Raw genomic sequence first — 57,671 nt, forward strand, 5'->3', positions numbered from 1 at the left:
GTGCTCCTGCCGCCGATCGCGCGAAGCATAGTAGAGCGCGGCTGGAGGCGCCCTCCCGCCGAACGGCCGGTCGTCGCGGACGTAAGCCCAGATGTGGCCGGTGATCGTCTTGCCTCTGGCGAGGATCGGCACCGTGGTGTCGTCGCCGTGAAGGCGCTCGGCGGCCAGAACATGCGCCTCGATCAGGGCATGGAGCGGTGCGAGGGCGACCGTCGCGGCACCGACCTGGTCGGCGAGGGTCGAGACCGACAGGTCGATCCCCTCGCGGCCATAGCGCTCGCTCTGCCGGTTCAGCGGCAAATGCTGCCCGAACTTTTCGAACAGGATCGTCGCCAGAAGGTGCGGTCCGGCAAAGCCGCGCGGCGTCACGTGGAACGGTGCGGGCGGCTGCGTGATCCGCTCGCACTGACGGCAGGCGAACCGCTCGCGCACCGTCTGGATCACCTTCCAGCGACGGGGGATCACCTCCAGCGTCTCGGTGATGTCCTCGCCGAGCTTCGACAGCCGGGTCGAGCCGCAGCACGGGCAGCTCTCCGGCGCGGCGATCACGACACGCTCGCGCGGCAGATGGGCCGGGAAGGGTTTGCGCGCGGGCCGCTTGCGCGTGAACGCCGGGGCCGATCCTGTCTGCGTTGCCGCGGTCTCGGCCACCAGCTCATCTTCGCTGGCCGTCGTCTCGAGATCCTCCAGCTGCAGCTCCATCTGCTCCAGAAGCCGAGCCTTGCGCTCGGAGCGGCTGCCGTAGAGCTCGCGCCTCAGCTTCTCGATCTGGAGCTTGAGATGGGCGACCAGGGCGGTCACGTCCGACTGCGCCGCTTCCGCGGCAAGGCGGCGTGCCCGCTCCGCGCGGATCATCGCGTGGGCGCTGGCAAGGTCGTCGGGGAGCGAATCGGCGGCGCTGTTCACACCTTGAGCGAATCACGATCGCCGGGGCGCGCCAAGGCAAAACATCACCCGACCGACGTCGGACGCCAGGTCTCTTGCGGGTGACGCCAGTCGATCCCTTCGAGCAGATAGCCGAGCTGCGCAGGCGTGATCGTCACCGCGCCATCGGCCGGCGAGGGCCACAGGAAGCGGCCCCGCTCCAGCCGCTTCGTGAAGAGACACGCCCCCTGGCCGTCGTGCCAGATCACCTTCAGAAGGTCGCCCCGGCGCCCGCGGAAGCAGAACAGATGGCCGCTCAGCGGGTCGCGCCGCAGCACCTCCTGGACCATCAGCGACAGGCCGGGGAATCCCTTGCGCATGTCCGTGTGGCCGGTCGCGAGCCACACCCTCACGCCACTCGGAACCGGGATCATCGCCGTTCCAGAACGGCGACCACGCGGGCCAGCGCCTCGCCGTCCACGTCGGCGCCGACGACGATCCGCCGGCCGCAGGCGAGAACGATCTCCATCCGCGAGGCCGTCACCGGGGTTTCAGGCCGCGGCTCTATCTCTCGCGCCTCGGGCGGATGCGGTTCCGGCTCGATGATGGCAGGCACGAACGTCGGCGTCTTCTCAGATCGGGGCGGCTCCACCCGGAACGCACGCCTCCACGTCACCAGCTGCGAGCGCGAGATCCCGTGCCGCCGGGCCGTCGCCGAGACCAGACGCGGACCCTCCATGCTCTCCAGCACGATCTTCAGCTTCTCATCATCGCTCCAGCGACGCCGGCGGCCCCTCTCGACCACCTCCAACCGCTCGAACGCCCTGTGCGTATGCCTGTCCATACGCACAGTTCTCCGCCGCGACGCTCACCACCCGCAAGGCGGCCTCCGCCGGAGGCTTACGATGCTGGACAACTCCGCGCTGAAGGATCTCCTGGGAAAAAAGTGGTGAGGCCCGCGGCGCGTCGGGAGGCCGTGGCGCACCTGCGCGACGCCTTCGACATGAGCGAGCGGCGGGCCTGCCGGGTCATCGGAGCGGATCGGTCGAGCGTGCGCGACCGCGCCACCATGCCGGATGACGCCGAGCTGCGGGCGAGGCTGAAGGCTCTGGCGGCCGAGCGCCGGCGCTTCGGCTATCGCCGTCTCCACGTTCTCTTGCGTCGCGAGGGCCACGCGGTGAACCGCAAGAAGGTTCAGCGGATCTATCGCGAGGAGAAGTTGACGGTCCGCCGACGTGGCGGACGCAAGCGGGCGATCGGCACACGCGCGCCCCTGGTGTTGCCGCAGGCGCCGAACCAGCGATGGAGCCTCGACTTCGTCTCCGATCAGCTGACCGACGGGCGCCGCTTCCGCATCCTGGCGCTCGTAGACGACTGCACGCGCGAATGCCTGGCTCTGATCGCGGACACGTCGTTGTCGGGCCGGCGCGTTGCTCGCGAGCTCGACAACTTGGTGCGCCTCAGGGGCCGTCCCAAGGCGATCGTCAGCGACAACGGCACCGAGCTGACGTCGAACGCGATCCTCGGCTGGGCGAGCGACACCAGGACCGACTGGCATTACATCGCACCGGGCAAGCCGCAGCAGAATGGCTTCATCGAGAGCTTTAACGGACGGCTGCGCGACGAGCTTCTCAACGAGACGCTGTTCCACTCGCTCCCGCATGCCCGTGCCGTGCTCGAGGCCTGGCGCCGAGACTACAACGAAGAGCGCCCGCATTCGCGCCTCGGTTGGATGACGCCGCGGGCCTATTGCGATGCCCTCACCACAACGACCGGCCGGGACGCTGCGCTCCGCAAGGGCTCCGCGCCCCGGCCTCTTCCACACCACCCATCAACCCAGTTAGATCATCGCCCGACTCTCCGTCCGGCTGGATGATAAACGGGGGTCACGTCAGCGCCATTCACCTGACGGATCGAGCAAGGTGGAAAGCGTTGCGCTCGATTGCGTCAGATCGGATTTTAGACGCGTCGTGTCTACGTCCGCTGCGTTCAACACGTAGCGCAGGGAGTTTTCGAGCTGCGGCACAAGAAGGTGTGCCGCCTCGATAAAATCACCGTTGAAGAAGTGGGCGAAGCCGCGCCCGAAGATTGCTTCGTGGTGCGGCGGCACGAACGGGCTCATTGCCGCGAGCGTCGTCAGCACCCGCTCATCTGGGGCATGATCGAACACGATTTGGTAGCGGCCTGGCTCGATCTGCCCTGCCACAACCAAACCACGCCTCATCTGCTCGTGCTGGATGATCTGGACCCGAATGTTCGCCTCATTGGGAGGACTCGCGAAACCGCCGGCGGGTGGCGTTCGCGAGGCCGGCTTGAAGGTCTCATCATAGATCACCGAGGCGAACAGGCTGCCAAAGGGAGATCGTCTGATGGATTCCTCTGCCTCCCGGCGAAGAGCGGCGACGGCGGGTGAGCGGCTTTGGACCGAGTAGATGAGGAGAGCATCCGCCAATTCCTTGCCGCCCAATTGCGCCTTGGTCCCTCGACAATCTCGGAGATGTCAGTCGAGGACGAAATCGGCGCCATGAAATCGGCGATATCACCCTGCTTGCGCACCAAACGCGCTTGCAGATCAGCGCGTCTGGCATTCGTGCCTCGAACTCGTCGCAACGTTGCAATCGCCTGTTCAAGCCAATGGGTCTCGTGCATGGGACTTTTCGCCATACGATCGGCAGTTTCGACGAGGCGCTCTGCAACCTGAACCAGCGCCCGGTCGGCATCGACCTTTCGATCAGCGCGTGAATAAGCGCGAGCGGTCAGACGCCAAAGCTGCTCCGGTCCGTCTTTGTCGCCAGCAGCCGCCCTGGTGGCGGCAAACGCTTCTGCCGTTTTTGCAAGACTTGCGGCCCTTGTCGTTTTGAAGTCCAGTTCCAGATCGCTCGCCCGCACGAAACCGAACACGTCTTCGCGCCTCAGCGCCGGCTGCCGGACCTTCTTGGCGAGTGAAACGAGATCATCGGTTTGCCCGCCGCCCCAGCCGATCTGCCGTTGCAGGACGCAAGCGCGGCGCAGCAGGTCAAGCGCACGAGGGCCGCTTGCCTCATTGCGGCGGCTTCGCATCTCGGCCTTGCCCGCCAAAAGCCGGCGGACGCATTCGATATAGCTCTCGATCGCCAGTCGAGCGGCTTCGTGCTGCTTGGTGTTCACCCATGCGAGATCAGCCAGCCGCGCTTTGAGGGCGGGGTGGGCAACTTCAGCCGCCAGCTCGCCGAATACCAGTGACTGTTTGCCTCGATATGTAAGGGGCGTTGGACTTGATCCGGTCGCCCACGCCATCAGCGGAGTGAAAGGTTTCAATGGCTCCCCTGCCTGTAGACTCATCGTACAAACACCTCCCAGAAGATTGTAGACGGCTGCCTTTTCTACATTGCCAGCCAACTCGGCCGCGTCGCGCGCCGTCGAATAGTGTCGCCACAGCACCGAGCAGTCGACTGAACGCTCGCCAGAGATTGGCATCTCTGGGTCTGCCGATAGAATAGCCGCGAGCACGATCAGGGAGGGTTCGGATTTCTGTTCAGTCTGCGGTGCGTCGGACATGAATGTAAGACTCGGTGTAGGTTTCGCTGATCCTCGCACAGTAAAGGCTCGTGCCGCGATGGTCACAGTGAAAGGAATGAGACATATTGCGGCATTAGAGTGCTATAGCGTAGACATAGTTCTCATCATCACCCGGCGTGGCGCGCCACAAAACCCAACCCCCACTCACCACAACCCCCACGCTGTCCGCCAGCGACCCGACCCCGTCGGCGCTTCGGTCGTGGTCATCCCGCTCATTGCGGCGAGCCCGTTGCGAACGCGCTGGCGGCCGGGTAGCTCTCTCCAATGTCGTGCTTTGATCGAACGGGCTGGGTTCCCGTGCGGACGGGAGAGTCGGGCGATGCGGTCTATCGCAGCGGCGACGGGGCGGCGGCTTATGCCAAGATCGCAGCGCCCGGGCGTGAGCGGGACCTTCAATGCGAGCGTGACCGATTGTTGTGGCTCGAAGGTCGCGGCATTCCGTGCCCCCACGTGCTCGAATGGCATGAGGACGAGGCTTGCCTCGTCACCGCCGCCGTACCCGGCATTCCGGCGAGCGACCTGCCGGCCGAGGGCTTGTTCGCGGCGTGGCCCTCGATGGTGGAGATGCTCGCCGCGCTGCACCGGCTCGATCCCCGCGCCTGCCGCTTCGAAAGGCGTCTCGAGGCGATGTTGACGCGTGCGCGCGATGTCGTCGCGCGCGATGCCGTGAACCCCGACTTTTTGTCCGACGCGGATCGATTGCTGCCTCCGGCATCGCTGCTGGCACGGCTGGAGGGCGCGGTGCCGTCTCTTCAGGCGCTCGAGGTGCGAGACAGGGTGGTCTGTCATGGGGACGCCACCATGGCGAACCTGATGGTGGATCCCGAGACGCTGCGCTGCACCGGATTTATCGATCTCGGCCGGTTGGGGGTCGTCGACCCCTATGTCGATATCGCGCTGATGCTGGCGAGCGCGGGGGAGACGTGGACCTCGGACGCGCAGGCCGATGCCGCGTTCGGCGCGTTGTTTCGCGGCCTCGGCATCGACCATCCCGACAGCGACCGCGCGGCGTTTTACCTTCAGCTCGATCCATTGACCTGGGGCTGATCGCGCCTGTCCTCGGATGCGGCGGGAGCGGGACCCGTCGGCCGCACCCGCCCGCGGTCGTCCGGCGGCGTCGTGGGCCTTGCGATTTCGCCGCGACGTTTCGGCAATTCCGCAGTCCACGCGAGCGGGGCGGGGGAGGGGTCTGGGACCGCTTGGGTGCTGACGAAATCGTCAAGCGGTGTGGGCGTGAATGGCGACGTCGCGCGTTGGAGGGGCGTCCATCGGCGCGCCCGGGCGGCGGGGCCGGCGAGGCGGATGTCGCCGATTGGCGTCGGGCCAAGGGTTCCATCTCGCCCGAAATCTCCTCTAAAACAGGCAGGGGTCGGCCTTGCCGGCTTCGTCGTGCGCATCTCGGCGGTCGATCGCGACCCGCCGAGCGAGACTGAGAGTGGGCTTGTGATACGTGAAATTCGTCGCCGTTTGGCTGGACTGGCGCTTGCTGCATCGTTCGTCGTCATGCTGGCGAACCCGAACGCGCTGGCCCAGGAGGCGATCGTCGAAACGCAGCCGAGCGTTGCGGCGGCCGATGACGGGACAAGCGGGGCCCGGCCGGTCCGCACCGGCAGCCCGCGCCTCACCATCGATACATTGCGCTATCTCACCGATGAGATCGAAGCCGCCGTGCTCGCTTATCGCAACGACAAGTCGGCCGAACAGCTCGACGATATCAATGTTCTGTTCGACCAGCTGATCGCGCTCATCGATCTTTCGGAGATCGCGCCGGCGACGCGGCGCGAGACGGGCGTGTCGACGGTTCTCGCAATTCTCGACATCGCGGGCCGGATCGATCTACCCGCGAGCGACGACATTCCGGACGTCGACGCCTTCAGTGACGACGAGAATGCGAGCTGGCGTCTGCCGCTGACGCCGCTGCGCCTCATCCGGCACGACGAGGGGCCGCGTCAGGGCGAATTCCTGTTCTCGGGCGCGACCGTGCGGGCCGCGCCGCGCTTTGCGACCGCGCTCATGGACGTGCCGATGGAGTCCGATCTCGCGTTCAGCTCCTGGACGCGGGGCTGGCCTCAGATCACCGGGCCGATGATCCCGGCCGATGTCGTGCGCGCCATGCCGGACGATGGCCGTTATCTTTGGCACGGTACGCCGCGCTGGAAGGTCGCCTCCGTCATCGTCACGGTGGCGCTCGCGGGCGCCTTGCTCGCCGGGTTCACGCTTTTGGTCTGGCCGAAGCCGGAGGACGGGCGCACGCTGCGCGTCGTGCGCCGCCTGGTGCCGCCGTTCGTCACGTTGATCACGATCGGCGTCGTCGACTGGTTCTTCGACGATCAGATCAACCTCTCCGGCGAATTCGCCGGTTGGATGACGCATTTTTCGGTCGTCTGCACCTATCTCACCTTGGCGTGGCTCTTCTGGGTGGTCGTGACGGGCGCCTTCAACTGGATGATGAGCACGCCGGAGGGGCCGAAGCAGAGCCTCAATGCGAGCCTCGTGAAGCTGGGGGCGCGCATCGTCGGCGTGATCGGCATTCTCGTCATTCTCGGGATCGGGGGCACCGAGCTCGGGTTGCCGGTCATGAGTGTGGTCGCCGGCCTCGGTGTCGGTTCGCTGGCGGTGGCGCTCGCGGTGCGGCCCTCGCTCGAAAACCTCATCGGCGGCTTCGTCCTCTTTGCCGATCAGCCGGTGCGCGTGGGTGACTTCTGTTCCTTCGGCAGCTACATGGGCACCGTCGAGGCGATCGGCATCCGCTCCACCCAGATCCGTGGTCTCGACCGCACATTGATCTCGGTTCCGAACGCGAAATTCGCGGACATGGAGATCATCAACTGGGCCCAGTGCGACCGGATGCTGATCAACGAGACGATCGGATTGCGCTACGAGACGAGCCCCGATCAGCTTCGCTATGTCCTCGGCAATCTGCGGGCGATGGCCCACGCCCATCCGCGCATCGAGAGCGACACGATCCGCATCCGGTTCTCCGGTTACGGCGAATCGGCGCTCAAGATCGGCATTCGGATCTACGCCCTGACGCGCGAGTGGAACGACTTCTACGCGATCCGTGAGGACATTTTCCTGCGCATCTACGAAATCGTCGAGGAGGCGGGCACCGGCTTCGCGGTTCCGGCCTCGCGGCTCTATTTCAACCGCGATGCGGGGCTCGATGTGGACCGGACGCGTCACGCCGTGGGCGCCGTCGACGCCTGGCGCGAGAAGGGGGCGCTCCCGTTCCCCTTCATGTCGGATGCGCAGGTGAAGGAGGTGAGCGGAACGGTCGCCTACCCGCCGCGCGGCTCTGTAGAGCTCGGATCGGCCGGTGCCGCGCGTCGCAGCCGTGCGGAAAACCTCTCCGATGCCCAAGAGGAAGACGGCGATGACGTCGCCCTCGCGCAGGAGACGACGGACCGCCCCGGCGACCGGCAAAGCTAAGAGACCTCGGGCGGCCGATCCCGTCGACCAGCGGCCCGCCGGCCGCTCGCGGCGAGGCGGGGACGTTGGCCGGCGAGAGGATCGGCGGCTGCTTCCCGCCTTCCCCTGCGATGGATGGCTGGCGGGGAGCGGTGCGGCCCACGAAGGCCCGATGTCTCTCGCTCGGGCCGCATTCGCACCGAAAGGCTCGCGTTGAATCGAAACGGCCCGACGGCTTGGCTGTCGGGCCGTTTTGCGTTCGCCGCCGGCCTGACGGTGTTGCCGCCTATTCGGTAAGAGCGCCGGCCGCGGTACTCGATGGGCGGCGCGGATGGCGGGGAGACTCCGCGCCGCGAGGGGGGCGGCGCGGGTGAGGGGTCAGCGCATCAGCGAGGGCAGCAGAAGCGAGATCTGCGGCACGTAGGTCACGATGAGGAGCGCGAGGATCAGCGGCAGATAGAACGGCGCCAGCGCCGCGACCGCCCGATTGATCGACACGTCGCCCACCTTCGCGACGGCGAACAGCACCATCCCGACCGGCGGCGTCAGCAGCCCGATCATCAGGTTCAGCACCATCACGACGCCGAAATGGACCGGATCGATGCCGACCGAGACGGCGAGCGGCAGCAGCATCGGCGTGAAGATGGTGATCGCCGCGTTGGTCTCCATGAAGAGGCCGATGACCAACAGGAAGATGTTGATCAGGAGGAGCAGAAGGTAGGGATCGAGGCTCCACCCGTCGACGAGCGCGACCAGCTCCTGCGGGATCTGGCTGAAGACGAGAAGCCACGCATAGAGTGCCGCCGCGGCGATGATGATGAGGATGATCGCCGTCTCGCGCATCGTCTCCTTGAGGACGATCCAAAACCGCTCCAGCGTCATCTCGCGATAGACGAGGAGGGAGATGATCAGCGCATAGACCGCCGCGATCGCCGCCGCCTCCGTGGGGGTGAAGGCGCCCGTCCACATCCCGCCGATGATGATCACCGGGGTGATGATGGCGGGAAGGGCGGCGAAGAAGCTCGCAATGAGCGCGCCGAAGCCTTGCCAAACCTCGGTCGGCACGCCGAGCTTGCGCGAGCGGATGGCGACCACGATCATCAACATGCCCGCGAGGACGAGGCCCGGCAGGAGGCCCGCGATCAACAGCGAGGTCGCTGACGCGTTGGCGATCACCGCATAGACGATGAGCGGGATCGAGGGCGGGATGATCGGCCCGATGGTGGCCGAGGCGGCGGTCACGGCGACGGAGAAGTCGTCCGGGTAGCCGGCCTGTCGCATCGCCCGAATTTCCACCTGCCCGATGCCGACGGCATCCGCCACCGCGGAGCCCGACATACCGGAAAAGATGATCGACGCCGCGATGTTCACCTGTCCGAGGCCGCCGCGCCAATGGCCGACGAGGCGGCGGGCGAAGACGAAGATCCGGTCCGTCACGCCGCCCGAATTCATGATCTTGCCGGCGAGAATGAAGAACGGGATCGCGAGGAGGGGGAAGGAGTTCACCCCGTAGACCATGCGCTGGGCGATGATCGTGAAGGGGATCGCGTCGATCCCGCGATCGACGACCGTCACGATGAGCGAGGTGAGGCCGAGCGCGAAAGCCGCCGGAACGCCGATGATGAAGAGGACGAGGAGCGCCCCGATGAAAATCGTGAGGATCATGCGGGCTCCTCCGCGCTCTCGCCGGTCGTGAGCTGTGCGAGGCGGGACACGATGTCGAGCAGGACGATGAAGAGCATCATCGCGACGGCGAAGGCGACGGCGCCGTAGACATAGCCCATACGGAACCAGTCCATCGTCGCGGTGTAGGTGGTCCATGTCGCGCTCACCATGAGGACGCAGCCCCATGCGAGTGCGGCGAGGAAGAGGGCGATGAGGACATCGGCGAAGATCGCGATCACGGCCATCGTGCGCGGTCCGACGAGCGTCTCGATCACGTCGACGCGGATATGCTCGCGCGCGATGAGGACGACGACACCGCCGAAATAGGTCGTACCGACGGCCATCAGCCGGGCGAGCTCCTCGGTCCACATCAGCGGCTCGTTGAGAACGTAGCGGCAGAAGACCTGGACGAGCGAGGACATCAGCATGATGAGGAAGAAGGTGATCGCCACCGCCTCGAACAGGCGGTAGATGGTTCGGCGCACCGCCACGATCTGGCGCATGAAGGCTCCGATTCAATCAGCCGAATGGGGAGGCGAAGACGGCGCCCGCGCCCCGTCCACCGCTGGCGGGGGGGCAAGGCGCCGTCTGGCCGACGATGGGCGACACCCCGCGAGCGCGTTGCCGCGGGGGGCCTTGTCGCGTCAGTCGAGATACTGGGAGACGGCGTCCATCACGCCCGGCGCCCAGTTCTTGGCGAGCTCGTCGATCGCCGGACGGGCGGCGGCGACATAGGCGTCGCGGTCGACCTCGACCATTTCCATGCCGTGCTCGTCGACGAGGGCCGTACAGGTCGCTTCGATCTGCTCCTGGGCCACCTGGTCGCCATAGGCGGCGGCTTCCTTGGCCGAGTTCACGACGATTTCGCGCAGTTCAGGCGAAAGAGAATCGAGGAATTTCGACGAGATCGACCAATGGAAGACGGCCGGGACGTGCGCCGTCATCATGATGTGCGACTGGACCTCGTACATCTTCGCCTGGTTGATGTTGAAACAGGGATTCTCCTGCCCCTCGACGACGCCCATCTGCAGCGCGGAGAAGAGCTCCGGATAGGCGACCGGGGTCGGGCTCGCGCCGACGGCCGTCCAGGCCTGCACCCAGGACGGAATTTCCGGGACGCGCAGCTTGAGACCGGAGATATCGTCCGGCGTCGGGATCGCCTTGTTGGCGGTGAGCTGCCGGTCGCCGCGGCGATGGAAGGCGACGACGTCGATGCCGGCCTTCTCCTTGATGGCCGCCTTCGCCTTGTCACCGATCTCGCTATCCCAGAAGGCATAGACCTCTTCGGGGCCAGGGAACACGAAGGGGGTGACGACGGCGGCATATTCCGGCGCGATGACGCTGACGAGCAGGTCGCCGTTCAACGTCATCTGCACTTCGTTGACGGTGAGCTGCTCGACATTGTCCCGCTCGCCGCCGAGAACGGCGGAGGGATAGGTGCGCACGCGGATTTCGCCGTTCGAGCGCTCTTCGACCAGCTCCTTGAACTTGTCGACCGCCTCGAATTCCGGCCCCGGCGGCGAGGTGTGGAGCGCAAAGCCGATATCGATGGCGTTTGCGGACGTCGCGGCGAGCAGCGAGCCCGCGAAGATCGTGGAGAGTGCGATGGCCTTCATGGTCATGGGGTTTCCTCCGGTTTTTTGTTATTCGGTGGTGTCACCCGCGGCGAAGGCGGCGAACCGCTCCACCGCGTCGCGGACTGTGTCGCCGGGCGCGATGCCCGCCCGTGCGGCGCGTTCGTTGCGGGCGCTGACGCGGCCCGAGTCGTAATGATCGCGCGCGTCGCCGATGCGCGCGCTCCGATGGTCGACCGATGCGCAGGCGATGCCGGCCTCTTCGAGAAGCGCGACCGCGGCCCGTCCCGCATCGCCCTTTCCGCCACCCGCATCGTTGAAGAAGACGAGGAGCGGCCGGCCCTTCGCGGCAAAACCGGCCGAGATGCGGCCGCCGTGCGAGGCGGAGACGATGATCGTCCCGCCGTCTTCCGCGGTGATCAACGAGATGGAATCCATCAGGATGACGCGCGTGCCGTGCGCGTTGCCGATCGTCTCGTTCAGCATGACGCGCCTTTCTCGAGGCGTGCGATCGCAGCCTTCAGCGGCTCGCCGATCCGGTAGCCGGCGGCCTCGGCGCGGGCATTCAGCGCGCTGATCACGCCATGATGGTAGGTCTCGCCGCCAACGCCGATCACGGCGCTCTCGTGCGCGACGGCGCCGGCGGGAATGCCGGCCTCGTCGAGCAAGGCGAGCCCGGCGATCCCGGCATCGTCCTTGCCGCGGCCGGCGTCGTTGAAGAAGACGGCGGCGAGCGCGACGCGGGCGGCATATTCCCCGGAGCTCAGCCCGCCGTGCGAGCCGGTCGCAATGATCTGCCCTTCGTCCTGCGGGGCGACATGGGCGATCGTGTCGAGCGCGACCACATTGCGTTCGCCGAGGTGGGCGACGACCTCGCGCACCATCGTGAGGTCGGCGAGATCGCTCATGACGCGGGCGCCGGATCGAGGCCGGACATCTCGTGGAGGAGGAGGGCGAGGGAGGAGTTGTCGAGATCGGCGCGGCCCGTCGCGGCGAGCATCGCGTAGAGCTCGCGGATGAGGGCGGTCGCCGGAAGGGGGGTGTTGGACGCTCCCGCGGTCTCGAGCGCGATCCGCAGATCCTTGATCTGGAGGGCGACGCGGAAGCCCGCCGCATAGTTGCCGTCGAGGACGCGCTGGCCGTGGAGGTCGAGCGCGCGGCTCTGGGCGAAGCCGCCGAGAAGGGCGTCACGCACGCGGGCGGGGTCGACGCCGTTCTTGCGGGCGAGGGTGAGGGATTCGGCGACCGCCTGGATCGAGATCGCGACGGCGACCTGATTGCACGCCTTGCAGACCTGCCCGGCGCCGGCCTCGCCGATGTGGTTTATCGTTTTGCCCATCACAGAGAGGACCGGCCGCACCCGCTCGAGCGTCGCCGCATCGCCGCCGACCATGATCGAAAGCGTGCCCTGTTCGGCGCCCTGAAAGCCGCCCGAAACGGGCGCGTCGAGCATCGAGACGCCGGCCGCGGCGAGGCGCGCCGCGAAGTCGCGCGTCGCGACGGGCGAGATCGAGCTCATATCGACGAGGGCGGTGCCGGGGCGAAGCGCCGGGGCGAGGCCGTTTTCGCCGAAGAGGACGGTGTCGACATCGCCGGTGTCGGGAAGCATCAGGACGACGATGTCCGCCGCCGCGATCCCTTCGAGCGATCCGGCATCGCGCGCGCCTGCACCGACGAGATCGTCGACCGCGGCGCGGTTGAGGTCGTGGACGAGGAGCGGAACGCCGGCCTTCACGAGATTACGGGCCATGTGCCGGCCCATCACACCGAGGCCGACAAAGCCGACGGTTTCGTATTCGCTGCTCATGTCGCTCGACGTCCTAGTTGGTCTTGCAGTGGAGGCCGCCATCGACGGGAAGATCGATGCCGGTGATGTATTTCGCCTCGTCGGAGGCGAGGAAGAGGGCGGCGTGCGCGATGTCCCACCCGTCGCCCATGCGCTTCATGGGGCTCGCGGCGGCGCGCTTTTCGCGCATCTCTGTGAAGTCGGAATAGTGGGCCTTCATCGCCTCATAGATGTGCGGCGTGTCCATCAGGCCGGGAAGAACGGTATTGGCGCGTATTCCCTTGTCGGCATACTGCAACGCGACGGCGCGGGTGAAATGGTTCACCGCGGCTTTCGAGGCGTAATAGGAGATATAGTTGAAGCCGAGATAGCGGATCGAGGCGAGCGACGAGATGTTGACGATCGAGCCGCGCCGCTGCTCCTCCATGACGGGCAGAACTGCCTTGCAGGTGAGGAACATGCTCTTGAGGTTGATGTCCATCACCCGATCCCACTCCGCCTCGGAGGTGTCGATCGGGCCGCCTTGGGAGTTGGTGCCGACATTGTTGTGAAGGACGTCGATCTGCCCCCACGCGTCGAGCGTGCCGTCGACGACGGCGCGGATCGTGTCGAACTGGGTGACGTTGGCCTCGAACGCGATGGCGGTGCCGCCTTCGGCTTCGATGATGGCGCGCGTCGCCTCGGCGGCGGCTGGGTTGAGATCGACGCAGGCGACCTTGGCCCCTTCGCGGGCATACAAGACGGCCGCGGCTTTGCCATTGCCCCAGCCTTCGCCGACGGATCCCGCGCCGAAGACCACGGCGACCCTGTTATCGAGACGTCCGGTCACGATTCCTCCCAAAATTTATTCCGGATCCGACGATTCGCCGCCCCGGTGGCCGGCTGGTTTGTCCCGCTCGGCCTGTTCTTGTATGCCAACTGTGTTCCGATGCTGGGCGGCTGTCAACGCATTGCTGCGTAACTGTTGGCAGGATTCTTGACGGCTCAATCGCAATAAGCCTGAAACTTTCAGGCATTTGGCGCTTGCTTGCGAAGTTTTACACTTCTCTTGAATTTCCTCTGCGTGTCGGTCAGGGTTCATGGTATGCCATATGGCCCGCCCGGGGCTTCAGCCGCGGACGTCACGGTGCGAGCGAGATGACTGCGACGGACGACATCCAAGACGCCGAGCCCGACATCGACGATCCGGGCGATCCACCGATGCCCGAACGGGTCGCGGCGTTGATCCGGGAACAGATTTTGGAGGACCGCCTCAAGCCCGGTATGCCGGTTCGCGAGCGGATCCTCGCCAAGGCGCTCGGCGTGTCACGGACGCCGTTGCGCGAGGCGCTGAAGATCCTGTCGGTCGAGGGCCTCGTCGACCTCACCCCGCGGCGCGGGGCGGTGGTCGCCGCGCCGTCACCCAAGGAGCAGCGCGAGCTTCTCCAGCTTCTCGGCGCGATCGAAGGTTTCGCCGGCACGCTTGCTTGCGACGCGATCACCGAAGACGCGATGAAGGAGCTGCGCGCCACGCATTACGAGATGCTGGCGGCGATCATGCGGGGCGATCGGCTCACGTATTTCCGCCACAACCAGGCGATCCATCGCGGCATTGTCGAGGCGACGGGCAACGGCGTGTTGATCGCCTATCACCGGCAGATCAATCTTCGCCTCTACCGCGTGCGCTATGTCGTCAACCTGCGGACCGAGCGTTGGGAGAGCGCGATCGCCGAGCACGAGGCCATCCTCGACGCGCTGCAGGCCGGCGACAAGCCGCGAATCCGCACCATCCTCGAAATGCACGTCCTCGCCGCGTTCGATCAGATGGAGCGCGACGGCAAGGGCGACGCGCCGCCGACCGCACGCCCTTGATGTCGGTCCGGCTCCGAACGGTATGCCGCGGGGCGGTCGGGTGATTTTGGTGAGGCATACTGCAGAGGCCAGCGCGGGCTCTGGTATGCAAGCGACTGCTATGTCGCGATCGGCATGTCGAGATCGCCGACATCGTGGACGAGCGTGTCCACGGTGCGCGATTGGAGGAGCTGCACGAGGCGGTGTTTGGTGTAGCGCGAATGATCGGGCAGGAGCACGATCAGCCGCTCCCGATCGCCCGCGGCGAGCACGTCGATGATCTCGTCATGTTGTTCGAGATTGCTCGCGAACTGCGCCGATTGAAGCGTCGGCTCCCGCGTCTCGGCCTTGTAGATATAAAGGAGGAGGCGCTGCACGTGATGGTGCACGTTCTGGGCGTGCTCGTAGAGGAGCCAGTTGCCGATCGTCTGGTGGATCCTGAGATGAAAGGCGTGGTTCAACTGGGTGATCGCCAAGAAGGCGCGCTCGGCGACGCATTGGCGATAGTCGGCCTGGATCGCGCGCAAGTCTTCGATGAGATCGGGGTCGTCCAACCGGCACATCTGGGCCGCAATCGATTCGGCGAGCTGCTGGGCGATCAGAACCTCACCCATCTCGTCGATATCGAGCTTGCGGACATAAGTCCCGCCGCGCTGGGGAAGGATGCGCACGAAGCCCTCTGCGGCGAGCCGGTTGAGCGCCTCGCGGGCAGGCGTGCGACCGAGGCCGAAGCGTTCGACGAGAAGACGCTCGTCGATCCGGCTGCCCGGCTCCAGGGTGAGGTCGATGATGCGGGCGCGCAAAAGATCGAGCGCGGCGTCGGCCTGGGAGGGGGAGGGCGCCTCCGACAGCCCGCGGCCACGCCGGACGGCGGCGCGATCGCTCGCCCGCTCGCGCGGCGCCTTCGCCGTTTCGCCGGTGGCCGAGCCACGCAACTTGCCGCCCATCACGTCCCCGCTTTCGGCCGGTCGGTCGCGGCGTGCGCTCCTACCGCCCGGCGTCTTGCCCCAAGGAAACGGCCCGCGCGAGCGGGCCGATATCGTCACACATAGCCGAGGCGGACATCGTCCGCCGTCGCGTCGGCGCTGCGTTCCGACGGGGTTCCATACCCGCCGCCGCCCGACGTTTCGAGGCGAATAATGTCGCCCCGCTTCAACGGGATATTGTTCACCTTCGAGCCGAGGCTCGTCCGCTCCCCGTCGCGCAGGAGGAAGAGGTGCCCCTCGCGCCCCGCCTCTCCGCCGGCAAGGCCATAGGGGCGGTGGCGAAAGCGCTCGCCGTTCGCGGAGAACACCGCCTCAGGGCTGTCGACCCGCCACTCGCGATAAAGGCCGAGCCCGCCGCGATACCGCCCCGCGCCGCCGGAGCCCGGCAGCAGCCCGTAAGAGACGATCGTGAGCGGCATCTCGGTCTCGATCATCTCGGCCGGAATGTTGGAGTTGTTGTGCATCCCGTAGGTGTAGGCGCTGAGCCCGTCCTGGTCGGCATGGGCGCCGCTGCCGCCCACCTCGATCTCGACGAGGACGGCGCGCTCGTCGTGCTCGCCGATGGTCTGGAAGGTGCACACATAACTGACGCCATAATAGGCGGCCGGCACGCGGTCCGGGATCGCCTGATGGAGCGCGCCGAGGATCGTCGTCGCGAGCCGGTGGGTGGTCGCGACGCGGTTCGCGACCGGCGCCGGATGGCGGGCCGAGACGACGAGCCCTTCCGGCGCGATGACGCGGAGCGGACGTCGGCATCCCGCGTTGGCGGGAATGTCGACATCGGAGACCGCGAGCATCGCGAAGGTGATCGCCGAGAGCGAGGAGGCGAGGGTCGCGTTGATCGGCCCCTTCGCTTGCGGCCCGCAGCCCGACAGGTCGATCGTCGCGGTGTCGCCGTCGATGGTGACGGCGGCGTGGATGCGGATCGGATCGGCGCTGATGCCGTCATCGTCGAGGAAATCCTCGAACGTGTAGCGCCCGTCGGGAATGCGCCCGAGCATCGCCCGCATCGCCCGCTCCGAGCCGTCGAGGATCTTGGCGCAGCCGCCGATAAAGGCCGATGGGCCGACGCGCGCCGCGAGGGCGCGAAGGTTCGCCTCGCCGACGCCGAGGGAGGCGAGCTGCGCCTTGAGATCGCCGGTCAGCATCTCCGGCCGGCGCACATTCTGCTTGATGATGGCGAACACATCCTCGTCGAGCCGGCCGGCCTTCACGAGCTTCAGCGGTGGGATGCGGATGCCTTCCTGGAAAATCTCCGTCGCGGTCGCCGAATAGGAGCCGGCCGCCATGCCGCCCATGTCGAGATGGTGGCAGAGCGTGCCGACGATCGCGACGCGCTCGCCGTCGACGAAGACCGGGCGGAAGGCGAGGATGTCGGGGATGTGCTGCCCGCCACAATAAGGGTCGTTGGTGATGACGACGTCGCCGTCTTCCCAGGTCTCGACCGGCAGGAAGTCCCGCAACACGGTGAGGAGGCCGCTGCCCATCGAGTTGAGGTGCTGCGGGATGCGGGCGGCCTGCGCGACATTCTCGCCGTCCTTGTCGAAGACGGCGGTCGAATAATCGAGGAGTTCGCGCACCACGGTCGAACGGCTCGTCCGCCAGACGGTGACGTCCATCTCCGCCGCCGTCGCGGTCAGCGCGTTGCGGAAGATTTCGAGGTCGACCGGATTGTCGATGTCGAGATTCATGCCTCAATCCTCCGGGCGATCAGTGTTCCTTGTGGTCCCGGCGCGCATTCCCAGTGCCGGGCGATGAAGGATGTCGTGTATTCCTCCTCGATGAGGGCGGGACCGTGGATTGCCGCCGTCACCGCGCCGCGGCGATAGACGGGAACGCTCTGCCACGCGCCCTCATGCCAGACATCACGCGCACCATCGGCGCCCGCTTCGGGGGCGATGTCATGGTGCGTCTCGATGTCGGGCAGGACGCCGATCGCGCTCAACCGGACCGCCACGATCTCCACCGCCGCATCGAGGTCGTTGTACGAAAAGCGCTGCGCGTGGAGGGCGTGGAAATCGGCGACGAGGCGTTCGAGGCTCGCCTCTTCCGCCGCCGCATCCGGCCACGGCACGACGAGCTCGAAGGCCTGGCCGCGATAGCGCACGTCCGCGGAGACGGCGAAGCGGCGCGCCTCGGGGGCGATGCCGTCGGCGTCCAAAGCGGTCGCGCCCTGTGCGATCAGCGCGTCGAGCATGTCGCCGAGAAGGGGGAGGGCGCCGACATCCGCCGCCATCACCTGCGAGCGGGCGAAGTCATGCACGATGTCGGAATGGAGAATACCGAACGCAGAAAAGGTGCTGGCGTCCGCCGGAAAGACGACCTCGCGGATGCCGAGCTCCTCGGCGACGCGCACGGCGTGCAAGCCCCCGGCGCCGCCAAAGGAGAGGAGGGAGAAGTCGCGCGGGTCGAGCCCCTTCTCGAAGAGGCTGAGGCGCGCGGCGGCGGACAGGTTCGATTCGGTGACGGCGACGATCCCCTCCGCCGCGGCCTCGCGGGAGAGGCCGAGCTTGTCGCCGACCTCGGTGCCGATCGCGGCGGCCGCGCCCTCTTTGTCGAGCGCCATCGCGCCGCCGAGGAAGAAAGCGGGGTCGAGCCGGCCCATCACGACATTGGCGTCGGTGACGGTCGGCAGCGTTCCGCCGCGCCGATAGCAGACGGGGCCGGGCTTGGAGCCGGCCGAACGCGGACCGACGCGCAGGCGGCCCGCATCATCGACCATGGCGATCGAGCCGCCGCCCGAGCCGACGGTGCGGATTTCGACCATCGGGAGGCGCACGGGATGATGGTCGATCTCGCCCTGTGTCACCGTGGTGAGGCGATCGCCGCTGACGACGCAGACGTCATAGCTCGTCCCGCCCATGTCGACGCCGATCAGGTTTTCGCGGCCGAGGGCGCGGGCGGTGCCCAGCGTTGCCATCGCCCCGCCGCTGGGGCCGGACAGGAGAAGCCGGGCCGGCTGCGATTTCGCGAGCTCGGCCGTGCACACGCCGCCATTCGACTGCACCAGGAGGAGGCGCGCGCCGAGGCCGGCCTCCGCCATCCGCGTCGCGAGTCGGTCGAGATAGCGGCCGACGATCGGCATCAAGAGCGTGTTGAGGACGGTGGTCGACAGGCGCTCATATTCGCGGATCTCGGGGCTCACCTCGCTGGAGAGCGAGATAAGAAGATCGGGCCGAAGGCGCCGCAGGATCTCCGCGACGCGCTCCTCATGAGCGGCATTGGCGTAGGCGTTGATGAAGGTGACGGCGACCGCCTCGGCCCCGAGCGCGTCGAGGCGGGGGAGCAGCGCCTCGACCTCCGCCGCGTCGAGCGCGGTCTCGGTCGTGCCGTCGGCCCGCATGCGCTCGGCGATGCCGATCACGCGATCGCGCGAGATGAGGGGCGGCTCCTGATGCGGGCGAAGGCTGTAGATCTCGCGGCGCTGGTGGCGGCCGATCTCGAGCGCGTCCTCGAAGCCCTTGGTGGTGAGGAGCACGCCCTTCGCGAGGCGCCGTTCGAGGACGGCATTCGTCGCGATCGTCGTGCCGTGGACGAGAAGGCGCACGTCGGACAGGGCGAAGCCGTAGCGTTCGGCGGCTTCGGTGATGCCGGTGACGAGGCCGATCGACGGGTCGTCCGGCGTCGTCGGCGTCTTCAGGCTGCGCAGGATTCCGCTGGTCTCGTCGAGCACCTGAAGATCGGTGAACGTGCCACCGATATCGATGCCGATGCGGATATGGGGGTCGTCTGGCACAGTGCCTCCAAAAGCGCCGGTAAGGCCGGCATCGGTTGTCCGGCGCCGTCGGGGGCGCCGTATGCTGTCATGGCGCAACGCGCGGAGCGGCGGAGGCGAGGGGAGCCCCTCGCCCTCGCACCGCTAGCGCGCCTGCGAGGGAAGCCAAAGGGCGACCTGCGGCCAGATCGTGAGGATCGCGATGGTGATCACGATCGCCGCGATGAACGGCGCCGCGCCGATGATCACGTCGTCGATCCGGCCGCGTTTGCGAAGGCCCTGGACCACGTAGAGATTGATGCCCACCGGCGGGGTGATCATCGCCAGCTCGAGGAGGAGCATGATGATGACGCCGAACCAGACCGGGTCGAAACCCGCCGCGATGACGACGGGCGTGATGATCGGCACGGTGGCCACCATCATCGACAGCGTCTCCATGAACATGCCGAGCACCAGATAGAAGAGCACGACCACCGCGAGGAGCTGGAGGTCGGTGAGCCCGAGCGAGGTGATCATCGAGTTGATGTGACCCGTGAGCCCGATCGCCGTGATCACGAAGTTCAGGAAGTAGGCCGCGAGGATGATCGCCATGATCATCGCCGTCGTTCGGATCGTCCCCTCGAAGGCGGTGAGGAGGACGCGGCCCGTGAGCTGGCGCTTCACCGCGGCGATCGCGAGGGCGGCGATCACGCCGAGGGCGGCCGATTCGGTCGCCGTCGCGAAGCCGGCATAGATCGAGCCGATGACGGCGAGAAAGATGATGATCGGCGGCAGGAGGTCCGGCAGGCAGCGGAAGCGCTGGCCCCAGGTGGCGAAGGTGCGGGTGCCACCCAGGCCGGGACGGATCAGGCAGAGCACGAGCACGGTGAGGCTGAAGAGGGCCGCGAGGAGGATGCCCGGAAGGAAGCCGGCGAGATAGAGGCGCGGGATCGAGGTCTCGGTGAGAACGCCATAGACGATCATGTTGATCGATGGCGGGATCAGGATGCCGAGTGTGCCGCCCGCGACGATGGTGCCGAGAAAGAGCCGCTCGGAATAGCCGCGTTTTTCCACCTCGTCGATGGCGACGGTGCCGATCGTCGCCGCCGTCGCGACGCTCGAGCCGGAGGTCGCCGCGAAGAGGGCGCAGGACGCGATATTGGCGTGCATCAGCCCGCCCGGCAGCCACGGCATCCACAGGACGAGTGCGGCGTACATCCGCTCGGCCATGCCCGTGCGCAACATGATTTCGCCGAGGAGCACGAAGAACGGCATCGCGACGAGGAGGAAGTTGTTGGAGGTGCTCCACACGACCTCACCCATCGCGAGGCTGAGGGGGAGAGGCGAATAGAGCGAGGACAGTGTGTAGCCGAGGACGCCGAGGACGGCGGCGACGGGAACGGCAAGCGCGAGGAGGCCGAGAAGGACGAGGATCGTGACGAGGAGCATCAGCGGCGCGCCTTTATGCGAATGTCGGCCACGCGCAATTCATCCTCGATCTCCTCCTGCGCGGAGCGCGTGGAGATGATGCGGGAGGCGGCGCCCGCCTCGCCCTTGAGGATGAGGCGCACCGCGACGGTGAGCAGCGTGATTCCGATGATGAGGAAGACGACGAGGCCGGCGAACCAGATGAGCTGCGGTATCGCGGTGGGCACTTGCAGCGCCGACTGGCCGCGCGAGCCCGATTGTATCGATTGCTCGAACACGCCGTAGCCATGCCAGGTGACGAGGGCGAAGAAGGCGAGGAAGAGCGCGATGCCGACAATGTCGAGTGTGAGGCGCAGGGCCTGCGGGAAGGTGCCGTAGAGGGAATCGATCCGGATGTGCGCCCGCTCGATGAGCGCCGCCCCGAGCCCCCAGGCCGAGGCGATCGCGAGGGCGTAGCCGGCCAGCTCGTCCGCGCCGCCGATCGACATCAGGAAGAATTTGCGCAGGACGACATCGACCCCGATGAGGAGCGCGGCAATGAGGATCAGCGCGCCTCCGAACCAACTGCTCCACCGCGCGAAGGCGCGTAGCGCGTTCATCGTTCCGTCCATGGGCGATCTCCCGTCGTCCGAATGAGGGGCGGCGTTCGCCGCGAGGCGCACGAACGTTGTTGCAAGAGGCCGTTTGCCGGGGGGGTCGGGCGGCGCCGCGCCGGTCGTGGCGTGGCGCCGCTCGGTGGCGTCAGGGGAGCGGGGCTTCGAGGTCGAGCTTGGCGCCGACCGTCTCGTTCCATTCCTTCACGCAATCGGCGCCGCAACGGGACGCCCAGCCGGCGAGGACGGCGCCTTCGACGAGCTCCTTGTGCATCTCGCTCTCCTCGTCCTTCACGGGGACGATGGTCGAGGTGGCGAGCTTGCCCATCGTGCACGGCTCTTGGCCGGTGTTGCAGTTGTCCGCCTCGCTGGTCGACGTCTTGATCGTCTCCCACATCTTGTCTTCGTAGGCGGCCGTCTGCTCGAGGAAGAATTCCTTCGTCGCGTCGTCGAACTTGTTCCAGGTGTTCAAGTTGACGGCGAGAACGTTGATGCTCCACCCGAGCGACATCGGGTAGATCGAGTCCGTGACTTCGTTCCACCCGGCGGTGTTGCCGGACAGGCTGCCCGTCACCGCGCAGTCGACGACGCCGTTATTGAGGGCGGGGACGACTTCGGCGAAGGCCATCGACACGGCGGTCGCGTCGAGACCGGCGAGGAAGTCGCGCATCGTGTTGTTGAAGACGCGCACCTTCTTGGCCTTCAGCCCGTTCAGCCCGTCGACGACCTCGCGGCACCAGAAGACCTGCGGGGTGTTGCCACCGATCGCGAGGAGCTTGGCGTTCCAGTCTTCCTGGAGGATGCGGTCGATCACGTCGCGATAGGCATCGCACGCGGCGCGCGCCTCGTCGGGCGTCAGGGTGAGGCCGGCGAGGTCGCAACCCTCGAAGCGGGGGTCGTCACCGGCCATCTTGGAGATGTCCATCCCGGCAAAGTCCATCACGCCGAGCTTCAACAGGCGCAGCATGGTCTTGTCGTCGATGCCCATCTGGTCGAGCGGGGTCACCTGGGCCGTGATCTTGCCGCCGGAGGCCTCCGGGATCGTCTCACTCCAGAACGGGACCTCGTCCACGATCGAAACCGGCGTGGCGCTGTTGAGGCCGATTGCCTTGAGTTGCAAGGTCGGCAGATCCTGCGCCGAAGCGCTGGAGATTAGTCCGAGGCTGGCGGCCGCCAGTGCAATGGTCATCTTGTTCATCCGACACCTCCGTGGTCCTGAGCCGCACCAAATATCCAATAGATATATTTCGTGCAGTCAAGCGTGGTTGTGGTCGAAAATGGCGGATTGCCTGGATGTTGGGCCGACTGCGCGCCGAACGGGCGGCCTCTGCCCGCAACTTGCGCGCGGTTGTGCGGCGCAACAGTCGCGCCGCATTCCGTCGGCCTCGGACCGCCGCCGACGAGGCGGGTCGGTGCAACCGCTTCAGAAACTTGAGGTTTTGGTCAAGATGGCCGGGGGCGGCATGTGTTCGCGCGTGCGGCATCGCCGGGCGGTCGGCCGGGTCCTTGATCGACTTCGCCGGGGTGGGACGAGCATTGCGGAGCGGCGCTCGGATTTTATCGAAGGCCGGTGGCCGGCCCTCCGGGGAATTGCCCCAGACGGCCCGCCGGGTCAGCCGCGCCGGGCGCCGAGAAGGGCCCAGGCGAAGGCCGCGAGCTGGGCGAGGAAGAGCGCGCCGAGGCCGAGCGGAAAGGCCGAGGTGTCGATCCGGCCGGTGGCTTCGCTCTGATAGAGACCGAAAAACACCCCGAGCCCATACTGGACCGCGAAGGTCGACAGGATCACGACCGTGTTCATGCAGCTATTGGAGCGCCCGACAAAGGCGACCGGCACCCCCCGCGCGACGAGCGCGTAGGAGAGCGTGACCGCGTTGTAGGTGAGCGCGAAGAGGATCCAGAAGGCGATCGAGAGGTCGCCCGACGACAGGAGGAGCCCCGCCTGGGCGAGGAGGAACAGGCCGGCGCTGCCGAGCACGACATGGCGAAGGTGCAGGCCGACCCGTTCGGCGACGAGGCTCGCCCAGCCGCCCGCGGCGGAGCCGGCGGTCAGCGCCACCGCCATCGCGGTCAGCGTCAGCGCCACGGCCTCGCGATCCTGAAGGCCGACATCGCGCAGCCAGGCCGACGCCCAAAGGCCCTGCATCGAGCTCCCGGTCGCGAAGGTGAGGGCGGTCAGGGGAAGATAACGGCCGAACGCCGGATTGCGGACCACGGTGGCGATGCCCGCGATCCGCTCGCCCCAGTTCACCGTGCTGCGCACGGGCGGATCGGGGACGACGCGGGCGATGGAACCGGCGAGGACGAGTGTCGCGGCGGCGATGATCGCAAAGAGGGTGCGCCAGTCCATCACCATGAGGGCAAGGTCGACGGGCGCGGTCGCCGCGAGGGTCCCGAGCCCACCGGCGGCGAGATAGAGGCCGTTCGCAAACGGCGCACGCTCCGGCGCGAGCCACAGAGCGGCGGCGTGGAAGGCAGCCATCAGGCAACCGCCGAGCCCGATGCCGATCAAGGCACGGGCGATCGACAGGATCGCGACGTCCTCGCCGATCGCGAAGAGGCCGATGCCGGCCGCCGCGATCACGAGGAGGCTCGCCTGCACGCGGCGGGGGCCGTAGGCGTCGAGGCAGAGGCCGATCGGCACCTGCATCAGGCCAAGGCCCAGAAAGTAGGTCGCGGTGAGGAGGCCCAGCGCAGAGGGGCCGAGGCCGAGATCGCGCTCGAGCACGGGCGCCAGGATCGCGTTCACCGACCGGAAGAACAGCGACAGGAAATAGGCGATGCCGAAGAGGGCGAGGACGGCGGCGAGCCGCCGTCCGACGAGGGCCCCGGTGACGGGAGGCGTCATCTCAATAGAGGCTGTTCGGCAAGAGGAGGGCGATGCCGGGCAAGAGGGTGAGGATCGCGACGCCGGACAGAAGGATCAGCCAGAAGGGCAGCGAGGCGCCCGCCGCCTGCAACAGCGTCACCCGGTTCCCGGTGATGCCGGACAGGACGTAAAGGTTCATGCCGACCGGCGGGGTGAGCATCCCGATCTCGATCAGGATGGTGATGACGACGCCGAGCCAGACCGGATCGTAGCCGACGCCGGTGAGGACGGGGAAGACGATCGGCAGCGTCATCAGCATCAAGGAGATGCCGTCGAAGAAGCAGCCGAGGATCAGATAGAAGATACTGACGGCGACGAGGACGGCGAGCGGGGAGAGGTTCATCGATTCGATCCAGCTGAGCACCTGGAGCGGCAGGCCGAGGATCGACATCGCCTGCGCGAGGATGAGTGCCCCCATCATCACGACGCCGATCGAGACGAAGACCTGCACCGAATCGATAAAGGCCGCCCAGAGCTTGCGCAGGGTGAGATCGCCCCACAGGAAGCCGAGAACGATCGACGCGCCGACGCCGAGACCCGCCGCCTCGGTCGGCGTCGCGAGGCCGAGATAGATCGTGCCGAGGACCGCGAACACCAGGAACCCGATCGGCCAGATCGGCAAGAGGATGCGCAGCGCCTTGCCGAGGCTCCAGTTCGGATCGTCATTGTCGGGCACGGTGCCTTTGCGGCGGGACAGGACGAGGCCGATATAGGCCATCATCATCGCCGCCAACATGATCCCCGGCAGGATGCCGGCGAGGAAAAGCTGACCGATCGAGACCTGCTGCGTCGCCCCGTAGATGAGGAGCGAGAGCGAGGGCGGGATGAGGAGGCCGAGGGTGCCGCCCGCCGCCAGCGTGCCGACGACGGCGCGCGGATCGTAGCCGCGTTTCTCAAGCTCGGGATAGGCGACCGAGCCGACCGCAGCGGCGGTCGAGGTCGAGGCGCCGGAGACCGCGCCGAAGAGGGTCGACACCGCGATATTGGTGTGCAGGAGCTGACCCGGAACGCGCGAGAAGAGCGGCGAGATTGCCGTATAGAGCCGGCCGGACACGCCGCTCACGAGCATGATCTCGCCCATGAAGATGAAGAGCGGCACGGCGCTCAGCGTGAAGTCGGTGAAGACGTTCCAGACCGCGGTGACGCCGAGATCGGCCGCCCCGCCGACGACGAAGTGCAGGATCGCAAGGCCCGTCATGGCGAGGCCGAGCCCGATCGGAATGCCCGTCAGCGCCGTGACGATGAAACCGGCGAGGATGATCAACCAAACCATGATCCTACTCCGCCCCGCGGTGCGCGTGTTCGGCGATCGTGTGCGCGCCGCCCGGCTCGATGATCCGCAACGCGGCGGCAAGGCCCGACAGGAGGCACGAGACCGGCAAAACGGCCGTCCACGGCCACAGGATGAGGCGGCTTCCGGCGCTGCGGGCGTCGAGGGCCAAGGTGGTCTCCAGATATTCGAGTGTGAGGGTGCCGAACCAGATGCAGAAGACGAGGATCAGCGCGTAGGCGATGCGGTCGAGATTGCGCCGCGCCGCGCCCTTCAACAGGTCCGGGACGATCGTCACCGAGATGTGTGCGCGACGCATCGTGCAGACCGGCAGGCCGACGAAGATCATCGCGGTAAAGAGAAGGCCGACCAACTCCTCGGTGAAGGCGAAGGGAGAGCCGACGAGATAGCGCATGATGGCGGAGAGCATCACGAAGCCCGCCATCAGAATGGCAAGAATAGCCGCAAGACCTGCAAAGATCGCGGCCAATCGATCGGCCCAGCGTAAAACACCCGTCATCACCGACTCACTTCTCCTCGATGCACTTGGTCAAAAAGAAAAGGCCGGCGGCAGGATCAACCGCCGCCGGCGCAGGAATTATTTATTGATGGCGTTCGAGATGGTCTCGTAATTCGCCTGCGCAGCCTCGCCGCCACCGTCGGCGAGTTCCTTCCAGGTCTCGCGGGCGGCGTCGACGAAGGCCTGCTGATCGGCCTCGGGGAAGGGGTCGAGCAGCGTTCCGCCGTCGGCCTCGAAGACCTCGAGGGCCTTCTTGTCGTTGACGCCGCTGAGATAGGCCTCGAACGATTCCGCCTCCGCCTTCTTGGCCGCGTCCCGCACGATCTCCTGCGTCTCGGGCGGCAGCGCGTCGAACGCCGTCTTCGAGGCGAGGATGTTCAGCGGGTGGAGGACATAGGGGAAGAGGTAGCTCGCATAAGGCGCCACTTCCTGGAGCGACACCGTCACGGCGAGGCCGATCGGGTAGACCGCGCAGTCGACGACACCCGTCTGCATCGCGACATAGAGGTCGTTCTGACCGACGATCTGCGCCGAGACGCCGAGCTTCTTGAACACGTCGACGTGGAATTGCTCCCACACGCGGACCTTCTTGCCGCGCAGCTCGTCGAGCGTGTTCACCGGCTCCTTGCACATGATGTGCGTGTCGCGCACCGCATGACCGACGAAGCCGAGAAGCTCGATGCCCGCCTCGTCATAGGTCTCGCCGTAGATCTCGGAGAGCTCCGGCAGGATCTCCTGCAGCATCTCCGGCTGGGAGACGACGCCGGGCGGCAAGGTGAAGGCGTATTGCGGCTTGTCGCGGGTGAGGTAGCCCGGATAGAGGCCGGCGGCCTGGATGATGTTGCCGCGCGGCAGGAAGCGGAGCATGTCCGCGTCCTTCACGCCGAGGCTACCGCTCGGAAAGAGCTGGATCTGAAGCGCGTCGCCGGCGTTCTCGTTCACCGTGTCGACGAAGGTCTGATAGGCCTGCGCCTCGGGACGCGCGGGAACCCAGACGATGTGCATCTTCCAATTGGCGTCCGCCGCGGATGCAGGGGCCGTGTCGGCCATCAGGCCGAACGCCGCTGTGCCGGCGACGATCGCCGTTGCGGCGGCACGGGTCAGTGCCTTGTGGTGCCGTCTCATTTCAGCTCCTTCCTTATGGTGTCAGTTCGCTCGCAACCCCCGGCCGATTGTTATCGGTCCGTGAGGCCGTACACCTTGCGCGCCTCCTCGGGGGAGACCTTGCCGTTGGCCCGGTCCGCCTCGATCGCCTCGCGCCGACGCTCCGCCGGAGCGCCGAACCCGCCGCCGCCCGCCGTCTCGATCACCACGCGGTCTCCCGGAAAGAGCCGCGTCACCAGCTTGGACGGGATCACCTCGTCTTCCCCGCTGGCGCGGTGGATGACGCTGCGGGCCATCATGCCGGATTCGCCCCCTTCCGCGCCCGCCGGGGCACAGAAGTGCCGCTCGCCGCGGTGGGTGAAGACGACCTCGCCCTCGAGCACTTCGTATTCACGATAGATGCCGAGACCGCCGCGCTGACGCCCGGCGCCGCCCGAATCGCGGCGCAGGCGCGTCGCGTTGATGCGGATCGGGGCATCCCGCTCGAAGGATTCGACGGGGAGATTCATGCAGTTGGTGGCGTCGGTCTCGATCACGTCGACGCCGTCGCTGTTCGGACCCGCGCCGCTGCCGCCGGCGATCAGCTCGCCGACCACATAACGCCGTCCGTTGGGGCGCATCCCGCCGAACATCAGAGCGAGCATCTCGCCCGCAGCGTCGGCGCCGACCACCTCGGGTCGCACTTCCCGCAGCGCGCCGAGGATGGCGCCCGTCGCCCGCTTGATCGTCGCGGTGCGCGAGTTGACCGGGGCGGGCTCGACCGGGTTGAGGATGCTGCCCTTCGGAAGGTTGAGCTCCACCGCGCGGAAACAGCCGCCATTCGTCGGAATGTGCGCGCCGGTGATGGTGCGCAGCGCATAATAGGCCGCGGCCTGCGAGCCGGACGGCACGACGTTGAAGGGGCCGCGCACCTGCGCGTTGGTGCCGGTGAAATCGCACGAGAAGGTGCCGTCTTTGATGGTCACGGCGACTTCGATGCGGATCCGCTTGTCGAGCTCGATGCCGTCATTGTCGTTGAAATCGACATAACGGTAGGTGCCCTCGGGGATCTGGGTGAGGGCCTCGCGGGTCATCTGCTCGGAGCGGTCGAGAAGGTCGGCGAAGATCGCCGTCATCATGTTGCGGCCATAGGTCTTGGCGACCTCGGCGACGCGCTGCGCGCCGACCGTGCAGGCGGACACCTGGGCGTGGATGTCGCCCATGAAGGTGTCCGGGATGCGGCTGTTGAGGCGCAGGATCTTGATGACGGTTTCGTCGAACTTGTCCGGCCCGTCGCGGAATTTCAGCGGCGGGAGGCGCAGCCCCTCCTGATAGATCTCGGTCGCGTTGGTCGGGATCGAGCCCGGCGCCATGCCGCCGACATCCTGGTGGTGGGTCATCGTCGCGGCGAAGGCGATGGGCCGACCGTCGGCGAAGATCGGCATCACGAGGGCGATGTCGGGAAGGTGGGTGCCCCCGAGATAGGGGTCGTTCATCAGATAGATGTCGCCCTCCTTCATGGTGGAGGGCGGGAACTCGGTCGAGATCCGCTTCACGACGGGGATCATCGTCGCGAGGTGGATCGGGATCGCGACCGCCTGGGCGAGCGATTCACCTTCGAGGGTGAAGAGGCTCGCGGACGCGTCGAGGCCCTCGCGCACGATCGGCGAGAAGGACGAGCGCAGCAGCGTCGATTCCATCTCGTTGGCGATGCCGTCGAGCTTGTTGCGCACCACCTCGACGGTGATCGGGTCGAGCTTCGTCTCCTGGGTCATTACGCCTTCGCTCCTTCGCGAACGAGAAGGATCGTGCCGCCGTCCAGAACGTCGATATTCCAGCCGGGCGGGACGAGGGTTGTGGTGTCGGCCTGCTCGATGATCGCGGGGCCGGGCAGCGTCTGGCCGGGCGCGAGCTTTTCGCGGTCGTAGATCGTGGCGTTCACACGGCCTTCGTGGCCGGCGACGATGATGTCACGCGTGCCCTTCGCAGCGTCCGACACCGCGACGGCCTCTTCCTTGTCGATGATGATCTCGCCGCCGGCGCGATGGATGGCGCGCACGTTGACGATCGCCGTCGGGGCCTCGGTCGCGTGACCGAACACGCGGCGATGGGCGGCCTGGAAGCCGGCGTGCAGCGTCTCGCCGACACCCTTTTCGGGGGTGAAGGGCACTTCGAGATAATGCGACTGGCCGACATAGCAGACGTCGGCGAAATACTGGATCTCGACGTCCTCGGGGGCGACGCCTTCCTTGTCCATCAGGACGGCGCAGCGGGCGTCGAGGCCCTTCAGCGCCTCGCCGAGCTCGGCAAGATCGAGGGCGGAGACCTCGCGGTTGAAGGCGACGGACATCTCGTGCTCCGTCACGGCTGACAGGAGGCCGGTCGCCGAAAGGACGCCCGGATGGCGCGCCACGATGATGCGGTTGATGCCGAGCTCGTTGGCGAGCGCCGCGGCGTGGATGCCGCCGGCCCCGCCGAGCGGGAGGAGGGCGAACTCGCGCGGATCGTACCCCTGACGGATCGAAACGAGGCGGATCCCCTCGGTCATCTGCGTGTTGACCACACGGTGAATGCCGAGCGCGGCCTCTTCGACCGACATGCCGAGCGGCTTGGCGACCTTCTCCTCGACCGCCTTGAAGGCGAGCTCGGGCTGAAGCTTCAGCGTGCCGCCTGCGAAATAATCGGGATCGAGATAGCCGAGCACGATCGAGGCGTCCGTCACGGTCGCCTCCTCGCCGCCACGGGCATAACAGGCGGGACCGGGCTCGGAGCCGGCCGAATGCGGTCCGACGCGCAGACCGCCCGAGGGGTCGATCCAGGCGATGCTGCCGCCGCCGGAGCCGATGGCGTTCACGTCGACCATCGGGACGCGGATATTGTAGCCCGCGACATAACCTTCGGGGCGGATGAGCGGCTTGCCTTCGCGGATCAACGCGATGTCCGAGCTCGTCCCACCGATATCGACGCTGATGAGGTCGCCGATGCCGGCGGCGCTGCCCACCATCTGCGCCCCGACCACGCCGGCCGCGGGACCGGAAAGGAAGAGCCGCACCGGCCGCTGGCGCACGATCTCGCTGGAGGCGATGCCGCCGCGCGACTGCATGATCTGAAGCGGGCAGGGAACGCCGGCCTGTTCGAGCCCCGCTTCGAGATTGGCGAGATACTTGTCGATGACGGGCTTGATATAGGCGTCGAATGTCGTGACGACGGTGCGCTCATATTCGCGGAAGGCCGGATCGACCTCGCAGGAGAGCGACAGGGCGATGCCCGGATGCGCCTCGCGGATGATCTCCGCGGCGCGCCGCTCGTGATCGGGGTTCACGAAGGAGAACAGGAAGCAGATCGCGATCCCCTCGACGCCCTCGGCGGCGAGCGCGTCGGCGGCGCGGCGCACGGAGGCCTCGTCGAGCGGGCGCACGACCGACCCGTCATGCGCGACTCGCTCGCCGATCTCGTGGCGGTAGGCGCCTTCGGCGAGATAGCCGGGCACTTCCGGTTCGAGGACCGCCGCATACATCGTCTGCCGCATCTGGCGGCCGATCTCGAGGATGTCCTTGAAGCCCTCGGTGGTCAGGAGGCCGGTCTTCGGCCCCTTGCGCTCAAGGACGGCGTTCGTCGCGACCGTGGTGCCGTGCACGAAGCGGGCGATGTCCGCGGGCGAGAGGCCGGCCGTCTCCTTGAGGTCGTTGACGGCGGTCAGCACCGCCCGGCTCGGATCGGCCCGCGTGGTCGCCACCTTCATGACGCGCAGCGGCTGATCGGGTGTGCGGCAGACGACGTCGGTGAACGTGCCACCGATATCAACGCCAATTTCGATCTTACTCGGCATGGTTCCCTATCGTTCAATTCGGTCGCGAAACTGGTAGTATTTCGCCATGATCCGCATCCCGGTGCGGCGGAAGGCGTGGAAGGGGACGGGCGTGAAACCCTGATCCCCCATCGGATCGGACGGAATGGGTTCGCCGAGCGCCATCTTGGCGAGGCGGCTGCCCATCAGGCTCGTGAGGGCGACACCGCGCCCGCCATATCCGATCGCGTAGAAGAGGTTGTCGTCGAGCGCGCCGGCGTGCGGAAAGCCGTCGAGCGTGACGGCGACGAAACCGGACCAGCGCTCCTGGATGTCGATCCCGGCAAGATGCGGGAAGGTCGTCGCGAGGTGGCCCTCGATCATCTTGTAGGCGTCCGGGTCGTCACGGCGGCCCGTGATATCGCCGCGGCCGCCGAAAACGAGCTGCCCGTTCGGCAGCATCCGGAAATAATTGACGAGCCGGCGCGTGTCCGTGACGGGCAGGAGGCTCGGCAGCGTTTTTCTACTCTCGTTCAAATCGAGAGGACGTGTCGCGACAACCGAAGAGGATACCGGAACGATGCGCCGGTGGAGCGTCCCCGCGCCGCGTAAAGGGAGCGAATAACCGTTGGTTGCGATAACGATGCACCGCGCGCGGATACGGCCTTTATTCGTTTCAGCAATCCAACGATCGCCATCGCGCTGGAGCCGGGTGACGGACGTTCCGACACTGATCGGCACGCCCCGATCGGCCAGGCCCGAGGCGAGCCCGCGGGTATAGTCGTAAGGGTGCAGACAGCCGCCCCGGCCGTCGACATAGGCGCCGAAATAGACCTCGGTTCCGAGCGCCTCGGCGGTCGCCTTGCGGTCGAGGATGTGGGCGCCATCGTCCTCGGCATGGGCCTTCAGAAAGGCGACGTCGGCCTCGATTCCTTCCAGCGCACCTGGGCTGTGGGCCGGCGTGACGTGGCCGTTTCGCTGATAGGAGCAGTCGATTTTGAACGTCTCGACCGTCTGTGCGATCGCGTCCGTCGCGCCGACGACCTCGCGGAAGAGATGGACGGCCATCGCATTGCCGAAGGTCTTTGCGAGCGTGCTGTAATTCGCCTTGTAGCGTGGCACCGCGAAGCCGCCGCTGCGCCCGCTCGCTCCGAACGCGACGTCCTTGCCGTCCACCACCAGGCACTCCGCGCCCTTGGCGAGGAGGTCGCGGGCGGTCGACAATCCGGTGAACCCCGCGCCGATGATCAGCGTGTCGGTGTCACGGTCGCCGTCGAGGTTCGGAAAGGTCCGTTGCGCTACGGATGTAGCACGCCAGGCCGACCGGGGATGGGGAGGCATTGGCACCAAATGACCGTCTCGATTTGAATGACAGTCGAACCCTATGCGTCGTTTTTTTGACTTTCAATCAAAAAAATCCTTGTCATCGAGGGCAACCATTGCCAAACGAAGCTAGGGAGATTCCCGGATATGAGACGTATTGATGGCGGCCAACGGAGCTAGACCCGACGAGGCGGTCGGACGAAGCGTTCGCTTCTACCGAAAACGTCGAGGTCTGAATTTGGAACAGGCCGCTGAGTTGACCGGCCTTTCGGTCAGCATGATCAGCAAGATCGAGCGGGGGCTGACATCACCTTCGGTTCGCTCGCTCTATGCGTTGAGCAGCGCCTTCAATATTCCGGTCGGAACGTTGTTCTCCGAGCAAGACGAGGACGCATCGGCGGAAGACGGGCTCGTCGTGCGCAAGGATGCCAGACGCAAGCTCGATTTCGGCGAGAAGCGGCTCGTCAAGGAGCTCCTGACGCCGCAACCGATCGGCACGCTCGAGCTCCTGATGATCGTGCTCGCCCCCGGCGGTTCGACCGGCGAGGACGTCTTTTCCCATGACGGGGAGGAGGGCGGCCTCGTCCTCTCCGGCCGGTTGGAGCTGTGGGTCGACGAAACCCGCTTGCTCCTCAATCCGGGCGACAGCTTCACCTTCCAGAGCCAGCGTCAGCACCGCTTCCGCAATGCCGCCGAGGAAGAAACCCGCGTCCTCTGGATCAACACCCCGCCGATCTACTGAGAGCCCGGCGGCTCAGGCCGCTGCGCGCGCGTCCGTTATCGCGCGCCACACGCGCTCGGGCGTCGCCGGCATCTCGATCGTCGCGACGCCGAGCGGGGACAGCGCGTCGAGGAGCGCGGCGATGATCGTCGGCGGGGCCGAGATACACCCGGCCTGACCTGCGCCCTTGACGCCAAGCGCGTTCGCCGCCGTGGGCGTTCCATGGAATGTGATCTCGAAGGCCGGCAGATCGTCGGCGCGCGGCAGGGTGTAGTCCATCAGCGAGCCCGACAGGAGCTGCCCGCCGTCCTCGTAGACGATCGCTTCGGCGAGCGCCTGCCCGATCCCTTGCGCGAGGCCGCCGGCGACCTGCCCCTCGGTCAGTGTCCGATTGAGGACCGTCCCATAATCGTCGACCGCGATATAGCGGCGGATGAGGACCGCGCCGGTCTCCGGGTCGACCTCCACCTCGGCGATATGGCAGCCGCCGGGAAAGGTGAAGGGCGCATCGGTGCGGTGGATCAACGTATCGAGCGGGGTCTCGCCGCCGAAAGCCCCGTCCGCCGCCGCCCGCGCCACCTCGTCGAGCCCGACGGAGCGGCCGTCCTCCGGCACGGTGAAGCGGCCGGCTTCATAACCGAGCCGCCCCGGTTCGGTCTGGAGGAGGCGGGCGGCGATCGGCCGCGCCCGGTCCAGCATCTGATCGAGCGCGGTCGCGAGCGTGCCGGCGCCCATGTGCATCGAGCGCGCGCCGCCATGGCCGAAGCCGATCCGGGTCTTGCGGGTGTCCGCCTGGACATAGCGGAAGCGGTCGCGGGGGAGGCCGAGCCGCTGCGCGGCAATGTCGGTGAAGGTCGTTTCGTGCCCTTGGCCGTTGGATTCAGTGCCGGTCACGAGCTCGATCTGGCCATCCTCGGCAAAGCGCACGCCGGCTTCCTCTTGCGGCGTGCCGCGGGCGCTCTCCAGAAAACAGGCGACGCCGAGGCCGAGGCGCCGGCCACGCGACTGCGCCTCGGTCCGGCGGCCGGCGAAGCCGTCGCGGTCGGCAAGGCGCGCGGCGAGTTCGATCGCCTCGCGATAGCGCCCGCTATCGAGCTCGGCGCCGAGCGCCTTCCGATGCGGAAACCGGTCGACCACATTGGCGAGGCGAAGGGCGACCGGGTCGAACCCACATCGACGCGCGGCGGCGTCGATCAGGCGTTCGAGGACATAATTCGCCTCGGGCTTGCCCGCACCGCGATAGGCATCGACCGGGCAGGTGTTCGTGAAGACCCCGCGCGAGCGCATCGCCATCGCCGGGATGTCGTAAATTCCGCCGAGCGCGGTGGACATCGCCGCCGTCGACGCACCGGGACCGACGGTCGAGGCGTAGGCGCCGAGTTCGGCGATCGTGTCGACTTCAAGAGCGAGAAACGTGCCGTCCGCATCGAGCGCGAGGCGGCCATGATAGCGCATCGCGCGGCCATGGACCGCGCCCATCAAGTCCTCCGAGGGCGAGGAGACCCAGCGCACGGTGCGCCCCGTCCGCCGCGCCGCCCATAGGACGAGAACGTGCTCGGGATAGGGGAAATTCTTCAGCCCGAAGCCGCCCCCGACATCGCGCGCCGCCACCGTGATGGCATCCTTGTCGAGATGGAACACGTCGCCGGCGAGGGCGTCGCGGATCCCGTGCACGCCCTGTCCGCTGACCTCGAGGACGAGCGTTCCCGTCGCCGGGTCGAGGTCGCCGATCGCGGCGCGCGGCTCCATCGGCATCGCGCTGACACGGTTGTTGACGAGATCGAGCTCGACGATGTGGGCGGCGTTCGCGAAGGCAGCATCGGTCGCCGCCCGGTCGCCCTTCTCGAAGGTGACGGCGAGGTTGGCGGGAGCCTCGTCCCAGATTGGCGGCGCGGCGAGCGCCTCGGCGGCGCCCACGATCGCGGGGCGCTCGTCATAGTCGACGGCGACCAGCTCCGCGGCGTCCTCGGCGGCGGCGCGCGTCTCGGCGACGACGAAGGCGACGGGTTCGCCGACATATCGCACGCGCCCACGGGCGAGGGCATAGCGCGGCGGAACGGTGAGCGCGGAAGCCGGCTCGAAGGCGACACTGCAGGGCAGCGTGCCGAGCCCGTCCCGGGCGAGATCGGTCTCGGTGAAGACGCCGGCGACGCCCGGCATCGCCGCCGCCGCGGCGGTGTCGATCGCCACGATGTCGGCATGCGCGTGGGGCGAGCGGACGACGACGAGATGAAGCGCGCCGAACGGGTCGCGATCGGCCGTATAACGGCCCGCTCCGGTGACGAAGCGCAGATCCTCGATCCGCCCTCCGGCTGCGCTGTCGGTCTCGCTCATCGGGTCACTCTGCCGGGATCAATCGTCGATCGGTGAAGGCGGCCGGAGAGGGCTCCGCCGCTGCTCCAGACGGTGGCATGTTCTCTGAAGAGAAGCCACCGATCGGAACACTTGGTCGAGGGCGGCGATCGGGTGGGGAACTTGTTAGCGGATTGAAACGGTTCAATCGTTCAACGATCGGGTTCCGAACAGACGGGCGAGGTCGTCCCCGCCCGCCGATCGGCCGACCTGGAACGGTCTCGTGCCGAGCGTGGGCCTCACGGTGGCGCGAGGCCGCGCCCGCTTACGAATCGGCCTTCGTGTGGTCGTGGTCGTGGTCGTCGCCGTGCTCGCTCTCTTCGACCTCGACTTCGATCGTCACGGTGCCGGCCCTCTCGAAGGTCAGCGCCATGTCGAAATGCTGGCCGTGCTTGAAGGTGGACTGCACGCTGTCGAGCTCGATCCAGACGGATCCGGGCTGCATCGTCAGCGATTGGCCGGGCTGCACGGTGATCGAGGTCAGCGTGTTGGTCACGAGCGAGCCGGACGCGTCGATCACCTGGGCTTCAAAAGCCACCTCGTCCGCGAACGACACGGACGCGCCGATCAGCTTGTCAGCGGTGTCGCCCGTGTTGTGGACCGTGACGTAGACGCGCATCGCGTGCGCCATCTCGGCATTTTCGAAGGTGTAGGCGTGGCTGACGGCGATATCGCCGGCGCGGAACTGTTCGCCGGCATGGTGTGCGATGGCCGCCGTCGACAGTGCGGCGGTCGCGAACATCGCCAAAAGCATGTTCTTCATGAAAGTCTCCTTTGGGGCCCTCCGCCCCGTTGCATGGTCGTCATCGTCGTCGGCCGGTCTCCTGGCTTGCCCATCGACATGCTCGTCGGACCTTCCCAGGACGGATGTCCCAGTGGTGAATTTCGACGAACGCTCCAGGCGTACAGTTGCGGGGGCAGCTCCGGATTCGAGCGCGAGGCTCTCGACCGGATTCCCATGGCGTCACCGAAGCGACGCCGAGCCGACGGATGGAGGATTGCAAATCGCACGCGGCCTGCCAAGCCGTGTGACGGCGCGCAGCGGAGAGACGGGCGCGGAGCCGTGCCGCGCCCGCGATGTGATCAACCGAGCTGATAACCCGGCGTGGAACGGGAGATCGCGGTCTCCTCCTCGTTCATGTCGGCGCCGAAGGGCTCGAAAAGCGGCGTCGACAGGTAACGCTCGCCGGTGTCGGGCAGCATGGCGAGGATGACCGATCCGGGCTTGGCCGACTTTGCAACCTCCATCGCGACGGCGAAGGTCGAGCCGCCCGAGACGCCCGTCATGATGCCTTCCTTGGCCGCGAGCTCGCGGGCCCATTTCATGCCCTCGGGCCCGGCGATCGGGATGAGGTCGTCATAATAGGCCTTGTCGATCGCCTCTTGCAGGACGGCGGGGATGAAGTCGGGCGTCCAGCCTTGGATCGGATGCGGCTCGAAGGCGGGATGGCTGACGCTCGGCCCGCCGTCCTCGCTCCGCTCCTGCTTGATCCCGGAGCCGACGAGCTGCGCGTTCGCGGGCTCCGACAGGATGATCTTCACCTCGGGACGCGCCGCACGCAGGACCCGGCCGACACCCGCCACCGTTCCGCCGGTGCCGTAACCGGTGACGAAATAATCGAGCCGTGCGCCGTCGAAATCGGCGAGGATCTCGCGCGCGGTGGTGTTGGCGTGGATCTCGGCGTTGGCCTCGGTCTCGAACTGGTGGGCGAGGAACCAGCCGTTCTGCTCGGCGAGCTCCTTCGCCTTCATGTACATGCCGAAACCCTTTTCGGCGCGCGGTGTCAGGACGACCTTGGCGCCGAGATAGCGCATGAGCTGCCGCCGCTCGACGGAGAAGCTGTCGGCCATGGTGACGACGAGCGGATAACCCTTCGCCGCGCACACCATCGCAAGGCCGATCCCGGTGTTGCCGCTCGTCGCCTCGACGACGGTTTGGCCGGGCGACAGCAGGCCGCGCCGCTCCGCGTCCTCGATGATGCCGACCGCGAGGCGATCCTTCACCGACGCCGCCGGGTTGAAGAACTCGGCCTTCACATAGATGTCGACCCCCTCCGGCGCGAGGCGGTTCACCTTGACGACCGGCGTATCACCCACGGTCTCGACGATGCTGTCATACACGCGGCCGCGACCGTCCGTGTGTCGGACACCGGTGCCGGCGTTTTGCTGGTCTTGCATCGCAGCATTCCTTTCGGCGTTTCTGGTTTGCGCCCCCGGCGGATCGGCTTTCCTCCTCCACCTGGCGGACAACCTTACCATTCAAGTGAACCGCCGTCCGGTCACGTCAAGTCGTGCAAAAAAAAGGCCGCCCCGAGGCGGCCCATATCGCGTTCGAGGAGGAATGGCCGGGCGACACCCGTCAGGCGCGCGCCTCCGCGCTCGGCGTGATGCGCACGGGGATCGCTTTGTAGGACGGGGTGAAGCTCATCGGATCGTGCGCATAGAGCGGCACCAGCGGGTTCACCTCCGGATAATAGGCCGCGCACGCCCCGTTCGGGAATGCGTAGGAGACGAGGCGGAACCGCGCGACCTTGCGCTCCATCCCGTCCACCGAGACGGCGGTGATGTCGACCCGGTCCCCGTCATTCAGCCCGCGCTTCGCGATCTCCTCGGGGTTCATGAACAGGATGTCCCGCTGGCCTTTGATTCCGCGATAGCGGTCCGACAGCGAATAGAGCGTCGTGTTATATTGGTCGTGGCTGCGCACGCTCGTCAGCCACAGGACGTCCGCGTCGTGAAGGGCCGGATCCTCGCCGAGCCCTTCATGGACGATGAGGTTTGCTTTGCCGCTGTCCGTCACCCAGATCCGTTCCCGCGCCGTCGAGGTGAGGTGGAAGCCACCCGGCACGCGGATGCGGTCATTGTAGGCCTCGAAGATCGGGAACACCGCCTCGATCGCGTCGCGAATGCGGTCATAGTCGGCGATGAAATGCTCCCAATCGACGACGCTGCGCGCGCCGAGCGTGGCGCGCGCGATCCCCGCGACGATCGCCGGCTCGCTGAGGAGATGCTCCGAGGCCGGCGCGTTGCGTCCGGCCGAGGCGTGGACCATCGACATCGAGTCCTCCACCGTCACCGACTGCGGGCCGTTCGCCTGAATGTCGATCTCGGTGCGCCCGAGGCAGGGCAGGATCAGCGCCGTCTTGCCGTGGACCAGATGGCTGCGATTGAGCTTCGTCGAGATGTGAACGGTGAGGTCGAGTTTGCGGAATGCGGCGTGCGTCTGCTCCCAGTCCGGGATCGCGGACACGATATTGCCGCCCATCCCGATAAAGGCGCGCACGTCCCCCCGCGTCATGGCTTCCAGCGCCGTGACCACATTGTGCCCATGCGCCGATGGCGGGGTGAAGCCGAAGCGCTTTTCGAGCCGTTCGAGAAACTCCGCGCTTGGCACCTCGGTGATGCCGACGGTGCGGTCCCCTTGCACGTTCGAGTGACCCCGCACCGGGCAGAGGCCGGCGCCGTCCTTTCCCATATTGCCCCGCAGGAGGCACAGGTTCGCAGCCTGCTGGACGTTCTGCGCCCCGAAACGGTGCTGGGTGAGGCCCATGCCATAGACGACGATCGCCCGTTCGGCCTGCGCATAGGTTCGCGCCGTATCCTCGATCTCGGCACGGGTGAGGCCGGAGCACCGCTCGATATCGTCCCACGCCGTCGCCCGCAGGTCGGCCGCGAGGGGCTCGAATCCGGCGGTGTGGCCGGCGATGAACTCATGATCGAGAACGGCAGGATGTTCGTCGCGCCGGGCCGCGTCGTCCCACTCGACGAGGCATTTCATGATTCCCTTCAAAACCGCGACGTCCCCGCCGACGCGCACCTGGTAGAGGCAGGAGGAGATCTTCGTGGAGGTGAGCGTCGTCATCTCCACCGGATCTTGCGGCGCCTGGAAGCGCTCGAGCGCGCGCTCGCGGAACGGGTTGAAGGAATGGATCGGGACGCCGCGCCGCGCGGCGTTGCGCAGGCTCGTCATCATTCGCGGGCTGTTGGTGCCGGGATTCTGGCCGAAAATGAAGATGCAGTCGGTCTTGTCGAAATCCTCGAGCAGGACCGTTCCCTTGCCGACGCCGATCGACTTGGGCAGCCCGACGCTCGTCGCCTCGTGGCACATGTTGGAGCAATCGGGGAAATTGTTCGTCCCGAACTCGCGCACGAAGAGCTGGTAGAGGAAGGCCGCCTCGTTCGAGGTCCGGCCGGAGGTGTAGAACTCGGCCATGTTGGGATCGGGAAGGGCGGCGAGGGCGGCGCCGATCGTCGCGAACGCCTCGTCCCAGGAGACCGGGAGATAGCGGTCGCTCGCCGCGTCATAGGCCATCGGGTGGGTGAGGCGGCCCGTCATTTCGAGGTCGTGGTCGTTCCAGCTTTCGAGCTCGGTGACGGTGTGCGCGGCGAAAAATTCCGGCGTGCACCGCATCGCCGTCGCCTCCCAGGCGACCGCCTTGCCGCCGTTCTCGCAATATTCGAACGAAGACGTGTGCTTGGGATCGGGCCAGGCGCAGCCGGGGCAGTCGAAGCCGTCGGGTTGGTTGACGTGACGCAGGGTGTTCGCCGCCTTGAGCGGGCTCTTCTGCTCCAGCAGCTGTCCGCCGAGAGCCTTCAACGCGTCCCAGCCGCCCGCCGGATGTTCGTAGACTCGGATGCTCTTCTTGGCCACGGATGGACCTCCGGTTCGAGAACGACAGGCTCGCCGTGCAACTATAGGATAAAGCCAATGCGGCTATGATGGCGAGCCTCGTTTCCGCCGCACAGTCACACATTTCGCGTCGGATCGCAGGTTGGATCAATGTCCCAGATCTAACGTACCATATGGGATATTCGATCGTTGGCGAGGTCAAATTTCGGGCCGAACGCGCTCGATTCGAGGCACAAAAAAAGCCCGGGCTCGCGATCGGCGAACCGGGGCTTTCGACGTGGCCGTGATCGGGCCTCAACCCATGATCGCGTTCGGCAGGGTGAGGACCAGCGCCGGAACCAGCGTGATGAGGAGGAGGACGACGAGCATCGCGAGGAAGAACGGCAGCGTCGGCACGATCGCCTTGCCGATCGGTATCTTCGCGATGCTACAGGCGACGAAGAGGCAGAGCCCCACCGGTGGCGTGAACAGGCCGATGCCGAGATTGACGACCGCGATGAGGCCGAAATGCACCGGATCGATGCCGAGGGCGGTCGCGATCGGCAGGAAGATCGGCGTGAAGATGATGAGCGCCGGCGTCAGGTCGAGCCAGGTGCCCACGAACAGGAACACGAGGTTCATGAGGAGGAGCACGACGATCGGGTTCGACGAGATCTGCGTGATCCAGCCGCCGATCTCGCGCGGGACCTGTTCGGCCGCGAGGAGCCAGCCGAGCCCCGAGGCGGTCGCGATCATGAGCGAGACCGCCGCGGTGACGAGCGAGACCTCCAGCATGATGCGCGGCATCATCGAGAGCTTCAGTTCGCGATAATAGATCGTGCCGAGGAGAAACGAGTAGGCCGCCGCGACGCCGGCCGCCTCGGTCGGCGTGAAGACGCCGAAGGTGATCCCGCCGACGATGATGACGATGGTGGTGAGCGGCGGGATCCCGCGGATCGTCGCCTTCACCGCGCGCTTCAGCGAGAACGTGCCTTCCACCGGATAGCCGCGCCGCCGCGCGAGGATGCCGCAAACGAGGAGGAGGGCGAAGCCGATCATGAAGCCCGGAATGACGCCGGCGAGGAAGAGCCGCCCCACAGACGTGCCGGAGACGACGGCATAGATGACGAGCGGAATGCTCGGCGGGATGATGATGCCGATGGTCGAGGAGGCGGCGGTGACGGCGACGGAGAAGCCGGTATCGTATCCGCGCTTCTGCATCGCCGGAATGAGGACGGCGCCCACCGACGAGGTGTCGGCCGTCGCCGAGCCGGTGATGCCGGCAAAGAACATGCTGGAGACGACGTTCACATAGGCGAGGCCGCCGCGCATGAAGCCGACGAGACTGCGCGACAGTTCCAGAAGCTCGTTGGTGATCCCGCCGAGCGCCATCATGCGTCCGGTCAGGATGAACAGCGGAATCGCGATCAGCGTGAAGCTGTCGATGCCGGTATACATCCGCTGCACCACGACCGCGACGGGGAGCTCGGTGGTGAACACCAACCCGGCGGAGGTCGAGATGAGAAGCGTGATCGCGATCGGTGCGCCGAGCAGGATGAGCCCGATCAGGGCGGAAAAGGTGACGGCGACGGTCATGCCGCGCTCTCCTTGAGTTCCTCGACACCGTGCGCCGTCACGTGGACGAAGCGATCGGACAGGGCGGCGAAGATCTGGCTGAGGCCGCAAAGGGCGAAGCCGACGCCCATGATCGGGAACACGATATAGATATACCACATCGGCAGTCTGAGGACGGTGCTGACCTGCCGGCCGGCCGCCTCCATCACGGTCGAAGACCCGTAACAGACGACGATGCCGAACAGGATCGTGCTCACCCCGATGAGAATGGTGAGGACCCGCGCGAGCGGCCGCGGCGCGTTGTCGAGGATCAACGTCATGCCGAGATGCTGGCCCTTCGCGAGCGCATAGACCGCGCCGATGAAGGAGAACCAGACGAAGATCATCCGCGAGACCTCGTCGGTCCAGCGATAGGGCGCGTCGAGGATCTCACGCCCGCCGATCTGCAGCAGTATGACGAGGCATAGGGCGATGCCCGCGATTTTGAGGAACGGCTCGATGCCGTAGCGCAGGATCGCCGCAATGAGCGCGTCCGTACGCCGTGATAACTCGGTCATAGATCACCTGGCGCGAAGGCGCGCGGACGCACGCTTTGTGCGCCCGGCGCCGCCTTCTGAGCGGACGTTATTTGGAGAAGCGGTCGATGAGATCGCCGAGCTTTTCGCGATAGGCGTCGTGGATCGGCTTCGCCGCCTCGACGAAGGCGCTGACGTCCTCGACTTCGACGACATCCATGCCTTGCGCCTTGAGCTGGTCGAGCGTCTCAGCGTTCGCCTTGGATTCGGCCTCGAAGGCGTAATCCTGCGCGTCCTTGCCGGCCTGGAGGACGATCTCCTGCAGATCCTCGGGCAGGGAGGTGAACCAGTTGTTGTCCACGACGAGGAGGTTGGGCGACAGGAAATGCTGCGTCAGAGACAGCACGTCGGTGACCTCATACTCCTTCTCGGAGACGACGACCGTCGGGCTGTTCTCGGCCGCGTCGACGACGCCCGTCTGCAGCGCCATGTAGCGCTCCGAGGCGGAGATCGGCACGGGCTTGGCGCCGAAGGCTTCCATCGCGTCGAGCATCGCCGGGCTTTCCATGACGCGGATTTTCAGCCCGTTGAAGTCGGCCGGCGTGCGGATCGGCCGGTTGCCGTAGACGCTGCGCGGGGCACGGATCATCCACGCGAGGATCCGCAGGTTCGCCTCATCGAGGAGGATCTCGTTCATGTCCTCGTTGAGCCCGCCTTCGACCACCTCACGCAGATGGTCCATGCTGCGGCTGAGATAGGGAAGGTTGAACACCTCGAACTGTTCGGCGACCGAGGACATCACCGAGGTCGTGATCTCGCCGCCCTGGATCGATCCAAAACGCATCGATTCGATGTAATCGCGCTGGTCGCCGAGCTGGGCGCTGTCGAAGACCTGAACGTCGATCCGCCCCTCGCTGCGCTCGTTCACGAGGTCGGCGAAATGGCGGAAGGCTTGAACCGTGATGTCGGCGGGCTGGCTCGGGCTGGCGAGCTTCATCGTAAAGTCGGCGGCGGACGCGGGCGCTGCCGCTCCCACCAGAGCCGCGAGTGCGGCCGCACTCAGCAATCGTTTGAGCATGGGGTTTCCTCCGATGTAATTTTGATTGGGATCGGCCCGAAAAGTCAGGCTGTCCGAGGTCGAAGCGACCATATATCGAGACATTATGCAAGGTATACGGCTTCGTGCCTTTCGGCTCCGGCCGGCGAGGCCGCCGAACGTTCATCCGCATTCGCGCGCGAACGAGGATAGACGACGATAGACTTTGGCGCGGGGTGACGAAGTCTCACGACCGGGCGAAGGCGAGGGGAAGGCGCGCCGCTGGCGTCGGAGGCCCGTCGCTCGTCGCCCGAGAGGCGCGGTGAGCGTGCCGCGCGTCTCTAACGACGCCGTCCCGTCGCCCGTTTCAGGAACCAGATCGCCGACCCGGCAACGAGGCCCCAAAAGGCGCCGCTGACGCCGATCAGCGTCATTCCACTCGCCGCGAGCAGGAAGGTGAGCGCCGGCGCCTCGATCTGTCCGGGTTCTGAGAATGCGCCGGACAGGGAGGCGACGAGCGCTGGAATGAGCGCGAGGCCTGCGACCGCGGTGATCATCTCGCTCGGGGCAAGGCTCGTAAGGGCTGCGATCGGACCGGCGAAGAGGGCAAGGGTGACGAGGCTGAGCCCGGAGACGATCGCGGCCCAATAGCGGCGCGAGGCGTCGGGTCCGGCATCCTCGCCGCACATCATCGCTGCGGTGATCGCCGACATGTTGAGGGGGATCGCGCCGAACGGGGCGATCAACAGGCTGACGAGCCCGGTCTTGCGCATCAGCGGACGCCGTTCGACGGGATAACCGTGCAGTTCGAGCACCGCGAAGCCCGGAATATTCTGACCCGCCATCGTGACGAGATAGAGCGGCAACGCGAGCGAGATCAGCCCGCGCAAGGTGAACTCCGGCATCAGCGGCGCCATCGGCGGAAGCCAGCTCTGCCCGGCGATCGCAGCGCCCGCCGGTGCGTCGACGGTGACGGCGAGCGTGACCACGAAGGCGAGGACCGCAAGCGGTGTCGCCGCGAGCTTGTGCCATGTCAGCCCGACGACCCAGGCGAGGAGGAGCGACAGGACGAGCCAGGGAATGACGCCGAGCGCGATTGCCGGCGCGAAGCACAGCTTGAGCAGCACCCCCGCCAGAAGCGCGTTCGCGATCGGCTTCGGAATCGCCGCGACGGCGCGTCCCAAAGGCGGCCAGAGCCCGGTGATCACGATGAGGACGGCGCAGCAGATCAACGCGCCGACCGCCTCCGCGAACCCGCCGGGCAGCGCGGCCGTCGAGGCGAGGAAGGCCGCGCCCGGTGTCGACCAGGTGATGGCGGTCGGAATGCGCGAGATCGCCGGCAGCCAGATGCTGCAAATTCCCATGCCGAGCGTCGTGAAAAAGAGCCCGGTCGCGGCCTGCGCCTCGGTCGCGCCGACGCTCGTGAGGCCGGCGAGGAGGATGGCGAACGATGCGGCATAGCCGACGAATGCCGCGAGCAGCCCCATGCAAACGGCTGAAGCGCTGACGTCTCGGATCACGGTCTCACGTCCTTGGAATACGTGCGGGTGGGGTCGACGGAACGCCGCGTCAGGGCCGGATCGCACGCCTCATGATGGTGAGACGGTGGGATCGGGACTGAATGCGGCCATGGGAGGAAGTCCGTCGCGGAAGTCGCTGCCTGCGCCATCCCTCGCATGGATCGACCGCGCGGGGAAGCAGAACGGCTTTATTCTATAACTACATTCGCACTAGGAAAGCCTCGTCCCTTTGCTCAAATCCTCGTCCGATTTCTACATGCAAGCGATCAAGCGTCTCACCAAGCGCCTGCGGGGCTTTCACAACCGATTGAGCTTGCGCGTTCAGACGGCGCTCTTCACCGCGGCGCTGTGTTTCGCGGCCGTGATGCTCGCGGCGGCCTGGTCGGCCAATGTCGCGCGGCAGGTGGCGATCGAGGGGAGCGAGCGCGAACTCGTCCAACTCGCCCAGTCGCTGGCCGGGCGCCTCGATCAGCATATGTTCGAGCGCTATCGCGAGGTCCGCAACATCGTTGGCCTGCAGCCCTTGCGGCGGATCTGGGCGAGCCGGCCGGAGGAGGCGCGCTCGGTCCTCCAGGAGTTGCAGAAGACGGTGCCGGACTATGCCTGGATCGGCCTCGCCGCGCCGGATGGGCTCGTCAAGGTGGCGACCGGCGGGCTCCTCGAAGGTGTCTCCGTCGCCGAGCGGCCGTGGTTCATCGACGGTCTGGCGGGCATCACCGTCAAGGACGTCCATGACGCGAAGCTGCTCGATGCCTATCTGCGGACCTCGCCCGACGAGGCCCCGTTCCGGTTCGTCGACGTCGCAATGCCCGTGCAGGCGCCCAACGGGCAGCGCGCGGGTGTCGTCGGGGCGCATCTCAGCTGGCGTTGGGCGCAGGATCTGCAAGCCTCCTTCCTCAACCGGGCCGGCGTGGCGGATGGGACCGAGCTTCTGGTCCTGTCGCGGGACGGCAGTGTCCTGATCGGGCCGGACGACGAAGAGCGCGACCAGGGCGTTCTCGTCGACCTCGCGAGCGGACAGGGCGCCACGGTGGTCGAGGACGCCACCGGCTCGATGATCGTCGCGCTCGCCCCGACGGTGGGGGAGGGGGAGTATCCGGGGCTCGGCTGGGTCGTCGCCGCGCAGCGCCCGCGGGCGGTGGTGGAAGCGCCGGCCGATGCGCTCGGGCGGCGGATCATCCTGGTGGGGAGCGCCATCGCCATGGCGGCCGCGCTCCTTGCCTTCATCCTCGCCGGTCGTGTCACCGGCCCGTTGACGAAACTCTCGCACAATCTCGATCTCGTCGGCCGGACGCCGGAGCTCACGATGATCGAACGACAGGACGGCTCGAGCGAGATCGTGCAGCTCTCGTCGACCATTCGCTCGCTCCTGCGCCGCATCGGCACGGCCGAGGCGCAGCGGGAGGCGGCGCATGTGGAGGTCGAGGATCTGCGGCGGGAGGTTCTCGCGCGCGAGCAGGCGGTTGACGAGGTCGCGCGCCGGCTGGGCGGCGATCTCGAGACGATGCGTGTGCTCGCCGAGACCGATCCGCTCACCGGGCTGCTCAACCGCCGGGCCTTTCTCGCCGCGGCGGACAAGGCGGTCGCCGAACAGCGCGCCGATGACGGCATGGTCGCCATCCTGTTGTTCGACATCGACCACTTCAAGCGCGTCAACGACACGCTCGGCCATCCGGCCGGGGATGAGGTCATCCGGCGGGTGGGGACGGCGCTTCAGTCGAACATGCGCAGCCGCGATAAGGTCGCAAGGTTCGGCGGCGAGGAGTTCGTCGTGATGCTGGTGGAGATCGGACCGCATGAGACCGAGGCCCTCGCCAACCGCATCCGCGGCGACGTCGCCGAGATCGGTTTCGATGCGATCGCGCCGCAGCTCGCGGTCACGGTCAGCGTCGGCGTCGCCCTCACGATCGCGGCCGATCGCGATATCGAGGATACGATCCAGCGCGCCGATCAGGCGCTTTACGAGGCGAAAGCCGGCGGCCGCAACCAGGTCGCGATGGCGGCCTGACCGCCCTCAACGGCGCGGGGCGGCGACGGGCCTGCCGCACCGGGCCTCTTGCTCCCCCAGCCATGGCCGGCAACAATCCCACCGGTCGAACGACCCCACGCGAGGCCTATCGAACGATGAGTGATGCCGATTCTCCCTCCGTCCGGATCGACGCGAAACTCGCCTCTCTCGGCGACTGGCGGGGCGACACGCTCGCCGAGATGCGCAGGCTGATCCTCGAAGCCGATCCCGAGATCGTCGAGGCGGTGAAATGGGTGAAGCCCACGAACCCCACGGGCGTGCCGACATGGGAGCAGAGCGGGATCGTCTGCACGGGCGAGGTCTACAAGGCCTACGTCAAGCTGACGTTCGCGCACGGCGCCGCACTCGACGATCCGCACGGTCTCTTCAATGCCGGGTTCGGCGGCGGAACGCGGCGCGCGATCGACTTGCGGGAAGGCGAAATGATCGACCCCGCCGCGTTCAAGGCGCTGATCAAATCCGCCGTCGCCCACAACGTGGCGAAACTGAAGGCGAAGGCGAAGAAATAGCCGCCCATCGTGTCCCGGCGCCGGCTGTGGCGCCGGTCGCCTGATCGGAAACGGTCAACGATCCGCGTGTCGCACGCTCAACCGGTGGCGAGCGCGCGCAGACGATTATAGGCGGCGGCGAAGCCGGCGAGGCCGACCTCCACGTCGAACGGTGCGTTCCCGTCGGCGACGACGAAGCGGATCACCAGCCGCTCGCCCCGGCGCAGGACATCGAGAAGCGCGTCGTCCGGACCGGCGTTGAAGAGGCATCCATCCGGCAGGCAAGTTCTGACGGCGAGCGTCCGCAATGGGGCGCCGTCGACCGAAAGGGCCGCGCCCTCGCTGAGAAGGAGGCCGAACGGGGCGAGGAGGACGAGCTGGGTCGCCGCCCCGTCGATGGCGAGCTCGAGCTGCACGACGAGGGTGCCGTTATCGTCGAGAACGGGCTGCGCCATCCAGCATTGGTCCACCGTCTCGCGCGTCTCGCATTGCACCGTCCACAGGCCGTAGCTCTCCGAGCGGGCGTCCGGCGCCTCGGCATGGCCGGGGCCGGACGCCGCGAGCGCCGCGGTGAGGAACATCGCCGAGAGCATGGCGGTCGGCACTGAGTGGGTCACGGTGGCGTCCTTGGCGGGGGCGGCACCGTTCGACCTCGCGCGCTTTTTACGATCAATGCGAACGGTGCGCCGTGCAAGGCCATCGCATCGCGCCGCGTCACGGTCATTCGGAGCGCCGCGAGAAAGAATGTGGCGATTTGATCACGATCAAGGGGGAATTTTGCGGCAGTCCTCGACGAGCGCTTGCGAGTTCGTCCGGTGTTCCCCAACGCTTAAACGAAATACTAATCGATTGTGGCGGGTGGGGCGGTGGGGATGGGCGCTTTGATGGGGGTGGCAGCGCCGCTCCGGTCGCAAGACGTGTCTGCGGGGACTTTGGATCGGCGCTTTCGTTCGGCCCTCCTTGCATCGGTGGCTCTGGTGGGCGGCTTCGCCGCGACGCCGCTTTACGCGCAAGACTGCCGCACGAGCACCGATCAGGGTCTTCGTGTCGAGCTTTGCTCGGGCGATTTGTCCGGCGGCGTCACCCGTCTCAGGAACACAGTCGATCGGCTGAACATTGTCGGCCTCGATGGGACCGTCACGCCGCGCGCCCCCGCCGATCCGACATTCGGCGTGCGGGGCGCCGGACCGAAGCAGGTCTTCGTCGACGGCAGCGCGCGCGGTGTCATCGTGTCGAGGGGCGGTGCCGGGCTCGAGGTCTCCAGCATCGGCTTCAACGGCGCCGCAGGCACCGATACCGCCGGCGAGGGTCGGCGCGGCTTTACGGGCGGCGGCGCCGGCATCGCGCGGGTCGACCTTTCCGGCGGCGTTTCGGTTCAGCCGGCGGGCACCGGCTTCCTCGCCCGCAGCATCGGCGGGGCGGGCGGCCGGGGCGGCACGTCGCAGACCATCTTGGACGAGATCCGGCCCGGCGCGGGCGGGGATGGCGGCAGTGGCGGCACCGCCGTGATCGACGTTGCGCGCGGCACCCACGGCACGGGCGCGGCGGTGGGCCCGATCGTCCAGGCGACCAGCGAGGGCGGGGCCGGCGGCGTCGGTGGCGCGGCGCGCGGTGAAGTGGCCGTGCTCGGCGCGGCGGGTGGACGGGGTGGCGCGGCCGGCACGGTCAGCGTCACGATCTCGAACGCCGAGATCGTCGCCGGGGAGGCCGCCCGCCTGATCCTGTCCGAGAGCCGTGGCGGGGCGGGTGGAGCCGGCACCAGCGTGATCACCGGGAGGCTCCCATCGCGCCGTCTCGGCGGCAATGGCGGCGCGGGCGGTGCGGCCGGCCCGGCGCGCCTCAGCATGATGTCGGGCCGCCTCAGCGCGCCGAGCGTCACCGGGGGATCCCTCGTCGAGGTGGTCTCCTGGGGTGGCGCGGGCGGCGCCGGCGGCTACTCGCTCGGCGATGCGGGCAGCCGGACCGGCGCCGGCGGGGCCGGCGGCACCGGCGGTGCGGCCGACATCAGCCTCGACGGGGTGGCGATCGGCGGTCCCGGCCAGTCCGTGATGCGGCTCAATCGCGGGTCGGTCCTCCTCGCCCAGTCGCGCGGGGGCGATGGCGGGGTCTCCGGCCTTGCCGACACTCTCACCGGGATCGCGCGCGGCAATGAGGGCGGCCATGGCGGCGCGGCCGGCACCGCGCGGATCACCCTCGACGGGGTGACGATCCGGGCCGCCGGCGTCGCGGTGAACAACGAGACGTTCGGCGTGCTCGCGGGGGCCGTCGGCGGGAATGCCGGACGGGCGGCAAGTTCCAATGACGGGCGGGGCGACCGAGGCGGCGCCGGTGGCGCCGGGGCGCTCGCGCGTGTCGAGATGGTGAACACGACGGTTGCGTTGGAGCGGGCGTTGACCGCCGTGGAGGCCGCGAGCGCCGGGCAGAATGGTGGCGCGGGCGGCAACGCGCGGGCGTTCTCCGATCTTGCGACCGGCGGCGCGGGCGGCGGCGGCGGGGCCGGCGGGCGGGCGGAGGTCGCCCTGACGGGCGGCGCCGTCACCCTCTCCGACAGGGGGCGGGCGGCCGTGCGCGCGTCCAGCAATGGCGGCAGCGGCGGGCGCGGCGGCAACGCCAATAACGGCGTCGTCCTGGGCGCGCCGACGACCGGCGGCGACGGTGGCGTGGGCGGCCAAGGGGGCGCGGTCTCGGCCGAGCTTCTCGGCGGGATCCGGGTCGTCGCCGAGGCGGCGATCGGCATCGACGCGATGAGCACCGGCGGCCGCGGCGGCGATGGCGGTACGGCTTCGACGGCGCTCGTGGGTGGCGCGACGGCCGGGCGCGGCGGCGCAGGTGGCGCGGGCGGCGCGGTCGCCGTGACGCTCGAGGGCAGCGTCGCGACCTCGGGCGGCGACGGCGGGCGGCCCGCCTTCGGCATATCGGCGCGCAGTCTCGGTGGCGCCGGCGGGCCGGCGGCGCCGGCGCGAACCCTCTTCGGCGGCGCGACCGGTGGAGCCGGCGGCGGCAGCGGTGCGGGCGGTGCGGTGAGCGTGCGCGCGAGCGGCACGGTCGCGACGGGCGGGGCCGGTGCGCACGCGATCTTCGCTCAGTCGGTCGGTGGCTTTGCCGGCAACGCCAGCGGCGGAAGCGGCTATCTCGGCTTCGGTGCGAGCGCAGAGAGCGCGGGCGATGGCGGCGCGGTGACGGTGGTGCTCGGCGGGACCGATACCCGCATCAGCACGGGCGCGCGCGACGCATCGGGCCTCTATGCCCAGTCGGTGGGCGGCGGCGGCGGCGTCGCCGGGGCGGGGAGTGGCGCGGTCGCGATCGGCGGGACGGGGTCCTCCGGCGGCAATGGCGGCGCCGTCAGCGCGATCTTCGGCGGCGGCGCAGTGGAGACGGCGGGCGCCGATGCGACGGCCGTCTTCCTTCAATCGATCGGTGGCGGCGGCGGCGACGGCTCGCGCGCCATCGGCTATGGCACGCTCATCGGCATCTCTCTCGGCGGCGCGGGCGGCCGTGGCGGCGCCGGCGGGACGATCAGCGTCGCGGATTCCGGCGGGGCTCCGGCGGCGCTCGTCACGCGCGGCGACATCGCGCGCGGGCTCGCGCTGCAATCGGTCGGCGGCGGCGGCGGGGAGGGCGGCAACGCCATCACCGGGGCCGGCGTCAACGTGGTGAACGCGGCGATCGCGCTCGGTGGTCGGGGCGGCCAGGGCGGCGCGGGCGGCAGTCTCGCCGTCAACACCGCCGCCACCGTGTCGACCGCGGGGCGGCTTGCGACCGGCGTCGAGCTTCTCTCCGTCGGCGGCGGTGGCGGAACCTCGGGCACGACGGTGGCGGCCTCCGGGCTGACCCTCCTCAATGTCGGCGTCGCGCTCGGCGGCGCGGGCGGGGACGGCGGCGCGGGCGGCCGGGTGGACGCGACCTTGCGCGGCCGCGTCGGCACACGCGGCGACGGCGCGACGGGGATCAGCGCGCAATCGATTGGCGGCGGCGGCGGGCGCTCCGGCGACGTCTTCAACGCGACGGCCCTCAACACGCTCTCCGTCGCCGTCACGGTCGGCGGTGGCGGTGGACGAGGCGGCTCCGGCGGGCATGTGACGCTGCGAAGCGACGGCGGGGTGGCGACCACCGGCAGCGATGCGACGGGCCTCGAAGCGCTCAGCATCGGCGGCGGCGGCGGGTCGACCGGCCTCACGGTGACCGCCGACGCGGCGTCCCTCCAATCCGCGGCGGTCACCGTCGGCGGGTCGGGCGGGGTCGCGGGCCGGGGCGGAGCGGTCGAGGTCATCGCGACCGGCGTGGTCACGACGGAAGGCTCCGGCGCGCGCGGCATCCTCGCCTCCTCCATCGGTGGGGGCGGCGGCGTCAGCAACGCGACGGTGGCGGGCACGGGCATCGCGCTCCTCGGCAATGTCGGCGTCGCAGTCGGCGGATCGGGCGGCGCGGGCGGTGAGGCCGGCGCGGTCAATGTCTCGGCGCGGCGCGACGTGACGACGCGCGGAAGCAACGCGGGCGCCATCGTCGCGAGCAGCATCGGCGGCGGCGGCGGCTCGGCCGGCATGACGATCGCCGGGACGGCCCAGAGCCCGGTCGCCGCGAACGTCACCGTCGGCGGTGCGGGCGGCGGCGGCGCGACGGCGGGTGCGGTCACGGTCGTCACCTCCGGCACGGTCTCGACGGCCGGGCACAACAGCGCCGGCATCAGCGCCATGTCGGTCGGCGGCGGTGGCGGCGACACCGGCATGACGATGAGCGGCAGCGGCATCACCGGCGCGTCGATCCCCGTCACCGTCGGCCAGGATGCAGGGCGTGGCGGAACGGCGGGCAACGTTTCGGTGACGACGCGCTCGGTCTCCACCCTCGGGCGCAACAGCCCCGGCATCCTCGCATCGAGCACCGGGGGCGGCGGCGGTTCGGCCGGCTCGGTCGTCAGCGTCCCGCTCCTCCAGCTCGCGACCGTTCCGGTCGCGGTCGGCGGCGCGGGCGGCGCCGGCGGCACGGCCGGCAACGTTGCAGCGCGACTTGAAAGCGGACGCGTCTCGACGGCCAACTCCTTCAGCGCCGGCATCGTCGCCCAGTCGATCGGCGGCAACGGCGGGACGGGTGGCTCCGCGCTCCAAGGGAGCATCAGCGCGAGCCCGGCCGCGAACATTCCCTCCGGCTCCATCGCCGTCGTCGTCGGCGGCGCGGGCGGTGCAGGCGGCGAGGGCGGACGCGTCAATCTCATCTCGCTCGGCGCGGTGCGCACGGCGGGTCTCGTCTCACCGGGCCTCGTTGCCCAGTCGATCGGCGGCAATGGTGGGATCGGCGGGTCGGTGACCACCGGCAATATCAGCTTCACCGGCGGCACGTCCGGCCAGCTCGGCGTCACGGTGGGCGGCAGCGGCGGGGCCGGCGCGAAGGCCAGCGGCGTCATCGTCAACAGCCGGCAGACGATCGTGACCGAGGGCGACCTGTCGGACGGCATCGTCGCCCAGTCGATCGGCGGCAATGGCGGCATCGGCGGCGCGGTGTCGAGCCTCAATGGCGGCTTCCGCAACGGCTCGTCGATCGGCATTCAGGTGAATGTCGGCGGCGCCGGCGGCCGCGGCGCGCTCGGCGATCGGGTCGACGTGTCGAACACCGCCCGCATCTCCACCGCCGGCAAGGAATCGCGCGGCATTCATGCCCAGTCGATCGGGGGCGGCGGCGGCATCGGCGGCGCGGCGTCGAGCTTCGCGCTCGACCTCAATCAGCTCCTCGGCATCTGGGAGGAGCTGCGGCCGGCGACCGGCGGATCGAGCGCGACCGAAAGCGCCGACATCTCGCTCGACGCGCGGGTCAATGTCGGCGGTACGGGCGGAGCCGGCGGCCATGCCGGCGCGGTGTTCGTGCAGAACGAGGGCGCCGGCATCGTCACCGCGGGCGTCGGCGCCCAGGCGATCGCCGCGACCAGCATCGGCGGTGGTGGCGGTGCGGGCGGAACGGCCTCGCACGACAGCTTCGAGGTGCCGGAGCTCTGCGAGCTCGGCGGCATGGTGCTCGGCGGTGGCAAGGGCCTCCTGTGCAACGTCCGGACCGTCAGCAAGATCATCGACGGCTCGTTCGAGTTCGAGCCGGAATTCGATGTCACCGTGAATGTCGGCGGCGCGGGCGGGGTCGCCGGCAACGGCAACACGGCGCGGGTCCGCAACAGCGCGCCGCTCACCACGAGCGGCGACGTCGCACACGGCATCTTCGTCCAGTCGATCGGTGGCGGCGGTGGTCATGGCGGCAACGGCGCGGCGGAGCAGAGCGTTCTCGAGAGCATCGACGAGGATGCCGCGGCGTTCTGGGAGGGCGTGCAGGACGGCTTCATCGCGACGGCGACGAAGGAAGGCATTCTCGGGCTCAGCGTCGACGGGCCGACCTTCGATCTCCTCAAGGTGTTCAACGAATTCGAAGTGGGCATCGGCGGGCGGGCCGGCGCCTCCGGCGATGGCGGTGCCGTCACCGTGTGGAACAGCGGCGCGATCACGACGACCGGCGATCAGGCTCACGCCATCTACGCCCAGTCGATCGGCGGGGGCGGCGGCACCGGCGGCATGGGCGTCAACGGGACGATCGGCGTCTTCAATGTGGGCGGCATGGGCTCGGGCGGCGGCACGGGCGGTGCGGTCACGATCGAGACGAGCGGCGCGATCCGCACCAGCGGCCTCGGCAGCGCTGGCATTTTCGCTCAATCGGTCGGCGGGGGCGGCGGTGTCGCCGGCGATGTCGGCGGGGTCTGGGCCATCACCTACGAGAACAGGGACGCGCTCTACCGCACGGAGGCGCTGATCGGAGCCTACCGGCCCGGTGGTGGCGGCGATGGCGGGGCGATCGACATCGTCTCGACCGGGCGCATCCTCACCGAGGGAGATCTCGCGCACGGGATCATCGCCCAGTCGATCGGCGGCAGCGGCGGCATCGCCGCCGACGACGACGATCCGGGCGAGCGGACGACGGCCATCCTCACCGCTCCGACCGTCTTTGCCGCGAGCCGGGGCGACAGGGGCCGCGGTGGCAACATCGCGATCGAGGCGACCGGTGGTATCATCACCTACGGCGCGGACGCGAGCGGCATCATCGCCCAGTCCCAGGCGGGGGCGAACAGCCGGTCGGGCATAGTCTCGATCACCACCGGCGACATCTCCATTCGCGGGACGGGCGGGCGTGCGATCTTCGCCATGTCGGGGGTCGAGGCGGCGGGCCGAGGCGCCTTCGCGTCGCCGGAGACCAAGCCGGATGGCGGCGTCGCGATCCACGTCCGCAAGGGCGCGACGGTCGAGACGGTGGATTCGGCCGAGACCATCCTCATCCTCGGCGGCGACGAGAGCGCGGCGGTCGCGAACCGGATCACCAATCTCGGCACGATCGCCAATCACTCCGACAAAGCGGGCCGGTACGTGATCCGCACCGACGGTGCGGCGAACCTCGTGATCGAGAACAAGGGGACGATCACCGGCTCCATTCTGATCGGCGACGAGGCGAAAGATACCGCGGCGCCGTTGGCCCGGCACGCCGCGGGCGGCATTCCGGCCCGGCAGCGCTCGGCCCCGCAGCGATCGGCCCGGCTCATCAACAGCGGCACGCTCGCCCTCGGCAGCGTTGCCGATCTCGGAGACAAAGGCGTCCTGCGCAATAGCGGTCACGTCACGGTCGGTGGCGGCGAGGCCATCGCCCGGACCCGCATCATCGGCGATTTCGTGCAGAGCGCCGGCGGCCTCCTCGAGATCGACGCCTCATTGCCGGCCGGCGAGGCCGACATCCTCACCGTCGACGGCGAGATCCGGCTCGACGGGACACTCGCCATCGTCTCCGACGGCCTGCTGCCCTACGAGGGGGAGACGCGGAAGATCGTCATCCTGCGCGGCGACGTGGTCTCCAACGAGGCGGAGATCGTCGACACGGCCGCCATCGACTACGAGACGCGGACCGTCGAGGGCGGGCCAAGGCGGGACCGGGTGATCCTCTCGTACAAGGTGGATTTCACCCCGTTCGACGACGACGAGCCGGCCGACGACGCGATCGGAAATTATGGCGAGTACATCAACAGCCTGGTCGAGGCGCGACGGATGGCGACCGCGCAGGGGAGCGATGCGTTCGCCTTCGTCGACGATCTCGTCCTCGGGATCTTGAGTGAACCTGACGCCGCCGCGCTCGCCGCCAACTACGATCGGGCGGTGCCCGACGAGGTGTTCGCGGTCAGCGAGGCGGTCGTCCTCGGGGGCGTCGCCTTCGCGAACCAGTTGATGACCTGCCCGGCCATCACCGACGGGCTCGCCGTCTCGGCCGAAGACGGCTCTTGCGCCTGGGCCAGTCTCGGCGGGCAGGCAGCCGCGCGCGACGGTTCGGCGAACCAAGGCGGCTATGACGAGAAGACGTTCGGCTTCAATGCCGGCTTTCAGACGGAAGTCGCCGACGACTGGTTCTTGGGCGCATCGGCCTCGATCACCGGGAGCTGGCTCGACGGCGACCGCGACATGGACGCGAACGGGACGCGCGCGGCCTTCGGCGTCGTCGCCCGGCGGGAGATCGGGGCGACCACCCTCTCGGCGGCGCTGTCCGGCGGCCACGCCTGGTATGAGACGCGCCGGCCGGCGCCCGTTCCCGGCGGGACGGCCCTCGGCAAGGCGGACCTCACCGGCTGGTGGATCGCGGCCAACGCACGGGCGGCGCACCGCTTCGAGATGGGCGGCGGCGTGTTCCTGTCGCCGACCGTCGATGTCGGCGTCCAGCATTGGCGCCAGAACGCCTATGACGAGACCGGCGCGGGGGCCTACGGGCTGTCGTTCGGCGCGATCGAAGAGACGGCCGTCACCTTGAACCCGTTCCTCGAGGCCGGCGTCGGCTTCGCGCTGCCCTCGGGCGCGGGCGAGTTGAAGGTGCGCGCGGGTGTCCTCGCCTTCCTCGGCAACGACTCCTATGGCACGACGGTGCGCTATGTCGGCCAGGGCGGCGCTGGTCCGGCGTTCGACCTCGACCAGAAGCTCGACCCCGTTTTCGCCGACCTTGGCGTCGCGCTTTCGGCGAAGATCGCGGACAGCGTAAGCGTCTCCCTCGGCGCGAATGCTCTCCTTTCGAGCGACTATCGCAGCCTTTCGGCCCGCGCGGGCATCGACATCGCCTTCTGACAGGCGTCCGGCACCGGCGAACCCTTCGCCGGTCGCTGCCCACCACGGCACCGAAGCCGTCGGCGTCGCGCATCCGCCGAGCGGGATCATCACGCCCGCGCGGTCGATCGCGCGTCGCATCGAGCCTCCGATGATACGCATCGACCGTCACCCTGGCGCGCAAACGCCTCGGCCGGCGTGGGTTCGCGACGAAGGCGATGCGCAGGGCATTGCCGGATGATGGTTGCGTTTCAGCGTCCCGGCAGCCGATGGAACCGCCAAGCATCCGCGCCGGAATGGTCGGACGCAAACCGCGAGCACGGACGGAGGGTCCAGGATAAGGAACGCAGCGGATTTCGGAGGTGTCCGAATGGCCTCGAACGGGTGGGTGGCGGAGCCGGAGGGATTCGAACCCTCGAGACGGGTTTACCCCGCCTAACGGTTTAGCAAACCGCCGCCTTCAGCCTCTCGGCCACGGCTCCCCATTGATTTACAAGGGTTTTTTGGGATTTCCCTTGGCGCGGGTTGGCACTTTTCGTCCCGGTTTGGCACTGGCCGTCCGCGAAATGTTCGGTAGCATGGCCACAGACGCCTCTGCAAGCCGTCTCTGCTCGACCCCACGGGTATAGTGCTGGACCATTTTGAGCGTCCGATGCCCCGTCATTGCGGCAATCTGGTGGGTGGTCGCGCCGGCCTCGGCGAGCACGTCCGCATGCGTCGCGCGCAGTCCATAGAGCGTGCAGCCCTTGGGCATGCCGATGCGCTCGAGCGCGGCGGCGAACATCGTGCTCAACTGCGTGTCGGAGTAGGGCTCGCCGTTCGGGCGTGTCAGGATCGTCCCGTTGCCGCGCGGCATTTCGTCGAGCGTTTCCTTCAGCACCGGATGCGCGCGGATCACCATCGGCTGGCGCGTCTTCGATTGGCGCAGCGTCAGCGCCTCGCCGTCCCATGCGAACCATGTGAGGCGCCGCAGATCGCCGGGCCGCTGGCCGGTATAGAGGGCGAGAATGAACACGACATATTCCCGGTCGCCGCACTCCTTTAGGAACGTCGCGACCTCGGCCGCCGTCCACGCGCGATAACCCTCGCCGGGCACGTAGAGCTTGCCGACGCCTTTGCACGGATTGAGGTTCGTCAGGTCGCGGCTCATCGCCCACCCGAACACGCTGGACAGCACCGAGACCCGCATATCGGCGCGGCGCGGTGTCTCGGCCCACGGATCGCGGATCTTTCGGATGACGAGCGCGCGCGTGAGGCTCGGCCAGTGCTTCGTGCCGTGCTCGATCCCGATATCGGACAGGATCTGTCCGTAGTCCCGCCGGGTCCGCTCGGCGAGCTTCTTGAACTCGGGGCTGGCCTGATACTGCTTGATCAGCCAGCCGAGCGAGGCCTCGCCCTTGCTCTTGATCGGCGACTGGTCGGCCACCGTCTCGCACAGGTGCTGATAGGCGCGATGGAACTCGGCCTTTTCGGGGTCGGGCAGCTTCCAGCGCTTG

The 57,671-nt window shown here is 67.8% G+C and carries 42 protein-coding genes, 1 tRNA gene, 1 pseudogene and 1 riboswitch (1 of these 45 running past the window's edge); of the genes and pseudogenes, 8 read left to right on the forward strand and 36 right to left on the reverse strand.

From position 1 onward, the window contains the following. The 3 genes from tnpC to tnpA form a co-directional block, all read right to left on the reverse strand. Positions 1-855, reverse strand: an 855-nt coding sequence (tnpC, locus tag L1787_RS07390) for an IS66 family transposase (RefSeq protein ID WP_235708126.1), incomplete at its 3' end; no start/stop codon positions are given. Positions 856-950: 95 nt separating this feature from the next. After that, complete coding sequence (gene tnpB, locus L1787_RS07395; protein ID WP_235708053.1) at positions 951-1,298, reverse strand: IS66 family insertion sequence element accessory protein TnpB; 348 nt, start codon at positions 1,296-1,298, stop codon at positions 951-953. Beyond that, positions 1,295-1,708 carry an IS66-like element accessory protein TnpA gene (gene tnpA / locus L1787_RS07400; protein WP_235708054.1) on the reverse strand — a complete coding sequence of 138 codons (414 nt, stop codon included), beginning with the start codon at positions 1,706-1,708 and terminating at the stop codon, positions 1,295-1,297. Before tnpA ends, tnpB begins: the two co-directional genes overlap by 4 nt. Before the next feature lie 61 nt (positions 1,709-1,769). Here tnpA and L1787_RS07405 point away from each other — a divergent pair. Beyond that, positions 1,770-2,740, forward strand: a pseudogene (locus L1787_RS07405) (IS3 family transposase); the annotation flags it as partial. A 15-nt stretch (positions 2,741-2,755) separates the two neighbouring features. Here L1787_RS07405 and L1787_RS07410 read toward each other — a convergent pair. Next, complete coding sequence (locus L1787_RS07410; RefSeq protein WP_235708055.1) at positions 2,756-3,199, reverse strand: hypothetical protein; 444 nt, start codon at positions 3,197-3,199, stop codon at positions 2,756-2,758. Next, on the reverse strand, positions 3,196-4,401 hold the full coding sequence (locus L1787_RS07415; protein ID WP_235708056.1) for a DUF7380 domain-containing protein: 1,206 nt from the start codon (positions 4,399-4,401) through the stop codon (positions 3,196-3,198). The genes L1787_RS07410 and L1787_RS07415 overlap by 4 nt, the downstream gene beginning before the upstream one ends. Positions 4,402-4,686: 285 nt before the next feature. On the opposite strand from L1787_RS07415, the gene L1787_RS07420 reads away from it, so the two are divergent. Both L1787_RS07420 and L1787_RS07425 read left to right on the forward strand, forming a co-directional pair. Next, positions 4,687-5,469 carry an aminoglycoside 3'-phosphotransferase gene (locus L1787_RS07420; RefSeq protein WP_235708057.1) on the forward strand — a complete coding sequence of 261 codons (783 nt, stop codon included), beginning with the start codon at positions 4,687-4,689 and terminating at the stop codon, positions 5,467-5,469. 456 nt (positions 5,470-5,925) lie between these two features. Next, positions 5,926-7,851, forward strand: a complete 1,926-nt coding sequence (locus tag L1787_RS07425) for a mechanosensitive ion channel family protein (RefSeq protein ID WP_235708058.1) — start codon at positions 5,926-5,928, stop codon at positions 7,849-7,851. 357 nt (positions 7,852-8,208) lie between these two features. On the opposite strand, the gene L1787_RS07430 is transcribed toward L1787_RS07425, so the two are convergent. From L1787_RS07430 to L1787_RS07460, 7 genes are all read right to left on the reverse strand, one after another. After that, positions 8,209-9,495 carry a TRAP transporter large permease gene (locus tag L1787_RS07430; protein WP_235708059.1) on the reverse strand — a complete coding sequence of 429 codons (1,287 nt, stop codon included), beginning with the start codon at positions 9,493-9,495 and terminating at the stop codon, positions 8,209-8,211. Continuing rightward, positions 9,492-9,998 (reverse strand): TRAP transporter small permease, encoded by a 507-nt coding sequence (locus L1787_RS07435; protein ID WP_235708060.1) that lies wholly within the window; start codon positions 9,996-9,998, stop codon positions 9,492-9,494. The genes L1787_RS07430 and L1787_RS07435 overlap by 4 nt, the downstream gene beginning before the upstream one ends. A gap of 141 nt (positions 9,999-10,139) precedes the next feature. After that, positions 10,140-11,117: a TRAP transporter substrate-binding protein gene (locus L1787_RS07440; protein WP_235708061.1), complete on the reverse strand. Its 978-nt coding sequence runs from the start codon at positions 11,115-11,117 to the stop codon at positions 10,140-10,142. A gap of 21 nt (positions 11,118-11,138) precedes the next feature. Further along, positions 11,139-11,555: a hypothetical protein gene (locus L1787_RS07445; RefSeq protein WP_235708062.1), complete on the reverse strand. Its 417-nt coding sequence runs from the start codon at positions 11,553-11,555 to the stop codon at positions 11,139-11,141. Continuing rightward, entirely contained in the window at positions 11,549-11,977 is a 429-nt protein-coding gene (locus L1787_RS07450; RefSeq protein WP_235708063.1) for a hypothetical protein, read from the reverse strand. The genes L1787_RS07445 and L1787_RS07450 overlap by 7 nt, the downstream gene beginning before the upstream one ends. After that, positions 11,974-12,876 (reverse strand): NAD(P)-dependent oxidoreductase, encoded by a 903-nt coding sequence (locus L1787_RS07455; protein WP_235708064.1) that lies wholly within the window; start codon positions 12,874-12,876, stop codon positions 11,974-11,976. The genes L1787_RS07450 and L1787_RS07455 overlap by 4 nt, the downstream gene beginning before the upstream one ends. Positions 12,877-12,889: 13 nt before the next feature. Continuing rightward, positions 12,890-13,684 carry an SDR family NAD(P)-dependent oxidoreductase gene (locus L1787_RS07460; protein ID WP_235708065.1) on the reverse strand — a complete coding sequence of 265 codons (795 nt, stop codon included), beginning with the start codon at positions 13,682-13,684 and terminating at the stop codon, positions 12,890-12,892. A 308-nt stretch (positions 13,685-13,992) separates the two neighbouring features. Between L1787_RS07460 and L1787_RS07465 the strand changes: the two genes are divergently transcribed. Further along, entirely contained in the window at positions 13,993-14,706 is a 714-nt protein-coding gene (locus tag L1787_RS07465) for a GntR family transcriptional regulator (RefSeq protein ID WP_235708066.1), read from the forward strand. Between the two features lie 98 nt (positions 14,707-14,804). Here L1787_RS07465 and L1787_RS07470 read toward each other — a convergent pair whose 3' ends face one another. The 13 genes from L1787_RS07470 to L1787_RS07530 all read right to left on the reverse strand — a co-directional run bounded on the left by L1787_RS07470 (position 14,805) and on the right by L1787_RS07530 (position 32,253). Continuing rightward, the gene (locus L1787_RS07470) at positions 14,805-15,632 is read right to left on the reverse strand and encodes a GntR family transcriptional regulator (RefSeq protein WP_235708067.1); all 828 of its coding nucleotides are present in this window, start codon (positions 15,630-15,632) and stop codon (positions 14,805-14,807) included. A gap of 95 nt (positions 15,633-15,727) precedes the next feature. Continuing rightward, complete coding sequence (locus L1787_RS07475; protein WP_235708068.1) at positions 15,728-17,362, reverse strand: hydantoinase B/oxoprolinase family protein; 1,635 nt, start codon at positions 17,360-17,362, stop codon at positions 15,728-15,730. Further along, positions 17,359-19,407, reverse strand: a complete 2,049-nt coding sequence (locus tag L1787_RS07480) for a hydantoinase/oxoprolinase family protein (protein WP_235708069.1) — start codon at positions 19,405-19,407, stop codon at positions 17,359-17,361. Before L1787_RS07480 ends, L1787_RS07475 begins: the two co-directional genes overlap by 4 nt. Positions 19,408-19,530: 123 nt before the next feature. Beyond that, entirely contained in the window at positions 19,531-20,814 is a 1,284-nt protein-coding gene (locus L1787_RS07485; RefSeq protein ID WP_235708070.1) for a TRAP transporter large permease, read from the reverse strand. Continuing rightward, positions 20,814-21,404, reverse strand: a complete 591-nt coding sequence (locus L1787_RS07490; protein ID WP_235708071.1) for a TRAP transporter small permease subunit — start codon at positions 21,402-21,404, stop codon at positions 20,814-20,816. Before L1787_RS07490 ends, L1787_RS07485 begins: the two co-directional genes overlap by 1 nt. A gap of 130 nt (positions 21,405-21,534) precedes the next feature. Next, positions 21,535-22,584: a TRAP transporter substrate-binding protein gene (locus L1787_RS07495; protein ID WP_235708072.1), complete on the reverse strand. Its 1,050-nt coding sequence runs from the start codon at positions 22,582-22,584 to the stop codon at positions 21,535-21,537. A gap of 414 nt (positions 22,585-22,998) precedes the next feature. Then, the gene (locus L1787_RS07500) at positions 22,999-24,231 is read right to left on the reverse strand and encodes an MFS transporter (protein ID WP_235708073.1); all 1,233 of its coding nucleotides are present in this window, start codon (positions 24,229-24,231) and stop codon (positions 22,999-23,001) included. Between the two features lies 1 nt (position 24,232). After that, on the reverse strand, positions 24,233-25,525 hold the full coding sequence (locus L1787_RS07505; protein ID WP_235708074.1) for a TRAP transporter large permease: 1,293 nt from the start codon (positions 25,523-25,525) through the stop codon (positions 24,233-24,235). A 4-nt stretch (positions 25,526-25,529) separates the two neighbouring features. Continuing rightward, complete coding sequence (locus tag L1787_RS07510) at positions 25,530-26,042, reverse strand: TRAP transporter small permease (RefSeq protein ID WP_235708075.1); 513 nt, start codon at positions 26,040-26,042, stop codon at positions 25,530-25,532. 78 nt (positions 26,043-26,120) lie between these two features. Beyond that, positions 26,121-27,167, reverse strand: a complete 1,047-nt coding sequence (locus tag L1787_RS07515) for a TRAP transporter substrate-binding protein (RefSeq protein WP_235708076.1) — start codon at positions 27,165-27,167, stop codon at positions 26,121-26,123. Positions 27,168-27,217: 50 nt separating this feature from the next. After that, complete coding sequence (locus L1787_RS07520; protein ID WP_235708077.1) at positions 27,218-28,900, reverse strand: hydantoinase B/oxoprolinase family protein; 1,683 nt, start codon at positions 28,898-28,900, stop codon at positions 27,218-27,220. Further along, on the reverse strand, positions 28,900-30,954 hold the full coding sequence (locus L1787_RS07525) for a hydantoinase/oxoprolinase family protein (protein ID WP_235708078.1): 2,055 nt from the start codon (positions 30,952-30,954) through the stop codon (positions 28,900-28,902). Before L1787_RS07525 ends, L1787_RS07520 begins: the two co-directional genes overlap by 1 nt. Before the next feature lie 6 nt (positions 30,955-30,960). After that, a complete protein-coding gene (locus tag L1787_RS07530; RefSeq protein ID WP_235708079.1) occupies positions 30,961-32,253 on the reverse strand; it encodes an NAD(P)/FAD-dependent oxidoreductase in 1,293 nt (430 codons plus the stop codon). A 142-nt stretch (positions 32,254-32,395) separates the two neighbouring features. Here L1787_RS07530 and L1787_RS07535 point away from each other — a divergent pair, with 142 nt between their 5' ends. Then, complete coding sequence (locus L1787_RS07535; RefSeq protein ID WP_255720344.1) at positions 32,396-32,977, forward strand: cupin domain-containing protein; 582 nt, start codon at positions 32,396-32,398, stop codon at positions 32,975-32,977. Positions 32,978-32,989: 12 nt separating this feature from the next. Here L1787_RS07535 and L1787_RS07540 read toward each other — a convergent pair whose 3' ends face one another. From L1787_RS07540 to L1787_RS07575, 8 genes are all read right to left on the reverse strand, one after another. Continuing rightward, positions 32,990-35,290: a xanthine dehydrogenase family protein molybdopterin-binding subunit gene (locus L1787_RS07540; protein WP_235708081.1), complete on the reverse strand. Its 2,301-nt coding sequence runs from the start codon at positions 35,288-35,290 to the stop codon at positions 32,990-32,992. A 283-nt stretch (positions 35,291-35,573) separates the two neighbouring features. Further along, entirely contained in the window at positions 35,574-36,071 is a 498-nt protein-coding gene (locus tag L1787_RS07545; RefSeq protein WP_235708082.1) for a copper chaperone PCu(A)C, read from the reverse strand. 34 nt (positions 36,072-36,105) lie between these two features. Then, positions 36,106-36,311: riboswitch (cobalamin riboswitch) on the reverse strand. An 80-nt stretch (positions 36,312-36,391) separates the two neighbouring features. Further along, positions 36,392-37,486 carry a cysteine synthase A gene (gene cysK / locus L1787_RS07550; protein WP_235708083.1) on the reverse strand — a complete coding sequence of 365 codons (1,095 nt, stop codon included), beginning with the start codon at positions 37,484-37,486 and terminating at the stop codon, positions 36,392-36,394. 181 nt (positions 37,487-37,667) lie between these two features. Beyond that, a complete protein-coding gene (locus L1787_RS07555; protein ID WP_235708084.1) occupies positions 37,668-39,959 on the reverse strand; it encodes an FdhF/YdeP family oxidoreductase in 2,292 nt (763 codons plus the stop codon). A gap of 273 nt (positions 39,960-40,232) precedes the next feature. Continuing rightward, positions 40,233-41,513, reverse strand: a complete 1,281-nt coding sequence (locus tag L1787_RS07560) for a TRAP transporter large permease (protein WP_235708085.1) — start codon at positions 41,511-41,513, stop codon at positions 40,233-40,235. After that, positions 41,510-42,049, reverse strand: a complete 540-nt coding sequence (locus L1787_RS07565; protein WP_235708086.1) for a TRAP transporter small permease — start codon at positions 42,047-42,049, stop codon at positions 41,510-41,512. The genes L1787_RS07560 and L1787_RS07565 overlap by 4 nt, the downstream gene beginning before the upstream one ends. Before the next feature lie 67 nt (positions 42,050-42,116). Continuing rightward, positions 42,117-43,085 (reverse strand): TRAP transporter substrate-binding protein, encoded by a 969-nt coding sequence (locus L1787_RS07570; RefSeq protein ID WP_235708087.1) that lies wholly within the window; start codon positions 43,083-43,085, stop codon positions 42,117-42,119. A gap of 299 nt (positions 43,086-43,384) precedes the next feature. Continuing rightward, complete coding sequence (locus L1787_RS07575) at positions 43,385-44,563, reverse strand: benzoate/H(+) symporter BenE family transporter (RefSeq protein ID WP_235708088.1); 1,179 nt, start codon at positions 44,561-44,563, stop codon at positions 43,385-43,387. A gap of 256 nt (positions 44,564-44,819) precedes the next feature. Here L1787_RS07575 and L1787_RS07580 point away from each other — a divergent pair, with 256 nt between their 5' ends. Both L1787_RS07580 and L1787_RS07585 read left to right on the forward strand, forming a co-directional pair. Continuing rightward, positions 44,820-46,571, forward strand: coding sequence for a sensor domain-containing diguanylate cyclase (locus tag L1787_RS07580; protein ID WP_235708089.1), 1,752 nt, complete (start codon positions 44,820-44,822; stop codon positions 46,569-46,571). A gap of 116 nt (positions 46,572-46,687) precedes the next feature. Next, a complete protein-coding gene (locus L1787_RS07585) occupies positions 46,688-47,101 on the forward strand; it encodes a DUF1801 domain-containing protein (protein WP_235708090.1) in 414 nt (137 codons plus the stop codon). Between the two features lie 77 nt (positions 47,102-47,178). On the opposite strand, the gene L1787_RS07590 is transcribed toward L1787_RS07585, so the two are convergent. Beyond that, positions 47,179-47,697, reverse strand: a complete 519-nt coding sequence (locus L1787_RS07590; RefSeq protein ID WP_235708091.1) for an invasion associated locus B family protein — start codon at positions 47,695-47,697, stop codon at positions 47,179-47,181. A gap of 360 nt (positions 47,698-48,057) precedes the next feature. Between L1787_RS07590 and L1787_RS07595 the strand changes: the two genes are divergently transcribed. Continuing rightward, positions 48,058-56,196 carry an autotransporter outer membrane beta-barrel domain-containing protein gene (locus tag L1787_RS07595; RefSeq protein WP_235708092.1) on the forward strand — a complete coding sequence of 2,713 codons (8,139 nt, stop codon included), beginning with the start codon at positions 48,058-48,060 and terminating at the stop codon, positions 56,194-56,196. A gap of 368 nt (positions 56,197-56,564) precedes the next feature. Here L1787_RS07595 and L1787_RS07600 read toward each other — a convergent pair. Together L1787_RS07600 and L1787_RS07605 are read right to left on the reverse strand one after the other, a co-directional pair. After that, positions 56,565-56,657, reverse strand: a tRNA-Ser gene (locus L1787_RS07600). An 8-nt stretch (positions 56,658-56,665) separates the two neighbouring features. Beyond that, positions 56,666-57,671, reverse strand: the 3' portion of a protein-coding gene (locus L1787_RS07605) for a tyrosine-type recombinase/integrase (protein WP_235708093.1). 80 nt of this gene lie beyond the right edge of the window; the window shows 1,006 of its 1,086 coding nt (coding positions 81-1,086); the start codon falls outside the window, past its right edge; the stop codon is at positions 56,666-56,668.

It is taken from the genome of Acuticoccus kalidii, assembly GCF_021556395.1.
GTDB classification, from domain to species: Bacteria; Pseudomonadota; Alphaproteobacteria; order Rhizobiales; family Amorphaceae; genus Acuticoccus; species Acuticoccus kalidii.

What these genes read in the sequence shown, in the direction of transcription:
- tnpA (WP_235708054.1), bottom strand. Translation starts at nt 1,708, where the DNA reads ATGGACAGGCATACGCACAGGGCGTTCGAGCGGTTGGAGGTGGTCGAG.
- L1787_RS07515 (WP_235708076.1), bottom strand. Translation starts at nt 27,167, where the DNA reads ATGAGACGGCACCACAAGGCACTGACCCGTGCCGCCGCAACGGCGATC.
- L1787_RS07535 (WP_255720344.1), top strand. Translation starts at nt 32,396, where the DNA reads ATGGCGGCCAACGGAGCTAGACCCGACGAGGCGGTCGGACGAAGCGTT.
- L1787_RS07500 (WP_235708073.1), bottom strand. Translation starts at nt 24,231, where the DNA reads ATGACGCCTCCCGTCACCGGGGCCCTCGTCGGACGGCGGCTCGCCGCC.
- L1787_RS07475 (WP_235708068.1), bottom strand. Translation starts at nt 17,362, where the DNA reads ATGAATCTCGACATCGACAATCCGGTCGACCTCGAAATCTTCCGCAAC.
- L1787_RS07420 (WP_235708057.1), top strand. Translation starts at nt 4,687, where the DNA reads ATGTCGTGCTTTGATCGAACGGGCTGGGTTCCCGTGCGGACGGGAGAG.
- L1787_RS07570 (WP_235708087.1), bottom strand. Translation starts at nt 43,085, where the DNA reads ATGCTCAAACGATTGCTGAGTGCGGCCGCACTCGCGGCTCTGGTGGGA.
- L1787_RS07470 (WP_235708067.1), bottom strand. Translation starts at nt 15,632, where the DNA reads ATGGGCGGCAAGTTGCGTGGCTCGGCCACCGGCGAAACGGCGAAGGCG.
- L1787_RS07415 (WP_235708056.1), bottom strand. Translation starts at nt 4,401, where the DNA reads ATGTCCGACGCACCGCAGACTGAACAGAAATCCGAACCCTCCCTGATC.
- L1787_RS07490 (WP_235708071.1), bottom strand. Translation starts at nt 21,404, where the DNA reads ATGGACGGAACGATGAACGCGCTACGCGCCTTCGCGCGGTGGAGCAGT.
- L1787_RS07450 (WP_235708063.1), bottom strand. Translation starts at nt 11,977, where the DNA reads ATGAGCGATCTCGCCGACCTCACGATGGTGCGCGAGGTCGTCGCCCAC.
- tnpB (WP_235708053.1), bottom strand. Translation starts at nt 1,298, where the DNA reads ATGATCCCGGTTCCGAGTGGCGTGAGGGTGTGGCTCGCGACCGGCCAC.
- L1787_RS07565 (WP_235708086.1), bottom strand. Translation starts at nt 42,049, where the DNA reads ATGACCGAGTTATCACGGCGTACGGACGCGCTCATTGCGGCGATCCTG.
- L1787_RS07560 (WP_235708085.1), bottom strand. Translation starts at nt 41,513, where the DNA reads ATGACCGTCGCCGTCACCTTTTCCGCCCTGATCGGGCTCATCCTGCTC.
- L1787_RS07530 (WP_235708079.1), bottom strand. Translation starts at nt 32,253, where the DNA reads ATGCCTCCCCATCCCCGGTCGGCCTGGCGTGCTACATCCGTAGCGCAA.
- L1787_RS07585 (WP_235708090.1), top strand. Translation starts at nt 46,688, where the DNA reads ATGAGTGATGCCGATTCTCCCTCCGTCCGGATCGACGCGAAACTCGCC.
- L1787_RS07580 (WP_235708089.1), top strand. Translation starts at nt 44,820, where the DNA reads ATGCAAGCGATCAAGCGTCTCACCAAGCGCCTGCGGGGCTTTCACAAC.
- L1787_RS07545 (WP_235708082.1), bottom strand. Translation starts at nt 36,071, where the DNA reads ATGAAGAACATGCTTTTGGCGATGTTCGCGACCGCCGCACTGTCGACG.
- L1787_RS07495 (WP_235708072.1), bottom strand. Translation starts at nt 22,584, where the DNA reads ATGAACAAGATGACCATTGCACTGGCGGCCGCCAGCCTCGGACTAATC.
- L1787_RS07435 (WP_235708060.1), bottom strand. Translation starts at nt 9,998, where the DNA reads ATGCGCCAGATCGTGGCGGTGCGCCGAACCATCTACCGCCTGTTCGAG.
- L1787_RS07510 (WP_235708075.1), bottom strand. Translation starts at nt 26,042, where the DNA reads ATGACGGGTGTTTTACGCTGGGCCGATCGATTGGCCGCGATCTTTGCA.
- L1787_RS07445 (WP_235708062.1), bottom strand. Translation starts at nt 11,555, where the DNA reads ATGCTGAACGAGACGATCGGCAACGCGCACGGCACGCGCGTCATCCTG.
- L1787_RS07430 (WP_235708059.1), bottom strand. Translation starts at nt 9,495, where the DNA reads ATGATCCTCACGATTTTCATCGGGGCGCTCCTCGTCCTCTTCATCATC.
- L1787_RS07485 (WP_235708070.1), bottom strand. Translation starts at nt 20,814, where the DNA reads ATGCTCCTCGTCACGATCCTCGTCCTTCTCGGCCTCCTCGCGCTTGCC.
- L1787_RS07520 (WP_235708077.1), bottom strand. Translation starts at nt 28,900, where the DNA reads ATGACCCAGGAGACGAAGCTCGACCCGATCACCGTCGAGGTGGTGCGC.
- L1787_RS07540 (WP_235708081.1), bottom strand. Translation starts at nt 35,290, where the DNA reads ATGAGCGAGACCGACAGCGCAGCCGGAGGGCGGATCGAGGATCTGCGC.
- L1787_RS07440 (WP_235708061.1), bottom strand. Translation starts at nt 11,117, where the DNA reads ATGACCATGAAGGCCATCGCACTCTCCACGATCTTCGCGGGCTCGCTG.
- L1787_RS07455 (WP_235708064.1), bottom strand. Translation starts at nt 12,876, where the DNA reads ATGAGCAGCGAATACGAAACCGTCGGCTTTGTCGGCCTCGGTGTGATG.
- L1787_RS07425 (WP_235708058.1), top strand. Translation starts at nt 5,926, where the DNA reads ATGCTGGCGAACCCGAACGCGCTGGCCCAGGAGGCGATCGTCGAAACG.
- L1787_RS07525 (WP_235708078.1), bottom strand. Translation starts at nt 30,954, where the DNA reads ATGCCGAGTAAGATCGAAATTGGCGTTGATATCGGTGGCACGTTCACC.
- L1787_RS07465 (WP_235708066.1), top strand. Translation starts at nt 13,993, where the DNA reads ATGACTGCGACGGACGACATCCAAGACGCCGAGCCCGACATCGACGAT.
- cysK (WP_235708083.1), bottom strand. Translation starts at nt 37,486, where the DNA reads ATGCAAGACCAGCAAAACGCCGGCACCGGTGTCCGACACACGGACGGT.
- L1787_RS07505 (WP_235708074.1), bottom strand. Translation starts at nt 25,525, where the DNA reads ATGGTTTGGTTGATCATCCTCGCCGGTTTCATCGTCACGGCGCTGACG.